Genomic DNA, 57,223 nt, shown 5'->3' with positions numbered 1-57,223 from the left:
GCGAACAAAATAGCAAAACAGACATTACCTGTACTGACCGACGTATTTGCCTCAAGGGGCGGGCAAATTGAAAATATCGTCGTACCCTTCTCCGATGGTTTGAGGGGAATACAGGTAGCTACCAACCTGAAAAAAGCGGTAGAATCCGGTGGTAAGGAAGTATTTAAATCATTTGAGAAAGGTGTTGTTCTTGCGTTGATTGATGAGGCTTGGAAGGAGCATCTCAGGGACATGGATGAGTTGAAGCAATCCGTGCAGAATGCGGTGTATGAACAAAAGGATCCGATTATCATTTATAAAATGGAGGCCTTCAACCTGTTTAAGCAGATGCTGGTGAGCATGAATAAAGACGTTGTGGGATTCCTATTTAAGGGCGAAATACCTAATCAACAGCCGCAGGATGTACGAGAGGCACGGCCATTGCCCCGCCAGGAAGCTAAGGTACGGACATCCAAGCCTGAATTGGTGGCATCTGGGGGCGGCGCGCCTGCAGAAGATACCCGTGAGTTACAGCGTACCCAGCCGGTACGTAACGAACAGAAAGTGGGAAGAAATGATCCTTGTCCTTGCGGCAGTGGCAAAAAATATAAAAATTGCCATGGCGCATAAGCCAAAATAAGGAGTATAGATAATGGTAAAAAGTCTTGTATTTACTGCGCTGTTGTTCTGTACGGGTTGTGTAGCAAGTTATGCGCAGCAACGTGGAGAGGTAGAAATTGTGGCAGACCCGTTGATCAGCTTGATGCAGCGCAGTCGAAAAGGCACCAATATCACGGCTGCAACGACCAATGCTCCACCTGTAGACAGAAAAAATGCTACACGTACGACAGCGATGGGCTTTCGCGTCCAGGTTTATTCCGGATCCAATCGGACGGAAGCCTATGCCGAACAGGCACGTTTTAAAAGCCTATACAAAGATATTGACACCTATGTCAGTTATGAAGAGCCCAATTATCGGGTGAAGGTAGGGGATTTTAGAAGTCGTGCAGAGGCACAGGAGCTCATGCAAGGATTGCGTAGGCAATTCAACAATGTGTTTATCTTTACCGAGGAAATTTATATTTACCAATAAAGGGCAACACGGAAGATGAAAAATACGATCGGCGTTCTTGCTACCCAAATTTATGAAAAGACTGTAGCCCGGCGGAGGCACTTACATCAACATCCCGAACTGTCATTCGAAGAATACCAGACCTCGGCTTTTGTAAAGGCTGAATTGGAACGGTTAGCGATCCCTTATCGTCCCATGGCCAACACCGGATTGGTTGCACAGATTGTCGGCGAACAACCTTCGGATAGGGTGGTAGCCCTGCGGGCAGACATGGATGCACTGCCGATCACGGAAGTTGAAGGACGTGAATACGGTTCGAAACACAGAGGTGTAATGCACGCGTGTGGGCATGATGCGCACACGGCATCATTATTGGGGACGGCCGATATCCTGCAGTCGTTGAAAGCGAATTTCGGGGGTACCGTCAAACTGATTTTCCAACCGGGTGAAGAGCGGTTGCCGGGAGGCGCGAGCCTGATGATTAAGGAGGGCGTATTGCAGAACCCCATCCCGCAAGCTGTGATCGGACAGCATGTGATGCCCTTGATTCCTGCTGGTAAGGTGGGTTTTCGTGCCGGTAAATACATGGCATCAACAGATGAGTTGTACATCACGGTAAAAGGTAAGGGCGGGCATGGTGCACAACCCCAGCAAAATATCGATCCCGTGGTGATCACGGCGCATATCATTACCGCGCTACAGCAAGTCGTGAGCCGCATTGCCGACCCAAAAATGCCAAGTGTGCTATCCATAGGCAAGGTAATTGCCAATGGGGCGACTAATGTCATACCCAACGAGGTTTATATGGAAGGGACTTTTCGTACGTTTGACGAAAAATGGCGTAAAGAGGCCCATGTACGGATGCAGAAAATTGCTGTCGGCATTGCTGAAAGCATGGGCGGCACATGCGATTTTGAAGTCCGTGTAGGGTATCCATTCCTGGTCAATGAAGAGAAATTAACCGCCAGGGTGAAAGGATATGCCGAAGAGTTCCTCGGCAAGGAAAACGTAATTGACCTTGACCTTTGGCTTGCAGGCGAGGATTTTGCGTATTATTCGCAGGCGGCTGATGCCTGTTTTTATCGCTTGGGTACCGGCAATGAGGCCAAAGGCATCACGTCGGCTGTCCACACGCCCACGTTTGACATCGACGAAAGTGCATTGGCCGTAAGCACGGGTTTGATGGCCTATATTGCATTGCGCCAATTGGGCAATTAAATCTACGTTCCAACCCATGTCTTCGCATCACATTGTCAAGGAAGACCAAGAACCTGCGCTAATCATTGCAGATATTGAGGGTGTCGCATGGCCCCAATTAAACCAATTGATGGAATGGAATCCCATTGTGGTCACTAATGGCGAGACGGTTAAACCCATAGCCGAGCTGGGTGTTCACGTGGATATACTTATCACCGATGGGCAGTTGGTTTTGCCCCAAAGCGACATCATCACCTTACCTTTGGCGGGTACATTTTTAGATACTGCGCTGGCTTACCTATTGAGAAGGGGATGCAAAGCAGTTAATATTGTATCCAATAACGTGGATTTAGAGGTGCTGCTTCGGTATGCCGACATGAATGTCGTTTTATTGGGTAATGGTAGACGCGTATTTGCGGCTAAGTCCGGTTTCCGTAAATGGAAGCCTCAAGGTGAATCGGTATATGCATACACTGCAGTAAGCTATACCATGGGTCTGATTCTTCAGCAGGAAAACCATTATATCACTGAAAAAGATGGTTTTTATTCCCTCTATTTTGCAGTACAGCGTGGGTTAGTGGGCGAATGTATATAAATCATGAATACGATTACCATCCAGGCTGCGACATTGTCCGATGTGGAAACTATCCATCGGTTGGCCCATGAAATTTGGTGGCCCACATACAATAAGCTATTGACTGCCGCCCAAATCAGCTTCATGTTGGAGCAGATTTATTCGGCAGATGCTTTGTTAAACCAAATGGAAGCGGGCCAATGTTTTTCCTTTGCTGTGAAAGACCGTAAACCGATTGGGTTTGTCGGCTTCCAACCCAAACCATTAGCTATCCGCACCATGCGTATTGAAAAACTGTATATCCTCCCCTCCATGCAGGGGCATGGAATAGGAAAGCTACTGATCGACCACGTTGCCCAACACGCATTGGCGGTCGGTATGGACTGCCTGGAGTTAAATGTATACCGGCATAACCCGGCAAAGGCCTTTTATGAAAAGCAAGGTTTTGCCATTGTAACGGCCGTGGAGATTCCTTATCATGGCTATATGCTGAACGATTACATTATGCAAAAACAACTATAACTAAGACCGGTAAATTCCCTAAATGCCTGCTTTTTTGTCGTAATTCCAAACAATGGCATCCCGAAGATTGTCTCTCAACAGGGAAGCATAGTACCCTATTGGGAATTGCGATAGTTCACAAGAGCAATGATTAACGAAAAAACAACAACCTTTTATTGTGATGCACTGACATTATTGAAAAATAACCAATGTGACTTTATGATCGGGGGCGGGCATGCGGTTGTCCATTATACCGGTATCCATCGGGCTACCAAAGATTTAGATATCTTCTGCCAGCCGCAGGAATATCCGAAGATCTTAAAGTGTTTTGCAGAGAATGGGTATCGTACGGAACTGACCGATTCGAGGTGGTTGGCCAAAGTATTTAAAGGGGATTATTTTATTGACATTATTTTCGATACGGTAAATAATATCTGCAAGGTGGATGACACGTGGTATGCGTATGCTGAAGAAGGAGACTTCTGCGGCATACCTGTCAAATTTGTCCCACCGGAAGAATTGGTTTGGTGCAAGATATATGTGCAGAATCGGGAGCGGAACGATAGCGCCGACGTAAACCACCTGCTGTTGAAGACTGGTCACGGGTTGGATTGGGCACGGCTATGGAAACGACTGGATACCCATTGGCACCTGTTGCTGGCGCAACTGTTGATTTTCCAGTTCGTCTACCCGTCCGATTACCGCAGCATTATACCGGATTGGTTGTTCCATGATTTAATTAGTCGGGCAAAAGAGCAATATGATTTGCCTCCTTCCTTGGAGAAAGTATGTCGGGGGCCGCTGATCGATCAGACGCAGTATGAAGTGGATATCAAAGATTGGAATTATAAAGCATATACCATCATGACGGTTTAATCGAAAGCTTATGGAAACAACGAAGAAATCAATACGGATAGCTGCGATAGGAGATCTGCATGTACGGGAAACAGACCGGGGAAAATGGAAGGACTATTTTGCAGCAATCAACAAAGAAGCAGATATTTTGGTCATTGCGGGGGATATTACGGATACAGGTGATGAGGATGAGGCCATGTTGTTCGCCGAAGAGCTGAAGGGCAGCAGTATCCAATTGGTCGGTGTGTTGGGCAACCATGATTATGAGAAGGGGCGTCATAAAATCATTAAGGAGGTGCTTCAGCAAGCTAATATGCAGGTATTAGATGGTGAATCCACCGTGATAGCAGGCATAGGCTTTGCCGGTATTAAAGGGTTTGGTGGCGGATTTGGGCCAAGGATGCTCTCCCGATTTGGTGAGGACATGATGAAATCATTTGTACAGGAGGCCGTTGATGAAGGATTGAAGCTGGAACGGGCATTGTCCAGGCTGGGGCAACACCAAGGAGAAATCCCGAAAATAGCTATCATGCACTATGCTCCTATCCCCGAGACCGTAGAGGGAGAGCCTTTGGAAATTTATCCGTTTCTGGGATCTTCAAGGCTGTTGGAGCCATTGCAACGAACCAAGGTGGAAGCCGTCTTCCACGGACATGCACATATGGGTAAGTATGAAGGGCAAACTCCGGACGGGACTAAGGTGTGGAATGTATCATTACCCATTCTAGCCCGTCAAGGGAAGGCCGTTCCTTTCCATCTTCTGGAAGTGGAAGCCATACCCGAAGAATTTGAAGGAACACCGATTAAATAATGCTATTTTTGAATGTATATGGATAAACGACACGTTTATAACAGTGGAATAATTGGAAATTGTGCTTATCTGGCACATATTCAAAAGGATACGAATGTTTCTTGGTTGTGTTGGCCGTCTTTTGATAGCTCATTCATTTTTGGTAGTCTTTTGGATGCCACTAAAGGAGGCCGGTTTTCTATCCAACCTGCAAATGAGTACAGCAGCAAACAATATTATATTGAAAATACAAATGTGCTGCGTACGGAGATCACTACGGCTGATGGAAGCTACCGGATTACGGATTTTGCCCCACGTTTCAGGCAATATGAACGCTATTTCAAACCACTGATGTTTATCCGGAAAATCGAGCCGTTAGACAATCGCCCCCGTATCCGCGTGGTGTGCGATCCAGTAAGTGCATATGGGCAGCGTTCGTTTACTAAATACCGTGGAAGCAACCATGTGGAATTTGGCAATGGTATAGAACAACTACGGCTGACGACCAACGTACCGATAAGCCATTTTTTTGGGGAGGAATCTTTCGTGTTGAGTGAAACCAAGTATTTGGTATTGACATATGGACAACCGCTCGAAGCACCCCTTGAACGTACTGTCGAGCACTTTCTTCGTGAGACCATCGGTTATTGGCGTACATGGATAAAGCATGCAACGATATCATCCTTTTATCAAGCAGCTGTAATTCGCTCCGCACTTGCCTTAAAAATCCACCAGTATGAAGATACGGGGGCCATCATTGCCGCAGGTACCACAAGTTTGCCCGAACATCCTGGGAGCGGGCGCAATTGGGATTACCGGTATTGCTGGCTACGCGATAGCTACTATGTCATCACAGCGCTAAACCATATCGGGCAATTTGAAGAAATGGAGCAGTATGCCAATTACATCACCAATATTACCCACGTGGATACCGGCAGGCTTCAGCCGCTCTATGGCATAAATGGCCAAATTGAATTGACGGAGCATATTTTAGATGATTTGGATGGTTATCAGGGGAACAAACCTGTGCGAATAGGAAACCAAGCCTACGAGCATATCCAAAATGATGTATATGGGCAGGCAATGATTGCCTTATTGCCTTTATATACCGACTACCGCTTTGTTTTCAACGAGCGTTCGGATGCAGGCCGTTGGGTAGATTATATCCTTCAGAAAATCGAGAAGACCATGGATGAAAAAGACGCGGGAATATGGGAATTTCGAAATTTCGCCAACCATCATTGTTATTCAAACCTCTTTCAATGGGCGGGTAGTTCAGCGGCTTGTAAGATTGGCCGGACGATTGGCGACCAACAAATGGTAGACAAAGCAGCGGCGTTGATGAACCGGGCTGCCCAATATATCGAAGCTTGTTATGACGCGGAGCGGCAGGTATACACCAACGCTGCGAGTAGTCCGCACCTGGATGCCAGTACGTTGCAGCTCATCATGATGCATTACTTGGATCCAGCTTCCGAAAGGGCGCGCAATCATCTTGCCGCCTTGGAGCGTGAGCTGAAGACGCCGCAAGGGCTTTTTTACCGATACCTCCACTCGGACGATTTTGGCAAGCCAAAATCGACGTTTCTGATTTGTGCCTTTTGGTATGTGGAAGCGTTGGCCTGTGTAGGCCGCGTGGACGAGGCCGTCGCTACCTTTGAACGATTGCTGACCTATGGCAATCACCTGATGCTATTCAGTGAGGATATCGACGAATCTAACGGGAGCCAATGGGGCAACTTTCCCCAAGCATATAGTCATGTAGGACTGATGAATGCCGCCTATCGCATTTCGATGAAACTGGATCGGCCTATATTTATTGGCTAACCGGCTTACCCATTGCCGCAAGTTTGGTCAGCAAGACACGCACATCACGTTGTTGTTTCAGATAAAATTTTGCTGCGGATACTTCTGTTCCAACCTTGATGGTACAGGCCTCCGGTGGCAGCACTTGAAAGGTATCCTCATCTGTGCGATCATCTCCGATAGACAGGATGAAGTCATATCGGTTTTCATGAAGGATATCCAAGGTCGCCCGGCCCTTGTTTACTTCTGCACTTCGTATTTCTACTACCTTGTCACCGTCCAATAGCTGTAAGCCATAGGCGGCAGAATAATCGCGTAGGTTTTCAATGAGTTCGTGCGCCCGCAATGCGCCCAAATCCCGTTGTACTTTGCGATAATGCCAAGCTAATGAGAAGCTCTTTTCTTCCACAAAAGCCCCCGGTGTGCGGTCGGCATATGATTCCATTAGCGCACTTACCTCATCCTTCCAAGCGCTGGAGAGTCCGCTCTTGAGTTTCCAATCCGATTCCGGCTCCTTCGTCCAGACGCCGTGTTCGGCTATCAGGCTATACGGCCGGCCGTGGAACCATTTTTCCAAGGTGCCATGTTTCCGCCCACTGATGATGACCAAATGGTTATGCATGTCGGCTTCCAACTCGTCAAGCAGTTGATAAAGCTCTTCATCCGGGAATGCTTTGTCAATATCGTCTTGGAATCCCACCAGCGTGCCATCATAATCGAGCAGTAATAATCTACTGCTGGCATTTTTATATTGGGTAATGATGTCTCGTTCGATGTTTGCACCAACCAACCTGGCTTTGGTCGTAGATTGTACGTTTTTAGTGTCTTGTAATTTATTCATGAATAAGGTCGCCCAATGTTGTACATTAAACTTAAATACGAGCGCACGCATGGATTTCATGCGTTTTTTCATTTCTGCTGTTGGCATATTCAAGGCAGTCAACAACGCATTACGGATATCGTGGATATCATTTGGGTTGACGATGAGTGCGTCGATGAGCTCTTTGGCCGCCCCTGCTATTTCACTCAGGATGAGCACGCCGGTTTCATCGTTTCTGCTGGCGATATACTCTTTACTAACCAAGTTCATCCCGTCACGCATGGGCGTCACTAAACAGACATCAGCCACATTATACAATGCCGAAATCTCTTCAACCGGGTATCCGTGATAGAAGTAGGCTACAGGATACCAATCATATAACCCATACTTGGCATTGATATGGCCCACCAACCGGTCTATCTGGTCCTTAAGTTCCTTGTACCGGGGTACGGTATCCCGGGAAGGCACAACGATCATATATAGTGTGACCCGCTTATGAAAGTCGGGATTCTCCTGCAGGAATAAATCGAAAGCCTCAAGCCGTTGTGTAATGCCTTTGCTGTAATCCAGCCTATCGATGGAAAGGATGATTTTCTGCTCAGCAAAAGCAGCTTTTAGTTCAGCAACCCGATTCAATACGGCTTCATCTGACGACAAGGCTGAAAACCGCTTGCTATCAATGCCCATTGGAAAAGGTTCTACAAACACGGTGCGATCATCCACTTCCAAGCGGTTTGAATTGTTGTTGGTCGCAGTAAGGCGGGTAGCCGAGCTGATAAAATGGCGTACATCATCAAAGGTATGGAAGCCCAGCAGATCAGCACCCAGCATGCCTTCCAATAATTCCCGACGCCATGGAATAAGCCGGAAGAGCTCTTGTGAAGGAAAGGGGATGTGCTGGAAAAAGCCGATGGACGCTTCCGGAAGAGCTTTTCTGAGCAACCCTGGGAGTAGCAATAGCTGGTAATCATGTACCCAAATCGTATCATCTGGAGCGGCATGCTCAAGTACCAGGTCCCTGAATTTTTCATTTACATTGACATACGTTTCCCAATTGCCCAAATCATAATTGGCATAAGAAGGGAGGTAATGAAAAATGGGCCACAATACTTCGTTGGAAAATCCCTCATAAAACCCTTTGATTTCTTCATCATTCAGAAAAAGCGGAATTAATCGTTTTTCTTTCAACTTGGATGTGAAATACGCTTGTTGGTCGGTATCTTCTACAGAAACACCCGGCCAGCCTATCCAACTATTTTCCCCTTGTGCATGAATGGAAGCAAGCCCAGTGGCCAGTCCGCCTTCACTGGGTTGTAAGGTATAGCTGTCTCCTTCTGTGATGATTTTAATGGGCAACCGATTAGATACAATGATTGTTTTACTCACTTTACCTCAATAAATATGTTTACACGCCTGCCTGTTTGCGGATAGACGGGTGATTCATAAAAAACATTGATGCCTAATCCGGTGCAGGAGGTATACGGCATAATTAGGAATGCCGATTTGATTCAATGCTCACAATATAAGAATAAACAAGCAAAAAGCAAAAAGTTTGGTCGCATTTGCAATAAACAATACGAAACTTCCCATGTTATCATTGAAAACAACACGCTATGAAAATCAGTTCGGCTGACACATCCACGATGAATTCTTTGAAGAGAGATGGGGTACTATCCAGCCCATGGCAATCATCCGCTACAGCATGGGCACAGCGGACAGGAAGGGAAAATACGGCAGCGGACAGGACGTGGGATGTGCTTATCGCCGGAGGGGGCATTACTGGATTGACTACGGCATTGCTTTTGCAAGAGGCCGGTTTGGCTTGTATAATCGCCGAAGCCCGTCATGTCGGATTTGGCACCACGGGTGGGACGACATCGCACATTAATACGATGCTTGACACACCGTACCATACCATCGAAAATAATTTTGGTACTTCGGGAGCTAAATTGGTGGCCAACGCTGCGCGTATGGCGCGGGATCTCATCGCCCGTAACGTATCAGCCTACCAAATCGGTTGTGACTTTGCATACAAAGACGGAGTGCTCTTCGCCCAGACGGAGAAAGAAGCCGGGGAACTTGAAAAAATCTATCAGGCATCCCTACGGGCTGGCGTAGAAGTCGAGCGTACCACAAGCATACCGCTTCCGTTGGATTTCGTCCAAGCCATTCAATATCGTAAACAAGCGCAGATGCATCCCATCGATTATTTGCATGCGCTTGCGGACGCCTTTGTAAAAAAAGGAGGTGTGATAATAGAAAATGCAAGGGTCGAAGACGCTGTCCGCGAGAATGACATTCATCAGGTACAGACAAGCGGCGGCCTTATCCGTGCCCAGCGATTGGTGTATGCCACACATATCCCTCCCGGGATGAATATGTTGCATTTACGGTGTGCACCCTACCGTAGTTATGTGTTGGGTGCACAACTTGTAGACGGCGACTATCCAAGTGAGCTGGCTTACGATATGCAGGATCCTTACCATTACTTCCGTAGCCACCTGCTTGATGGTAAGCCTTATCTAATTTTTGGCGGAGCAGACCATAAGACCGGACATGGAGATCCCCGCATGGCCTTCCAAGAATTGGAAATTTATATACGCAAACACTTTCAGGTCGCATCCATTGACTATCGGTGGTCGGCCCAATATTTTGAGCCATCAGACGGATTGCCTTATATCGGCAAACTGCCAGGAGACGAAGAAACCTATGTGGCCACGGGATTCAGTGGAAACGGTATTTTATTTGGAAGTTTTTCTGGGTTATTACTGACCGATCTCATCTTGGGTAAGGAAAGTCCCTATGAAAAACTATTTTCACCGTCGCGCATCAAGCCCATTGCCGGGTTTGCCAATTTTGTGAAGGAAAATGCAGATGTCGCCTATCGGTTTGTGGCGGATAGGATAGCGGTCGAGCGGCTGGACGCGTTGGTCGCGCTGGCTCCAGAGACAGGAGCCGTGGTGAAGTATGAAGATAAGCAAATAGCGGTGTATAAATCAGCCACAGGAGCTGTCAAGGCCCTGAGTCCTGTGTGTACACACGCAGGTTGCATCGTGGTTTGGAATGACGCGGAGAAAAGCTGGGATTGCCCTTGCCACGGAGGGCGCTATGACACCAATGGACAAGTGCTTACCGGCCCACCCCGAAAAGATCTGGAAGTTATTCCCCTTGCTTAACATCGAAATGTAGCGCAGTTTTCCATGATATCCAGCATGAGCTGATGGGTAAGCTTTGATTTGGTTTGAATAGCGGGTAATTTTTCACTTATTTGCTTGCGGATATCCTCTTGGTTGTCCCAAAACTGATCAATGTAGGCAATAAGTCTGCCAGCGTTTACCAAATGTAGTGGTGGCATGTCAATGCCCAGTTCGGACAATAATCCTTTTACTTTAGCGGCGTATGGCAGAGCGACAAAGGGCACGTTTTGCAGGGCAGCGAAAATCAGGAAATGTAAGCGCATGCCCACAGCAAAATCGCAGTGCTTCATAATGGACAGCAACTGGCCCGGTGAGTATTCGCCTTTCAGCACATGGGCATACTGCGGGCGGAGCATCAATGAAATGACTGCATGGGAATGTTGGAGGTCGCGATGATGGCGCTCCGTTGGAATGAAGAGGATGTCAGCGCCAAAGCGATCGACCATGTAATCTGCGGCGTTGGCGAGCAGGGAATGGTATTTTTCTTCATCTAAATCAGGGGCTGCGCCCCCCGGCTCCCTTACGGACATCGCGATCAGCCTACGCTCCGTGTTGAGTTGTTCCTTTACCAACGTAGCTTGGTCTATGGGCTCGGGCGTAAGGAGGAATGCCGGATCGGTAGTTACATGTATTGCTTTGGTCACGCCGATGCTTTCCAATAAATGTTTTGAATCGACATCACGAACGGTAATGAGGTTTACCTTGTTTAAGGTATCACTGATTTCGGGATATAGCGAGCGGTTTTCCAGCGGCCCTGCACCGATAGCGTATAACATCACTGGCACACCCTGTTCATTGGCAATCTTTACCTCGCGTAGGTACAGCAAAATGTCCTGATCATACAAAATGCCTCCCCCACCCAAGATAAATAGGTCCAAATCGGCAATATAAGGTTTTATTTCATTGAGCGAAAGATCCCTTACGCTGACTACATTATCGGCCTGATGCCTATTGTTTGTGTCATCCGCGTGGCGGGAGAAAACGGTGATTTCGGCATCCAATGAGCCCTTTATTTGATGGAGCATTACCTGTAGTATGGCTTCGTCGCCCAGGTTCATGCCACCATAAGATCCGGAGATTCCAATTTTGAGTTGTCGATTAAGCATAACAAGCAAAGTGAGGTGATAGCTGAATAGTCTACAATTGATATTGGCTGTTTGTTTCCCAAAGGAACCAAACGGTAAAAATATTTTAACCAACCCGGTCGAACGGATATTGTTGAGCAATATACCTGTTAAAATATTTTCCCTTGGATCGGGCCTGCCTCAATCCAATATAGATCATTTCAGGGACATCGTAATAAAGATAAACCGCCCCGGTCTGAAAGGTAATTTTCAAAATGCTATTGCCTTCATTGTAGTCCATATATTTAATAACGCTTGATGGCATATCTTACTTGTCTACTGTGAGTAACCTCCTGCATGAAGGTTTGTTTGGTGGGTGCTACCGAAACAAATGGCGGTGTCTCCTGTTATTTTTATACAGCATTAATGAAAAAACCAAATGGCGAGACTAAAAACCAAAGTGGCATTAATTACCGGATCCGATTCAGGAATAGGCCGGGCTATTGCGATTGCTTACGGCAAAGAAGGGGCAAACGTGGTGGTTACGTATCGTTCGGATGAGGAGGGGGGCAAGCGTACGACAGCCGATATCATCGCTGCCGGGGGAGAAGCGATATGCCTTCAGCTGGATGTAAGCGACGAAGCTAAAGTAGCGCAGGTATTTGATGAAGTTATCCAAAAATATGGGAAAATAGACCTCTTGGTCAATAATGCGGGTATCAACGGTAGTAATGTGCCTGTCGCGGAAATGGATACCTCAACGTTTGACAGATGTATAAAGACCAATCTTTATGGTTCTTTTTTTTGTACGAGAGCATATCTCCAAAGGCGGAAGGGCATCACGTCTGGCGGTAATATCATTTTTGTCAGCTCTATTCATGAAGAAGTCAATACCGCTGGAAATGCAGACTACAACGCCTCCAAGGCCGGGGTAAAGAATTTCAGCCGGAGTCTCGCCTTGGAACTTGCCGATAAAAATATCCGCGTCAATAACATTGCACCGGGCATGATATTAACGGAGATGAACCAAGAAGCCGTAGAAGACGATACGGTGAGAAAAGAAAAGGAGCAATACATTCCCATGAAGCGAGCGGGAAAACCGGAGGACGTCGCGCAAATCGCCGTATTCCTCGCTTCCGCCGATAGCGATTATGTCACCGGCGCAACCTACGTGGTAGACGGTGGATTAATGATTCATCTCGGACAAGGTGCCTGATAGCGACGTATCTACTGGGGTAGATAATGTAGGTTGACCACGTCAATCACATCATAGATATCAAACGGCTTACGGATATACGTCGTCGCTCCACACTGTTCGGCTATTTTATCGATATCCTGCAAGGCAGAAATAAGCACGATGGGTATACCAGCGGTTTCTTCATCTGCTCGCAGTTCTCTGCAAAGATCGCTTCCCCAACCCCAATTTAAGTTTTCATCTAAAAGTATTAATCCGATTTGGTGTTGTTTCAATTTTTTCTTGATCGCTTTTCCATTATCGGTTATTACCTCATAATCTTCAAACTGCATAAATTCCGAAACGATGTCTAACATGTCGCCATCATCTTCCACATACAGGATTTTTTTCGCCATAGTCAATTTCCACTGCCCATCCATGGGGCATACCTCGTGAGCAAATTTAACACATGAGCCCATTAGAATATAATAGTTCTTAATTTTTTTTGATATATCTTCTCACAGAGAACTATTTTACCGGCATGATGTTATCCTTGTTATGGGTTTTATCGAAATATTAGGACTCATTGCAGGTATCTGCACTTCGTCAGCTATTATTCCTCAAATCATCACCACGATTAAACGGAAAAAGGCTAAGGATGTGTCGGTATTTATGTTTGTTGTGCTCAGCACGGGCAATAGTTTATGGATATATTATGGGGTTGAAAAAAGCGATATGCCAATTATTGCTACCAATATACTGGCACTGTCGCTCAATGTGGTTATGATAGTCTTAAAATACAATTATCGGAAGGCCAAATCTTGAGTTGCGCGGTTGGGGATTACCCTGCTACTCGTCTGCCGGCTCTTGTTGCTTGCGCAATGTATCTGTCGCTTTGGCATCGGTCAATACATTACCTATCGCCACCTGCATTTTGTTTTTAAAACCCGATACGATCAGGTCTTTTCCGTCCATCATGGCTTTGTATCCATCTTTGGCTACATCAGCAGGATCGGCCAAATCACCTTCCTGAACTATTTTTGATGCTTCCATATCCGCTTTGTTGAAGAAGTCCGTATCCGTAGCACCGGGCAATAGCGACGTGATGGTAACGTGGGTATTTCGGGTTTCGTTGCGAATCGCTTCACTAAAGAAATGGACGAATGCCTTTGTGCCATGATAAACGGCCTGATAAGGTCCGGGTATCTTCCCCGCTATGGAAGAAACGTTGAGTATTTTTCCCGAATTACGGGCTACCATGTCCTTTAAAATGGATTTCGTAAGCACGATGCACGCGTTGATGTTTAGTTGAATGATAGCCAGTTCCCTGTCTAAATCGGTGTCAATAAATTCACCGTACACCCCTTGCCCTGCATTGTTGATGAGGATATCCACAGGGATGTTTTTTGCCTTTATTGCGTCAATCACTTCGCGGGGAGCTTCAGGATTGAACAGATCCTTTTGAATAGTTATTACCTCTATAGGGTGTAGCTGTGAGAGTTCACCGCTGACGCGATCCAATTCTCGCTGATCGCGTGCGATGATAACCAAGTTGTAACCATCTGCCGCCAATAGCTTAGCTAGTTCTAATCCAATGCCGCTCGTTCCCCCAGTCACCAGCGCAAATTTTTTTGTATTCATGATCCTTCCTCCATTGTATTATGCGCTGCAAACTTTACACCAACCGTGGTTAGTGTAACGTAGTGTACATCTACATGGCAAAGAATCCACTTTAGTAAACATCAAGGCTAAAAAATAGTACACTATGCTATTTACTTATACCTATTTGTTATACCTAACGTTAAGGACGAGTTCTTGCAATACAGGTAGTAGAGGGCGATATGCCCAATGATTTCTCATGATATGCGAACGTTCCATAGGATTGAAAAGATTGAACATACGCTTGAACTAGATGAGAAGCTGAGCCACCAGTTGAAAGGGTGGAACGTGCAGCGGGCTTGCAGTGTACTGATTCTGACGGTGATTGTACTTACTACATTAGGGCTTTTTGGCAATGGATGGCTAAGCAGGAAACAGCTGGCAAGCGGCGGAGCGACCCTTCAGTATGAAAAATTTCTGCGTTACGAAAAGGAGATGACCGTCACTTGGCGGGTAAGTGGAAAGGATGAAATCGAGTTGCTCATCCCAATGGATTACTTGGATGCTTTCAAAATCGAGAAAATAATTCCCGAAAGCCATGAAACACATCTTGCCGATAGAAACGTGGTTTATACGTTTAAGGTAGAAAACGGCGGTGAGGCGACCATCTATTTTTACTTAAACCCACAAAAAACGGGTACAGTGGTAGAGACGTGGCAGATCAATGGTCAAGATTTCAAGATAGCACATTTTATCTATCCATAGTATGGAACTTTTTCTTCGTGGAGTTGCCGTATACCTATTCCTCTTGGCGTTGTTCCGTGTGCTCGGCAAACGTAGCCTGGCAGAAACGACCACGTTTGATTTTGTGCTGCTGCTGATTGTCGGCGAAGCCACTCAACAAGCACTTCTGGGCAATGATTTTTCAGTGACAAATGCACTTGTATTAATTACAGTGCTTATGGGTATAGATATGGTATTTGTGAAGTTGAAGGGTCGGTACAAAAAGCTTGATAGGCTACTGGAAGGTACCCCGCTGATATTAGTGGATCATGGAAAACCCCTTAAAGGAAGGATGAAAGAGGCTAGGGTGGATACCGAAGATATCATGGAAGCTGCGCGGCTCACGCATGGGCTTGAACAGATGAACCAGATAAAATATGCAGTTTTGGAGCGGGATGGGCAGATTTCCATTATACCGCTGGCAGAAGGAAAAACTGGGGAATAACAACAGAAAGGGGACCGCAAAATTATTTTGCAGCCCCTTTCCCTTTTAAACCTTTGCCTTGCGTGTGTTCTTTTTTTTGGCTTTAGGTGTTCCGTCATCATTTACCAGTAGCGCCTCGGCAGATCCCGGCGTGCTGGCTTCGGTGCCCTCGCGTGTAGATTTAGATCCCGCGCCCGCATCAACACCGGTTATTCCCGCTTTCATGGTATTTACGGAGGGTTCGGATTCGGTCGTAATGTTGGCTGTATCAGGAACCGGAAACTGCTCTTCAGACACCGCTTCAATGCTGGCCTCGGCATTGATGTCCCTTTCGGCCAATGCCGTCAGCGTACCATCGGCTTTCTTTTCCTCGGCCAAGGTTTGTTCCAGCAGGTCGACAGCTTCTTGGAAGCCCAAAGTTTTCGCCAATGTGCTCAAGCTACCATACGTAGCGATTTCATAATGCTCTACTTTTTGCGCTGCCACGATCAACGCTGCATCGCGATGTGCCGAGCCCTCTTCCGTTTCGTCAATCACCTGCCAACCCTCGTCAAACAAGCCTTGCATTCCTACACAAAACATCGGCTGTGCTCCCATGCCCTCTAGGTAAAAAATTTTTTCCAGTCGGCTTATCTGGTTGCTTGTCTCTTCGCGGTGGTTGCGGAAGGCTGATTTTAGTTCGTCCGTGCTCGCGCGCTCCTCCATGCTTTCCAAAACATCGCGTAGATGCAGTTCACTCCAATAAATCTCCTGCAGCAATGTCTGATAGAATAACTCCAATCCTGATGGAGCTTCTTTTTCAACTTGTGTTTCCATATATTCAAATTTTTAATCTGTCTCCCTCCACTCCTGATCGGATAACAATAAGATGGGATACGGAGTTTTTAATAATTTTAATATTCATACAGGCCTTTCGGAATAAAAATGGCGAGGTGTTTTTTGCAGAAAACAAAAAAACAGTCGATATCCTATGGATACCGACTGCCTGCTGTGTGTGCAGATATACTCGCTTATTTGCCTTTAGCGTATGGTTTGAGTTTTTTCTTGAGCTGTTGCCTGGCTACGTGTATACGGGTTTTTACTGTGCCTATCGGGATTTGGAATTGTTCGGCAATTTCATGGTATTTATAACCCTCGTAATACATCGTAAAGGGATAATAATATTCTTCAGAAAGTTTTGACAACGCATATTCGATATCTTTCATGACGAACTTTCCCTCTGCCCCATTAAGCAAAGAGCTCTTATACAGGTCGGACGAAGAAATCGTTTCCGTTTTAAGGATGATAGCATTCGTTTTTACTTTTCTTCGATAATAATTGATAAATGTGTTTTTCAATATCGTATAGAGCCATGCCTGCAAATTTGTGCCTTCCTTGAACTTGTTATAATAAGAAAAAGCCTTTAACATCGTGTCTTGGACCAAATCACTTGCATTTTCAGGATCGCGGGTAAAATAACGTGCGTAGTTGTTTAATGAGCCTACTTCCTGTACTACCTTGGTGTTAAATTCAATCTTATTCATAATCTGCTTTCTGGTGTCGTGTGTTTTACAAATTATAACTTGGTGTCTCTGCTACTTTTTCATAAATCGAGGATTCATTGATGCCATTTATTACCTGTTTGGCAGAGAAGCAGACAAAAATCCCCCTAAAATTGTTTTGATTATTTTAAAAAAGTTTATTGTATCTACATTTATTTCGCGTATCCATGTATATGTTGGCCACGGATGACAAGCCAGCTATGCCCATAGGCCGATAAGCAGATTCAACAGTGATGTAGCTGTACGGACACTTCTCCGCTCGGGCAGGTTGAGGCCGTCTCCCATTCCTGTCTCCTCGCCATATCGTATTACAGGTACGCCGGGCAAAGAGAAAAGCAAGCTCATGGCTAGTTTCATCATGGTTCCGCAAAAAATTGAGGTAGCGTCTGTCCGCAATGAACTGAAGGTGCAGGAGTGCATTATGCTTCCGGCTCCACATCGGCTTCACCAATAAGTATGGCCTGTTCGTTGTGCTGCAATACAGCCGATCGCCATGTCTCCAGCAGCGCATAAGGGTCGCCAGTGAACTGGCTATCGCCTTTATTGCGAAGGGTGAGTATGACAGAGAAATGGGTTACTGGTTTGGTCAATATTTAATAGCTGGACCAATTTTTTACCGGTTATTTTCAATCAAAGCCAACAATTGATGGATTTTGCTGTCATCTTTAATGGAAGCTGCGCAACTGTCGAATTTGAGGCTTGGCTTCCACATACTGAATATTATCCGTTTAGCAATAAAAGGATGTTTTAAATCGATCGTTATGTTAGCAATGAACTACCGGGGACCGCGTCGCATACGCGTAGATCACAAACCCTATCCAGAAATCCTTCACCCTGGTGACGCCATCGTGCGTGTGATTCGTACGTGTATTTGTGGCTCAGATCTACATCTATACCATGGAATGGTTCCCGATACACGAGTGGGTACCACCTTTGGTCATGAGTTTATTGGCATTGTCGAAGAAATAGGGTCTTCTGTGCAAAATCTAAAAAAGGGAGACCAAGTGCTTGTGCCTTTCAATATTGCCTGTGGTAAGTGCGCTTTCTGTAAGCAGGAATTGTATGGCAACTGCCACGAGTCCAACCCGGAAGCCACGGCGGTTGGTGGGATATTTGGCTATTCACACACGGCTGGCGGCTATGACGGGGGACAGGCAGAATACGTGCGTGTGCCTTATGCTGATATAGGGCCTACCGTTATACCAGATGATATGGATCCCGACGATGCTGTGCTGTTGACTGATGTGGTGCCTACCGGGTATCAAGCGGCAGAAATGGGCGGGATTAAACCGGGAGATACCGTAGTGGTTTTCGGTGCGGGTCCCATCGGCATTATGGCTGCTAAGTGTGCATGGCTTTTTGGTGCAGGCCGTGTCATTATCATAGACCATTTGGAATATCGGCTGGAGTTTGCCCGCCATTATGCGCAGTGTGAAGCATACAACTTCCGGTCGTTGGAAGATCCCGTGTTGTTTCTGAAGCGGGAGACTGGATGGTTGGGCGCCGACGTGTGCATAGACGCTGTGGGAGCGGATGCGGCGGGAAGTGCACTGCACACCATTACAGGAAAAAAACTTATGCTTCAGGCAGGCTCAGCCATAGCGCTTCATTGGGCAATAAATTCAGTCAAAAAAGGTGGTATCTTATCCATAGTCGGCGTATACGGGCCTACCGGCAACTTGGTGCCCATTGGAAATGTAGTGAATAAAGGGCTTACCGTCCGTGCCAATCAAGCGTCGGTCAAGCGTTTGCTTCCTCGACTGATCAAGCATGTACAAGACGGCTACATCGATCCCAAAGGGCTAATCACCCACCGAATACCACTCGAAGAGATCGCCGATGCTTACCACATTTTCTCATCAAAACTTGATAACTGCATTAAGACTGTATTGATACCGCCTTCCGCGAGGAACTAAAAAGAAGCATATCATGGAAAACAACTTGTCAAACAATTATTCGCATATCAAAGGATGGGGTATAGACGCTGATCCGGAGAACGAACCTACTTATCCCATGAAACATTACACCGGCGATGATCACCGCAGGCTCGATTGGGAACGGCCTCCGCAACAGTTAGAAAATATTGAAGTGCTGCATTCCAGTGAAAGACCCACGGTATCGGCCGTGTTTGGTGCCCCACATCCACCTTCGGGACTGAGCGGGGCAATACGCCGACAGGCTTTTAAATACAGCGAGTCAAGTTTCGGTCATTGGCTGCCCTTGCTGCTGGCCGATCGGATCAATGTGGTGGAAGGTTTTGTGGATGATCTTAGACGGGGCCATATTCCCAACATTTTTATTGAAAGCGGATGGAAAGCGGCTTGGAAGCACAACCGCAAAGGTGTTATCACCCGAATGGTGGTGGGCACCGTGTTAGCTGTTGGGATTGTAGCGGCGATATTAGCAAAGAAACGGGATAAGTAGCACCTAGACTTCGTTGCAGAAAATGAGTGAAGACATGGCCGTTTTTAATAGGATTGGTATGAAACAAATGAAAGTTGCTGAAGACCGTATTATTCAGCTTAATTACGAGGACAAGGCTGTCTCGTTGCTTATCAAAGAACTTCAGCCCGTGGTTTTTCAAAAAAATGAGGGCTATTGCTGTGTTTTGGGGCCTGATACGCAAGCAGGCGTAGCAGGGTACGGCGACACCATTCAAGAGGCTTTGGCAAACTGGGAAGACGCGATGAAAAGACGGATGAGGAATCCGGATGATCGAGATGAGGTGGCGCTTTATGCCATAGACATGCTACAGGCATCTAACAAGAAAGTGTGGTAGCATGATTAGTTTTAGTTTCTTGAAACTTTTGCTTTCCCTAAACTATAACCGCACAGCTAAAACACTTCTACACCGTTACTTTTTAGTGCATTGTTTTGCAAATTTGCCGTTCGTTTTTTACCTTTGGATCATTAAAACCTCTTTATAGCATACCTGTAAGCCAAGTATTCGCTTGGATATCCGGCTTCACTGGAGGCCGGGAACCGTTTATATTCAATAACTTTAAGAGGTAAATCATGATACATCATAAAATAGCCGTCATTGGCGGCACAGGAAAATCAGGCGTATACGTTGTACGCCACCTATTGGAAAAAGGGTATGTGCTCAAGTTGCTCTTGCGTCAACCAAATCGGTTGACCATCCATCACGAGCAGGTGGAAGTCTTGGTAGGCGACGCCCGTGACTACCAAAGCGTTTATACATTGGTGGCCGGATGCGAGGCCGTTATCAGCACGTTGGGGCAACCTAAAGGTGAGCGATCCATTTTCAGCGACGCCACCACGAATGTCATCAAGGCAATGGAAGCCTGTGGCATCAGCCGTTACCTCGTTACAACGGGGCTCAGTGTCGACGTCCCCGGCGATCAGAAAAGCGACAGCGTAAAAGCCGCTACCGCATGGATGTACGCGCATTATCCCGAAACCACAACCGATAAGCAGCGGGAATACGAGCTGCTCGAAGAGAGTAAGTTGGATTGGACGATGGTGCGCCTTCCGCTGATCCAGCAAACCAACCAACAACACAGCACCGAAGCCAACCCGATTAATTGTGCTGGCGATTCCATTGGTGCTGCTGATCTGGCTTCGTTCTTAGTTTCTGCGCTGGAAGAGCACCGATTTATCCGGGCCAGCCCATTTTTATACGATCGTCAGGTACCATAGGCGGTTTTATTGTCAACACTACTTGGTGGAAGTCGGCCGGCACGCACGGATGCGGCCGGCTTTTTTCCTACAATTTGCACATCTAGCGCAAGTTGCTTAAGTTTGGTCAATGCACACCGAATTCCAACAATACCTTTTTGGGCAGACCGATCTACCGGACGAAACCATCAGGCAGGTATGCTACCTGGCCAAGCCAAAGGTGCTTCGTCGCAATGAATCCATCCTGGGTACAGGTGAAATTTGCCGCCATAAGGTCTTTGTCATGAAAGGCCTGCTCAAGACGTACCATACCACAACAGACGGCCACGAACATATTCTGCAATTCTCGCCCGAGCAGAGCTGGACGTTGGATGTCGAAAGCTATGATCGGCAGGTGCCTTCGCGGGTCAGTATCGCCGCGGTGGAACGCAGTGAAATTTTGTGTTGGCGCAAAACCGATTTCGACACGTTGCTGGCTGAACTTCCCGCGCTCAAGCAGTTTGCAGAACAGCTGATATCACGCAATACTTACTACAGTCGGCAGCGGATGCTGACCATGCTGAGTGGTACACCCGAAGAACGTTATGAAGATTTTGTGCAGCGTTTCCCGGGGTTTCTTTCCCGCCTGCCGTTGCGCATGATTGCTGCTTACCTCGGTATTTCGCTCAAGACCCTTACCCGCATCCGCCATGCACAGTACCGACGTTAAATGAAAGTATGGTCAAATGACCTTGTTTAGCCATCGGATACCCACCAATTTTGTTGCAAACAAAATTAAAAATCCAATGCGAATATTTATCACTGGAGCCTCGGGATTTGTCGGTTCCGCCATTGTACAACAACTTTTACAGCGTGGGCACGAAGTGCTCGGCCTTGTCCGTTCGGAGCAGGCTACCATACAACTGACCGCTACCCGTGCAGCCGTATTGCGGGGCGATGTGAATGATCCGGAAATTCTCTGGCAAGGGGCCAGTACATGCGATGCCGTTATCCATACTGCTTTTAATCATGATTTTTCCCAGTTCAAGGCCAATTGTGAGGCCGATCGTAAGGTCATCGAGACGCTAGGAGAGGCACTGGTAGGCACCGACAAGCCTCTGGTAATCACTTCCGGTACTGGCCTATTACGCGCTGATCGGGCGGTTACCGAAGACGACCGCGTATCGGACGGCTCGGATGTGGTGCCACGGGCAGCATCTGAAGAGGCTGCAGCCGTAGCGGCAGCTAAAGGCGTAGATGTGTATACCGTGCGCCTGCCAGCAAGCGTGCACGGAGTTGGCGACCATGGCTTTATCCCCATCCTCATCGGGCTGGCCCGGGAAAAAGGCGAATCGGCCTATGTGGCTGAAGGTGCCAACCGCTGGCCTGCAGTGCACCGCTTCGATGCGGCAGCTGTATATCGCTTGATTGTCGAAAAACGGCCTATCCTTAAGGTTTTCCATGCCGTGGCCGAGGATGGTATCCCCTTCCGAGAAATCGCGGAAGAAATTGGCAAAGGGCTGGGATTACCCATAGTCGGAAAAACGGGTGATGCCATCACCGCGCATTTCGGCTGGTTTGCTCATTTTGCCGCAATGGGTTGTACAGCGTCGAGTGAGAAAACACGCAAAACCTTGGGTTGGATGCCCTCGGGAAGTGGCCTGCTCGCAGACATCACCCATGCGGGGTACTTGGCATGACTGCACTGTTCTTCAGGCGTTGCCATCTTTAGCACCACATCACGCTGTTCAGGTACCAGCGTGATGTGGCGCAGCCAGGAGCAACACCCAAGGCAATCACACAACTATTTCCGGATAATTTTCTTTCGATGTTCAATCCCCCAATCGGTCAGGTTGTTGATGATGATCTGTAGTGTTTTGCCATGTTCTGTAAACTCATACTGAACAGTTATGGGTTGTGTGTCCAAGATCGTTCGTTTGAGTTAGCTATTGATTCATCAATCGGAAGCCGCAGTTCGTCCAAATTGACAGAATTTTGACCTTCATTACAAGAAAATTAAATTATTTTCAGCAATTTTTGCAAAGATTGCACATATAAGTTGGAAGATTGCTGTTGAAAAGCAAACATAGGCGTTCGTTTTTGGCCTTGCTTAGGGAATGCTGGCTGGATCTGGTGGGAAAACCAGGCGCGTTGCCGCGTGAAAACCGCAGCTTCAATGTCGTGTCGCTCTATATGATCGCCTTGCTGGCAATCCTGATCCCCTTGGATTTTTACCTGGGCCTGCAGGATATTGCAATCGCGTTAGTCGTGACCGAGGCCATGCTGATCACGATGTTCAGCTTGTCGCGCTACCGTGGCCTGCATCGTGCGGGACTGCACGTATATGCTATCTACAGCTACTTGCTGCTCATCGTTACCTACCGCTACAACGGCGGCAGCACGGGACCTGCGCTTTACTTTTTTCTGCTCACATACCAACTCCTTATTGCGTTTACCAGCAGCCGCCTACAGTGGGTCTGGACGGTATTGCACCTCCTGCTGCCTGTGAGCTTGCTGCTGATGGAATACATCCATCCAGCGGTAATCATTGATGTATATGATTCCAGGAGTGCACGTTTTGCAGACCTTATGACCTCTGTACCCATTATCGTCATCTGTACCTTGGCAGCCACGAGCTACCTCCGCAAAGGGTATGAGCGCGAACGGGCCGCCGCCGAGGCACACGCTAAGCAAATCCAGCAGCAGAACGAGCGAATCCGGCTACAGAATGAACTATTGACCAAAGCCAACCGCGAAAAAATCGAGTTGATATCCATCTTGGGCCATGACCTGCGGAATCCCCTGAGTGCCATCATCGGCTCACTGGAAATCCTGACCAAAGAAGATCTCCCTCCCGATGTGACAAAGAAACTCAAGGAGGATTTATTAGGTGCGGCCCATAATACCGCCGACTTGCTGAATAATTTGCTAGCCTGGGTATCCGGACAAATCAAGGGTATCCGTCCGCTGCTTACCTGGGTGGAGCCCGATATGGTGATCGATCGCATATTGGCCGTACAACGATTCATGGCTGAAAAGAAAGGGATAGCCATCTGCCTGAATATCGAAAAGGACATTAAGGTACTTTCGGATGCCGAAATGCTCGAAGTGATCATCCGTAACCTCATAAATAACGCCCTGAAATTTACCCCCCAAAACGGTACGATCACGGTGTCGGTAATGGCAGACCGCGCAAATAAGCAGTGCACGATTTCCGTGCGTGATGATGGCGTGGGCATGACCGATGAAGATGTGAAGGATATTTTCAATGGCCACATCCAATCAACCTATGGTACCGAAAGCGAAAAAGGGGTAGGCCTCGGCCTGTTTCTATGCCGCGAACTCACGCTCCGGCTGAATGGCAAAATCTGGGCGGAAAGCGAGTTGGGTAAAGGCTCCGCTTTTTCTCTGGCGCTGCCCCTATATGACAATGGCAAAGCCCACGGCCCCAGTACTCCCCACTGGTTCGAAAGGAACGAAGTTCCTGTCTCCAGTTAGCAAACAAAAGGGGGCATCTTCGGAAACTTTTAGCAAACCTTTTTAGCCTGCCGTTGTCTCTTTGGTGAAGAAACGGTAAGAAATGAGTGAAAAATTCGCTAAAAACGTAGGAACCGCAGAACGTGTAATATCTGCTGCAATAGGAGGATACCTGCTATATCAGGGATTAAGGGATGTGCGCCGCAGACCCATTGCGATGCTGGTATCAAGTGGATACCTGCTGTTCCGTGCGGCGACGGGCTACTGCCCACTAAGCCGCTGGATAGGTAAAAAGGAACCGCATAATCCCGCCATTAACATCCAGACATTCATCACGGTGAACAAACCCCGTGACGCGGTATACCGATACTGGCGATCGCTGCAAAACCTGCCCACCTTTATGTCACACTTGATTGAAGTAAAAGAGTTGGATGAAAAGCGTTCGCATTGGCTGGCAAAGATGCCCGGCACGGCGGGTACTATTGAGTGGGATGCCGAAATTGTGAAGGACGAACCTGGCTACCTCATTGGCTGGCAGTCCGTCAGTGGGTCGCCCATCGAGAATGCGGGAAAGGTGCAACTATATGACTCGCCTGATCGGTTGGCGACGGAAATGAGGGTAGTCTTCAGCTACCATCCGCCCGCTGGCGGATTGGGCACCGGAATAGCCAAGCTGCTCAACCCCTTTTTCAAGCAAATTATCGAAGAGGAAATATACCGCTTCAAGCGAGTAATCGAAGCAGGCGACCTCCTCGTTGAAGAGCCGGATCCATTAAGCCAATAAATGTTTATAAAGAAAAAAGCGCAAATCTTCCAACGATTGGATCGGTTCCATGCAGTGTGTGCCGTAGTTGACCGCGTAAACTTCGGCATCCTTATCGCCCGCTGCATCCCCATCGGCCGGCAAATACTCTTCCACGCCCAGCCAGGGTTTACTGCGCAGGATGAAAAAGCGGAGTAAACGGCCGTTGTTGGCGAAGCAAGGGCCTTCCGGCGGGTTGAATCCCATCAATTCGAGTTGATGCCTATCAAGCGTTTTCATTAGTTTGTCCCTCTTTTCTGCGCCAACATCTGAGAGGCTGGCTTTGTTTGGTATAGCCGCAAAAAAATGATAATTTTTTTTGAAAAAACTATTCCGAACAATCATGCGGTTAGCGGGTTAATCCCTTACTTATGGACAATGCGCCTGCTACGACTTACCGGGTTCAATTAAACAAGGATTTTACGCTCTTGGATTTGGAGCAGTTGATCCCCTATCTCCGGCGGCTGGGTATTGGTGCAATATATGCATCGCCGATTTTCCAAGCCGTGCCAAATAGTGCACATGGATACGATCAGACGGATCCCCTGCAAATCAACCCTGAAATCGGAACACTTGAACAGTTGAAGACCGTGGCCAAAAAGCTGGCCGAAGCAGGTATTGGCTGGATACAGGATATCGTGCCCAACCATATGGCCTTCCATCCGGAAAATACATGGCTTTGGGACGTGCTGGAAAAAGGGCCGGATTCGCAGTTTAGCCACTTTTTTGATACGCCGATAGCTTCTCCCCATTACTTCAAGGGGCGGCTAATGCTGCCTTTTCTGGATGCGCCATTGGACGAGGTGTTAGTGGCAGGCAGGCTGAAGGTGCAGGAAGCGGAGGGGAAGCTGGTTTTGGAATACAACGGGCAGCAATGGCCCATCAATGAAGCAGGGAGTACACTTATTGGCCGGCAACCCCTGACGGAAGCGCTCATCCGCGAGGTGCTGGCCTGCCAATACTATGAGCCCTGCCATTGGCAAGAGACCGAACGACGGATCAATTATCGGCGGTTTTTTACGGTGAATGGGCTTATTGCCGTCAACGTGCAGGACTACCGCGTATTTCAAGCCACACATCGTACGATTGCCAAACTGATAAAGGAAGGAATATTTACGGGATTGCGGATAGACCATGTGGATGGCTTGGCCGACCCGACGGGTTACCTGCTCCGGCTGCGCCAACTGGTGGGCGGAGATACCTATATGGTGGTCGAAAAAATTCTTCAGCAAGGGGAAGCGCTCCCCGGTCATTGGCCTATCCAAGGAGCCACAGGCTACGAATTCCTGGCCATGGTCAATGGTTTGCTGACAACTGGCAGCAACGAACGGCGGATGTCCCGGTTTTACGACAAGCTGGTTGGGCGGGCGGCCCCGCCGCTACTGCTTCGCGAAGCGAAGCGTGCACAGCTGTATCACGCAATGAAGGGTGAACTGAACAATCTTTTCCATTTTCTCCGTGATAGGATAGTGGATGCCGACGGGCTGCCGGAAAACCTCGATGACGTCGCGCTGAAGGCTGCGGTGGCTTCATTCGTGGTACATTGCCCGGTATACCGCTGGTATGGCCGTACCTTTCCGCTTGCCGAATCAGAAGCAACGGAAGTGCGGCATACGCTCCAACAGGCGGCACTGAGCGAGCCCGGATTGCGGGAGGCGCTGAGCTTCCTGGAAAATCTCCTGGTACCTACTTTTCTGACGGGATCCAAGCGGCAGGCGAAGGACTTGACCGTATTTTATCAGCGGTGCATGCAGCTCACCGGGGTGCTGATGGCCAAAGGGCTGGAAGATACGCTCATGTATACTTATCTCCGCTATATCGGTGCCAACGAGGTGGGGGGTACACCGGCAATGTTCAACGTGCCTGTGGCTGATTTTCATCGCTTCATGCGGCAGCGTGCGGCGCAGCATCCGCATGCGTTGAATGCCACGGCGACACACGATACGAAGCGCGGGGAGGATGTACGGGCCCGCTTGCAGACCATCACCGCATTTCCGCGCACGTGGATGAAGGCGGTAAAGGCTTGGATGAAGCTAAACGCGCCCTATAAAACCGGTGGGATGCCGGATGTGAATGATGAATATTTCATCTACCAGGCGCTATGGGGCACATTCCCCATGCCAGGCCAGCCGATGAAGGAGTACCGCGCCCGGCTGGAGGAGTATCTGGTAAAAGCCCTGCGGGAGGCCAAGCGGCATACGGATTGGACGAACCCCGACCAGACATATGAGGCGGCAACCCGCGGCTTTATCCACCGGATGCTACGAACTGATACGCCATTTTTCCACCAATTCAGCGCTTTGCATGCCGAATTGGTGGATGTGGCCATCGTCAATTCGCTCACACAGGTGGTACTGAAGTTTACCTGCCCCGGTGTGCCCGATGTATACCAGGGCTGCGAAGGGTGGGATCTGTCGTTTGTAGATCCGGACAACCGGCGACCGGTAGATTTCGGCATGCGCCGCAAGTGGCAGCAAAAGCTCGATCGGTTGAAACGCCGGGGGGCGGATGCCGTAGGTGAATGGTGGCGGGCGCGGTACAGTGGACTGCTGAAATACGGCATTACCGAGCGGTTGGCGAAACTGTGGCTGTCGCATAAGGCGCTTTTCCAAATCGGGGACTACGCACCCATCGCCATAGCGGGTAGACGACGAAACCACGTGCTTTCGTTTCTGCGACGGCAGGGCAATGCGTGGCTGCTGGTCGTCGTCCCGATCCACCTGCGGCAGGCGATGATGGACGGTAGCGGCGGCGCAAGACAAATCGACTGGGCCAACACACGGATACAGCTGCCGGAAGGGGCGCCGACGCAATGGCACAATGCGATCACGGACGAGGTAAGCGAGGCTAGCGGCACGCTGCCACTGGCCGATGCCCTTCAGCGGTTGCCTGTAGGCGTATGGATGGCCTCTGAAGCACCGCGTGAAAATAAACGTGCCGCAGGGGTGCTGCTGCCGTTGTTTTCGCTGCCGGGGCCCTATGGTGTGGGCGATCTGGGTACGGGAGCCTACCGATTTGCCGACTTCCTGCGGGGGGCGCGTCAGCGCTATTGGCTGATGCTACCCCACAACCCTACGGACAAGGGCGTGGCGCATTCGCCCTACAGCACCCATTCGGCGATGGCGGGCAATACGCTATGGCTCAGTCTGGACGAATTTCAGCGGCAGGGGTGGATTACCGAAAGCGAACTGGCGGCGAACCACCTCCCGGCAACTGCCCGCGTGGACTACGGCAAAGCCCGTGCGTTGAAACATTTTTTCTTTGGCAAGGCCTTCCGCAATTACTTGCAGCAATGGGATGGCAAGGAAGAACCGGCATTCGGCGATTTCTGCATACGCGAGGCCAGTTGGTTGGATGACTATGCCGACTATGTGACGCTGCGCGAGCTTCATCAGGGTAAGCCCTGGTATGCATGGCCGCTTGCTTATCGCCACCGGGACGAACGGGCCATGGCAGTATTCCGCAGCAAGCATGCTCATGCGCTTCAACAGGTAAAATGGCTGCAATACCAATTTCAGGTGCAGTGGCAGCGCCTCAAAGCATATTGTCACCAGGCAGGCATCAAGCTGATAGGCGATTTGCCCTTCTACATCAACCACGATGCTGCGGATGTATGGGCCCATCCCGAATTATTCAGTCTGGATGGCCGTGGCCGTACGGTGGGTATGGCTGGCGTACCGCCTGATTATTTCAATGCCGAAGGACAGGCATGGGGAATGCCGGTATACCGATGGGAAAACCATGCTGCGCAGGGGTATAGCTGGTGGATAGATCGCATACGCAAAAATCTGGAGCTGTATGATCTCCTGAGGCTCGACCATTTCCGGGCATTCCATGACTATTGGGAGATTCCCAAAGGGGCAGAGAGCGCTAAGCAGGGTAGCTGGCACGTAGGGCCCGGAGTTGCGCTGTTCAAGGCGGTTGAGGAGGCGATAGGTGGGCTCCCCTTTATTGCGGAAGATTTGGGCGACATCCACGAAGGCGTCTACCAACTGCGCGATGAGCTGGGCCTCCCGGGCATGAAGGTGCTGCAATTTGCCTTTGGCAATGACGTGGGCGCAAACCTCCATGCACCTCACCACCATGCCGCCAGTGATGTGGTGTTTACCGGTACGCATGACAATAATACGGCGGCAGGCTGGTATCGGGACGAATTGTCGGCACAGGGTAAAGTACAATTGAAAGCTTACATCGGCGCAGGGCGCCTGAATCCGCAGCAGGCCAGCTTGGCGCTTTGCCGGATGGCGTATGCGTCTCCGGCAGGGCTGGCCATCGTGCCGATGCAGGACCTGCTGAAATTGGGCAGCGAGGCGCGGATGAATGTGCCCGCAGCGCCGCAGGCCAACTGGCAGTGGCGGCTGGAGGCCGGGCAACTGACTCCCCGTTTGCAGCGGCAACTTCGCAAGTGGGTGCAGCTGTATGGTCGGTAGGGAATTTAAAAAAACAAAAGGAAATGTTCTTTGGTTGTTCCTTTGAAAGGAAAGGCCCATGCAAAAAGGAGGCCCTCCTAAATCGTAAATAAAAAACTATGGAACGTTTAATCTATCCTGGGAAACCTTATCCCTTGGGTGCCACGTGGGATGGAGAAGGGGTCAATTTCTCCCTTTACGCTGAAAATGCAACCAAAGTACAGTTGTGCTTGTTTGATGGCGATTTGGCTGATGCCCGTGAGGAAGTAATCATCCTTACGGAGCGTACGCATCAGGTATGGCATGGCTATGTACCCGGTCTGGGGCCGGGCCAACGGTATGGCTATCGGGTGTATGGCCCGTTTGTCCCTAATGAAGGGCATCGATATAATTCGCATAAACTCTTGATCGACCCCTATGCAAAAGCGATATCCGGCGTCATTGATGCCCATCAAGCACATTTGGCGTATGAGGTGGAACATCCGGATAGCGATTTGAGCTTCAGCAACATCGACAGTGCCCCCTATGTGCCCAAATCGGTGGTCATAGACCCTGCATTTGATTGGGAAGGTGACAAACAGCTCAATATTCCTTTTCACAAGACCGTCATTTACGAGGCCCATGTGAAGGGTTTTACCAAGCTCAACAAACAAATTCCCAAAGAACTACGGGGAACGTATGCGGGTATTGCACATCCGGCTACGGTGTCCTATCTGAAAGACTTGGGAATAACCACCATCGAACTTATGCCTGTCCATCAGTTTGTCAACGATCGGACTGGCGGATTGTCTAACTACTGGGGATATAATTCAATTGGTTTTTTTGCCCCGGAAGCACGGTATTCGGCTTCTGGAACCATGGGCGAGCAAGTGCTGGAATTTAAGCATATGGTGAAAGCGCTGCATGCTGCGGGTATTGAAGTGATATTGGATGTGGTGTACAACCATACGGCGGAGGGCAATCATATGGGCCCCACGCTGTGCTTCAAAGGCATCGATAATGCTAATTATTACCGGCTTACGGATGATCCACGCTATTACATGGATTACACCGGGACGGGCAATACCCTTAATGCAAATTTCCCGAATGTGCTGCGGCTCATCATGGATAGCCTGCGGTATTGGATCACGGATATGCACGTCGATGGATTCCGTTTTGATCTGGCGGCCACCTTGGCGCGCGAACTGCACGAGGTCAACCGCCTGAGTGCTTTTTTTGACATCATCCACCAAGATCCTGTAATCTCGCAGGTGAAGCTCATCGCCGAGCCCTGGGACTTGGGCGAAGGGGGTTACCAGGTGGGTAAGTTTCCTCCCGGCTGGGCTGAATGGAATGGCAAATACCGGGATTGCGTACGGGACTACTGGCGCGGTGCAGAGAGTACGCTGTCTGAATTTGCGGAGCGCTTCACGGGAAGCTCCGACCTTTATCAGGATGATTACCGTCGGCCTACGGCCAGCATCAACTTCATGACCGCCCATGATGGTTTTACGCTTCATGATCTGGTATCGTATAACGAGAAGCATAATGATGCGAATGCCGAAGGCAACCGTGATGGCGAAAGCCATAACCGCTCATGGAATTGCGGCGCCGAGGGGCCTACCGACGATGAGACTATCAATGCGCTGCGTGCGCAGCAGAAGCGCAATTTCCTGACGACACTGCTGCTCTCGCAGGGCGTGCCCATGCTGCTGGCTGGTGATGAGGTGGGCCGGACACAGCAGGGGAATAATAACGCCTATTGCCAGGACAACGAGATTTCATGGCTCCATTGGGATAAGCTGGATCAGGCACTGCTACGGTTTACCCGCAAACTCATCGCACTCCGGCGCGGACATCCGGTCTTCTGCCGACGGAAATGGTTTACCGGACGCCCTATAAAAGGTATCGGCGTGGAAGATATCGCGTGGTTTCTGCCCGATGGCCGGGAAATGCCGGATGAAAGCTGGGAACATGATTTTGCCCGCTCACTGGCCGTCTTCCTGAGCGGGCAAGGTATTCATTCCCTGGGAGACAAGGGCGAACGGATTGTAGACGATAGCTTTTACTTGATTTTTAATGCCCATCATGAGATGCTGAAGTTTGTCTTTCCCAAAAACAGGAAATACGGACAAGTGTGGGAAAAAGTGATTGATACCAGCTACGATGGCGATGAAACTTCCCAAGAGACCTATGCTGCCGGGAAAGCTATCCAAATAACGGGGCGATCAATCCACGTGTACCGCCAGGTAGAGTAAGACCAATGGATCACTGCTGGGCTTCTGCACGTTGCAATTCGATGCAAGCCTGACTGCATAGCAGACAGGCTGCGGAGCATTGCTGGCAATGGTCTTCTTCGTGCTTCTCGCATTCTTCCGCACATAGCTGGCAGATGAAATCACATAGTGTCAGCAATAATGGCACGAGTGCTGACTGTCGCTTCACAGAGCGTATCAGCAGCATGCATATTTCAGCACAGTCCTGGCTAAGGCGGATGCAAGTGGCCAATTCACTGACGTGCTCGGAGGTCAGGCAGGCAGTAGCGCATTTCTCACTGGTGAGTGCACAGTGCCATAGTTTTTCCATGAGGGCGTGATAGCGTTCGTCCATGACTCAAAAAGTTAAGTAGTGGGACGGTCATCGGTCCGCGCTAAGCGTGCGACGATGCCTTCGTCTCCACTGAGGTAAATATTTTCGCCGATGTGTGTGTTTTCCAGTTCGGGTGACGTCGCAACAATCACTTGCCCGCTTAAGATAGGTTCCCCGGTTTGCCGGTATCGGCAGGGCCGCGGCGTCAAATTCATCACCACCAAAAAACTGTCTCCATCGGGCGAATCGCGGCGGTAAGCAATCAGTTGGTCATTGGAATACACCGGCATATAAGTTCCTTTGTTCAATGCAGGTTCCGTATTTCGCAATTGAATAAGTTTGTAGTACAATGACAACATAGAGAACGGGTCGTCGCGTTGCCGTTCCACATGGACGCGGGGATAACGTTTGTCTATCCGAAGCCAGGGCGTGGCAGGTGAAAACCCGGCATTATCCCCGCCGGACCATTGCATGGGCGTGCGGCAGGGATCGCGGCTCAAATCCTTATCGGGCATATTCAGCCCCTGGGGGTCTTGTATTTCTTCTGCCGGTATGGCCACATCGCGCATGCCGATCTCATCCCCGTAATACAATGTGGGGGTACCTCGCAACGTGAGCAACAACATCGCGGCGATGCGCGCCTGGGGTTCACCTACGCGGCTTGCAATGCGGGGGTTGTCATGGTTGCCCAATACCCAGTTGGGCCAGCCCTCGGCAGGGAGTGCGCCTTCATATTGGTCGATTGTGGCGGCGATTTCCCGGGGTTGCCAGGGCAGCCGCACCAGTAGGAAGTTGAAAGGCATATGTGCACCGTCGTTCTGTGCACCATAGTACATCATGAGCTGCTGTATGGGTAGGTATACCTCACCGATGAGCACACGTGCGTCATACGCTTCAGTCACCTGCCGCATGCGTGCTACAATGGTATGCACTTCGGGTTGGTCGGTAGAATAGACGGGCAGCAGCTGGTCGTAAGTCGGTTGATTGTCGGTATAGTCAGGGTTCACTGGATTGTCGCGCAACTGGGTATCTTTGATGAGGTGCCACATCACATCTACCCGAAAGCCGTCGACACCCTTATCGAGCCAGAAGCGCATCACGCCGTACATGGCTTCCTGCACGGCTTCATTGCGCCAGTTGAGATCTGGCTGTTCCTTCAGGAAACCGTGGTAATAGTACTGCCGCGTATGGGCATCCCACTCCCAGGCGCTGCCACCGAATACGCTTTTCCAATTGTTGGGCGCACTGCCGTCCGGCTTGCCGTCATGCCAGATGTACCAGTCGCGCTTAGGAGCTGTTTTTGTGCTTTTCGACTCCACAAACCACGGATGGAGGTCTGACGTGTGATTGGGTACGAAATCCAGGATAACCTTCAGTCCCCGCTGGTGCGCTTCCTGCAACAGGTGGTCAAAATCGGCCATCGTGCCGAAGATTGGATCGATATCGGTATAGTTGGCAATGTCATAGCCAAAATCGGCCATGGGCGAGGGATAAAATGGCGAAATCCAGAGGGCTTGTATACCCAACCATTGGAGGTAATCCAATTGGAGGGCAATCCCCTGTAAATCGCCAATGCCGTCGCCGTTGGCGTCCCGGAATGAGCGTGGATAGATTTGGTAGATGACACCGGTCTTCCACCAGGGTGATGCTGTGATCGAAGAGGCCATGATGACGTATTGCTAAAACCTTACCTTGGGTGTATCGGCGACCGAATCGGGATCCAGCCTGTCGACGGTGGTATCCAGCGGATGGATGGAGTCGCTGATGCTGTCCCTGCGCACAGGATCATTTCCACGTGGCGGGGTATGGGTGCATGAGAGTAAGACCACACAGGTAATTATTATGATTAGCATTTTCATCGTTTTATCGTTTTTCATGTTGTGGAAGCAAATATCAGTACACAGACCGGAGGTAGGACGAGTACATCCGGATTGACGGTAGAACCAGCTTGTGGATCTGCCATCGTGGAGTCTAACAAACAGATCCAGGTAGTGTTTTGCGGAAGTGTATAGGGAAATGGCCGGTCTGCGAGGTTGAACAACGCCAGTATCTGTGATTGTCCGGTCTCATCCTGCCTAAGGAGGCTCCAGGCGCTTTCACTCAACACGTCTACCTCCGTGCCGGTTTTATTGAAGTTGTGCAATGCCGTATGGGTACGGCGCAGGTGGATAAGCCGTTGATACCACATTAGCAACTGCTGGTATTTTCCTTGCCCACGCTTCGGCCAATCGAGTATACTTGCTTTGAAGGTCTTCTCGTCCTGCGGATCGGGTGGCTCTCCATCGCCAAAGAAATGCGCGAATTCCTGCCTGCGCCCTTCCCTTATTTGTTCCACAAGTTGCGGGTCGTCGTGGCTGGTGAAGTAAAGAAAGGGCCTTTCCTCACCATATTCTTCGCCCATAAAGAGCATTGGGATATAGGGCGATAGGAGCAGGGCCGCTGCGGCGATACGCAATTGGGCGCCCGAGAGTAATACCGATAGGCGCTCCCCGTTTTTATGGTTGCCCACTTGGTCGTGATTTTGGATAAAGGCGACGAATTTGAATCCGGGGATACCGGCTGATGAGGCACCGTATTTCCGCTGTCGTGCACTGACGTACTCGCCGCTGTGCACAAACCCCTCCGTGTAGGCCTTGGCCAGCTGGGCCAACGTACCGAAATCTTCGTACTGTTCCTTACCGACAGGATAAAGCAAAACAAACAGCGCGTGGTGGAAATCATCTAGCCATTGCGCATCGAAACCATATCCGTTGGTCTTCGTGCTTTGGATGACCCGTGGTGCGTTCAGGTCGCTTTCGGCGATCAGGTGTAGGGGTTTCCGGGCTTGCTGTGCATAGCTGGCCACTACTTCGTTGATGTATTGCAGCGCATGAGTCGCACCGGTGTCAATTATCGCGTGTATGGCATCCAACCGCAGGCCATCGATATGGTAATGGTGGAACCAATGGATGGCGTTGGCGGTGAAGTAATCGCGTACGCCGTCTGACCATGGACCATCGAAATTCAAAGCCGATCCCCAGGGTGTCCGATAAGCATCAGTAAAATAGGGGGCGAATGCGTTGAAATAATTGCCCTCGGGCCCCAAATGGTTGTACACGACGTCGAGGATGACGGCGATGCCCCGCCGATGGCAGGCATCGACCAACCGCTTCAGCCCATCCGGACCACCGTAAGAGGCGTGCACAGCGTAGGGGAATGTCCCGTCGTATCCCCAATTGCGGTGGCCGGGAAACTGGGCTACGGGCATGAGCTCGATGGCGTTGATACCCATCGCGGCAAGGTCTTCCAAGTAGGGGATGATGGCGTCAAACGTACCGGCCTCGGTAAACGTACCCACGTGGAGTTCGTATAAAATCAGTTCGCTGAGCGCGGGATTTTCCCAAGCCTGATCTGACCATGTGAATGTGCCATGGTCGACCACTGCCGAAGGGCCGTGCACACCCTCCGGCTGGAAATGCGAGGCCGGATCGGGAAAATCGCCTTCCCCATCGGGATTGAAATAATAATGTGTAGCTGCCGGACAATCGGCCACCTCCGTCTCAAAATAACCATCGGTACTCCGCGTCAAGGGAATCCGTCTTTCCTCCGGCGAAACGATATGCAGCGCCACCGTTTGCTTCAAGGGAGCCCATATACGGAAAAGACATTTCCCATCGGCGTGAAGATGGGCGCCTGCAATTGCATGATGCGTTGATTTGTACATCAATGAAGCCAACAGCCGTATTTTTATTTTGTTTGGAAAACAAAAGGTCAAACCGGAATGTTAGCCCCGTAAATAGAATAACTACCATGAGTAAAAACCAAAAAGTTGCCCATCCGTTCCAGTTAGCGGAGCCAGCGATTAAGAAAAGGAAAAAAAGCGAGCGGGAGACGGACAGGTTGCAGCACAGCCGTGATCAGGAAAGTATCACGAAAGACTTGATCCCCAAGTGGTACACAGGTATCACCAAGCCTTCCTGTGATGGGATGATATGGTGACACTAACGTTCGAGCTTGGGAACCCTGGTTGGTGTAGCTTCACCCATGACAATGCCGTTTGCACCCAAGGCGAGGGCTTTAATGGACGAAGCGATATTTTCAACATTTAGGGTTCCCACCTCATCCTTCACGGTATGGTAATATTGATCCTTGTCAATCTGGACCGTAGAAAACGTATGAGCCGGTACGCCTAATGCCGCCAACGAAGCATTGTCACTGCGATAAAATAGATTTTGGGTAGGATATGGATCTGGGTGAAAGGTAAAATCCGTTCCCTTTACTTGCTGCTGCATCAGCTCGGCCAGGTTGGACTGGTTGTATCCGGTCACATATAGCGAGCTGGGCCCGAAGGGCGCATCTTTGCCAATCATCTCGACGTTGATCATCGCCACTACCTCATCGGCGTTGAGTTGCTGGGAAAAGTATTTGGATCCTACCAACCCAAGTTCTTCGGCGGTAAAAGCGGCAAAAAGCAATGTGCGCGCGTTGTCATTCCGCTTTTTATAATAGTTGGCCAGGCTGATGACCGCTGATACGCCGGAAGCATCGTCATCTGCCCCATTGGCAATGGAATCCTGCCCCACGGGCTGAAGGATGCCGATGTGATCATAATGTGCTGAGAATATCACGTATTCATTGGGCTTGGACTTGCCTGGAAGCATGCCCACCAGGTTGAACAAAGGCAATTCTTCTACCGTGTTGGTAAAACTGACGCGGAATGACTGGGGGATTGCACTGGCCAATACATACACCACCGAAGGCGTGGGCGGCGTGGCGTTGGCCTGCTGGTTGATCCGGCCTTGCATCATAAACCCCCTGTAACGCTCAAACAGCTGACTGAAACTCGGATCGACCACCACAATAGCATCCTTGCCCCCCGTGGATACGTCACGGAAACGTTGGGCAAAATCGTCGCTGGCCTTTATCTGGACAAACGATATGCCCGGCTCGGTATTCCAATTGACACCGGGCCTATTGCTCGATACGATGATATGATTTGATGGAATCTCCGTACCGTCAAAGGTGACTTCCCATGTGGCCGGACTAATGCGCGTCACCTGGAACGTCTGCCGATAGTCGTTCCCTACGTAAGGCTGCAGACCGATCTTGTTGAATTCCGTAGCAATGAAATCTGCGGCGCGCTCAATACCCGGCGTAAACGAAGCCCGCCCTTCCATATCGTCTGCTGCCAAGGTGTTTAATATCCTGGATACTTCCTTGGTGTCTACCACCTGATCGGAGGGCTGGTGTACGGCACAGCCGGCTAATAGGTATACAACTAAGACATAACGGCTGGCTATCCTGAACATAATCGACGATTTTGAATAGTCAAATGTATGCAATTTCCTGATTATCTTGCTAGCTTTGCGGGATAACCGCTATATTTGTATACTAATAGTAAATCAGACATGAAAGAAATTACGGTAGAGGAGCTCAAAGCGAAAATAGACAATAATGAAGATTTCCAGTTGATCGATGTGCGGGAAGAGTTTGAATATGAGACATCAAATCTCGACGGCGAAAACATCCCACTGGCGGAAGTGGTGCTTGAGCAAGATAAAATTGCCCGTGATAAACCAGTGGTAGTGCATTGCCGCAGTGGCAAACGGAGTGCGCAAGCTATTATGCTACTTGAGCGGGAGGGATTTGACAACCTATCCAACCTGAAAGGCGGGATTCTGGCGTGGCGTGATGCGTTTGATCCGGACATGCAGGTGTATTAATCAGCACGCGGGAAATCAATGCCATGAAAACGCATTTTTTGTACAATATACTATTGAATATCGGACTTATCTTAATGATATTCAGTGTCGTAGCTGCCTATAACAGTGCGATGTATCCAGTACTGGCGATTGCTGTCGTGATCGTCTGCGTGCTGGGTTACTTGAAATACCGGTTGCTGAAGCAGGTACGGCAAATGACTAAAGACAAGCCAACCGGACAAGCTCGGGCCCGTTCATAACGGGAATGGCCGATACGATATCCTGCTGCAAGCAGAAAGAGATGTCTGCGGTGATATGAAGCCGTTGCATCCGTTTGCTGTGGGATGCCTTGTTTAGGTAAGTTTCCAGATCGCCTTGAGCTTCCAGGTAAAGGCTTTCAGCGGCATGTGCCGCATCATCCAATTCAATGCCTTCAGCACGGAGACGGGCTACCAATGCGCCCGCAAAGACAGTATCTTCCAAGCTGAACTGGTTTTTCCAACCCGCACATACCAATAAGATGTGATGGTTTTGCGTCCGCAGCCAATCCGACAATGCGCTGATATTCAAGAAAGAGCCAGCGACTACCGCCGTCGCTCCGGCGCACCATTGAATAGCGCGTGTACCATTGGTGGTAGTGAGCACGATGGTTTTTCCGTCCACCTTATCCGCAGTATAAGCAAAAGGCGAATTGCCGAAGTCAAATCCAGCCACTACTTCGCCGTTGCGCTCAGCGGCCAACAGGTATCCATTGTCCCGATAAGCCAGGCACTCTTCAACCTCGGCAACCGGAATGATCGCCCGAGCGCCATTGGCCAGTCCGTAGCATATCGAAGAGGTAGCCCTGAAAATGTCGATGACCACGGCGACGGTATCATCGAGTTCGTAATACGGCAGCAATGCTGGGCTCAGGCAAACACGAATACTCTTGGGGGCCATGCGCAGGGATTATTTGACAAAGGGTGGCTTTGTAACGACGGCTTTGACCCGATTGTTGCGTATCTCGATGTAAATCTCGCTGCCTTCCTTGGCATGGTCAATGGTGACGTAGCCCAATCCGATGGACTTCTTGAGCGTAGGTGATTGGGTGCCCGATGTGACGTGCCCAATGGGGTGTCCCTCGGCATCCACGATGCTATAGCCATGGCGGGCGATGCCACGGTCAATCAGTTCAAACCCGACCAGCTTGTTTTTCAGGCCCGCTTCCTTTTGCGCCTTTAAGCCTTCGGCGTTGACAAAGGGCTTGGTAAACTTGGTTACCCAGCCCAATCCGGCTTCCAACGGTGAAGTGGTATCGTCAATATCATTGCCATACAGGCAGAAGCCCATTTCCAGGCGCAGCGTATCACGCGCACCTAATCCGATGGGTTTGATGCCATAAGGCGCACCGGCTTCAAAGATAGCATCCCACACTGTCTTGGCATGTTCGTTGGCTACATACACTTCGAAGCCGCCTGCCCCTGTATAGCCAGTGGCAGAGACCAGCACATTGTCGATGCCAGCAAAGACGCCTTTTTTGAAAGTATAATATTCCATGGTGGCCAGATCGATATCCGTAAGGCCAGCCAGTGCTTCGGCAGCTTTGGGACCCTGTATGGCAAATAGGGACGTTTCGTCCGAGATGTTTTTCATCGTCACCCCATTGGTGTTGTACTTAGTGATCCAATCCCAGTCTTTCTGGATATTGGATGCATTGACAACCAGGAAATACGTCTTCTCATCGATGCGGTACACGAGGAAGTCGTCTACCACCCCGCCCGTCTCATTGGGGATATAAGCGTATTGTACTTTGCCATCGTAGAGTTTGGATGCGTCATTGGAGCTGATTTGCTGCACCAAATCCAGTGCATGGTCGCCTTTAAGGATAAATTCGCCCATGTGGCTTACATCAAACACGCCCACCCCGTTGCGGACAGTCTCATGTTCGTCATTGATGCCCGAATACTGAACAGGCATGTTGAAACCGGCAAAAGGAACCATCTTGGCTCCCAGGGCCACGTGTACGTCGGTGAGGGCGGTGTTTTTTATCATGGATGCAAGTGTTTTATTTCGGGGCAAAGCTAATGAAACCTGCATGAATTGCCAATCAAAAAAGAATAGAACTATAATTCATGCAGGCGGGTGGCATTACTCCGGCTTGCGGCTGAGCAGCAACACTTCGCTTACGTTGACTTCAGTGACATAGCGCGTGGTGCCCTCCTTATCTACGTACTGGCGGTTGATGAGTTTCCCCTCAATGGCAATCTCCGAGCCCTTGGTCAGGCTCTTCTCGGCAAAGACAGCCTGCCTGCCCCAAAAGACGAGGTTGTGCCATTGGGTATCGGAGACCCACTCGCCCTGGCTGTTGCGGTACCGCTCATTGGTCGCAATGGAAACGCGGGCAAAGTTTCTGTTGTTGCCAAAGGTCTTTACTTCAGGGTTGCTACCTAAGAATCCCGTGAGGCGCACACTGTTTTTTAACGTGTTCATGGTGTGTTGATTTAATTAAATGAAACAAGCGATTAACGAACGATGGGTTTCCTTAGCCATCGACATTGCAAAGGTGGGATTACAGGAAGCGATTAGCCGGATGATAAACGGGTATAATCGATTATATCCGTTTAAAAACGGCTGACGCGCAGCATCGCGAATTATGCCTATATTTGTTTCGTTAGCTTAAAAAAAACGCTTGGCAAAGAAATGACCATAAAGCTCTATCAAATCGACGCGTTTACCGATCGTGTATTTTCCGGAAACCCCGCCGCGGTATGTCCACTGGACGCGTGGCTGGACGATACGCTCATGCAGCAAATCGCCATGGAGAACAACCTGGCCGAGACGGCTTTCTATGTAAAGCGGGACGACGAATACGATATCCGGTGGTTTACGCCTACGGTGGAGGTCGATCTATGCGGCCATGCGACCCTGGCTTCGGCCTTTGTGCTGTTCAACCACGAAGGTTACGAAGCGGACACCATCCGCTTCCACTCGCCCCGCAGCGGACCGCTCATCGTGAAGCGTGAGGGCGAATACCTCACCTTGAATTTCCCGACGGATGTAATAGCGCCCGTCCCGCTTACCGTTGAGCTGGCGGCATCTTTTGATGGGACACCCCTGGCGGCCTATAAAGGGAAAACAGACTACCTGCTGATCTTCGAAAGCGAAGCCCATATCCAATCGGCCAAGCCAGATCTGGCGCGGATAGCACAGTTGGCCGCGCGGGGCGTGATCATTACAGCTCCGGGCAATGAAGTAGATTTCGTATCCCGCTTCTTTGGCCCGCAATCCGGAGTTGATGAAGATCCCGTGACAGGTTCTGCGCATACCACACTCATCCCTTATTGGGCCGGCAAATTGGGTAAAAACGAACTGACTGCCCGGCAGCTTTCGGTGCGTGGTGGATACCTCCAATGCAGCTACTTGGGCGATAGGGTGGCGATCAGCGGGCAGGCGAAGCGATACCTCACGGGCGAAATCCATGTGGCGTAGTCCTGTTTTTTAGTATCTTTGTGAAATTTGGAAGGATAAAACAATGTCAATCACGAGTGAATCCGAGTGGATTGGAATGCAGCAAGTCAGCGAGGTGGTCGCCACGACGCTGAGGGAGATGCGCGAATATGCCCAGCCCGGCATGACCACCAAGCAACTGGACGATTTTGGGAGGCAGCTCCTGGAGGCACATGGGGCAACGCCGGCACCGACGCTGACCTACGGGTTTCCGGGATGCACCTGCATCAGCCTGAACGGCGAGATTGCACATGGTATACCTGACCCCCGCCGCGTCATGCAGGAGGGCGATTTGGTGAATATCGACGTGTCGGCCATGCTTGAGGGCTATTGGGCCGATAATGGCGGTTCGTTTGTCCTTGGGCAGGATATCCATGGGCACCAACGATTGGTCGATGCTTCCAGGCGCATTCTGCAAAAGGCCGTTGCCCATATCCGGGGCGGTGTGCGCATTGCCGACGTCGGCCGGTTGATTGAAACGGAAGCAAAAAAATCCGGCTATACCGTTATTAAAAATCTTACGGGCCACGGCGTGGGCAGAAACCTGCATGAAGAACCCCATGAAATCGCCAACTACTACGATCGGTTTAACCGTGAGCGGTTCAGGAAAAATACGGTGGTGGCCATCGAAACGTTTATCTCGAGCCGATCCACGTTTGCCCGTACCACAGGCGATGGCTGGACGTTGGTGGGTGATAAAGGCGGTTTCGTGGCACAGCATGAGCATACCATCGTCGTCACAGACGGTAGTCCTATTGTCCTGACCACCATGAATGAAATCGGAAACTGACAGGAGGAAAGGCTTAGATACGGGATGCTATTCAACGAGATTATTGGACAGGCGGCAATTAAACGAAGCCTCATCAACACCGTAAAAGAAAACCGGGTGAGCCATGCGCAACTTTTCCTCGGTCCCGAAGGTAGTGGAAGCTTGGCCCTGGCGGTGGCATATGCGCAATACATCAATTGCGAAAATAAGCAACCCGACGATAGTTGTGGCGAATGTGCATCATGCCGCAAATACAACAAACTCATCCACCCCGACTTGCATTTTTCGTATCCCTTCTTTGCCAAGCATAAGGAAGATACGGCGGCGACATATGCCGAGGAATGGCGGAAAGCCTTTTTAGATAATCCGTACCTCGGTCTCGATCATTGGCGCAGCCAGCTCGATGCGGAAAATAAACAAGCAAACATCAACATCGCCGAGGCGCATCACATCATTAAGAAGCTAAGTTTAAAGGCTTATGAGGCCGAATATAAAGTGCTGATTATGTGGCTGCCGGAATACCTCGATACGCAGGGCAATGCCTTGCTGAAACTCATCGAAGAACCCCCGGCAAAGACGCTTTTCCTGCTGGTGGCCGAGCAACAGGACAAAATATTGAATACCATCATCTCGCGCACACAACTGGTAAAGATAAGCCGCCTTACCGATGCGGATATTCGTGCGTACTTGGTGGATGGTAAACAACTGAACACGCATCAAGCCGACGAAATCGCATTCATCAGTAATGGCAACGTACAGCAAGCCCTCAACCTATTGGGGGAAGATACTACCGGTCATTTTGATTTGATGATTCGCTGGCTCCGCTATTGCGTAACAGACGCTGGCCAGTCGCTGATCAAAACCTGTGAAGAGGAATTATCAAAATTGGGACGTGAAAACCAAAAAAGTTTCTTACTTTACGCCATTAATATGATGCGGCAGGTGGTGTTGCTGAAGGAAGGGATGCACCAATTGGTGCACCTGCCCGGATCAGAATTGGATTTTGCGCAAAAATTCAGCAAGCATTACCAACTGACGCAAATCGAGCAGGCCATCGGCCTGTTTGAGGAGGCGTACTATCATATTGAACGCAATGCGAATCCGAAAATATTATTTTTAGATTTATCTTTGCAGCTGGTTTTAATTTATAAATATCAAACGTTCCGCCAATTGGCGGACTCAACATATAGCGATAACTATGGGATGTAGCAGCTGCTCATCCGGCGGAGGGTGTGGAAGCACACCGGCAGGTTGCCAGAATAATGGCGCTTGCATGACGAGCGGATGTAATAAATTGGATGTATACGATTGGCTGGCCCACATGGACATGCCAACAAACTATAAACCCTTCGACGTTGTGGAGGTGCGGTTTAAAGGATCGCGGAAAGATTTTTATATCAACCACGAAAACCTGTACCTCGAAATGGGCGAAATGGTGGCCGTGGAGCCCAGCACCGGCGGATATGACATCGGCCATATATCGATGACCGGCGAATTGGTGCGGCTGCAATTGAAGAAAAATAACGTAGACCCTGCCAGTGTGACCAAAAAGGTGTACCGTAAGGTGACCGACATCGATATCAAAAAATGGCAGGCTGCCAAAGATCTGGAATGGGAGACCATGCACCGCGCACGTAAACTGGCACTGGACTTGGGATTGTCCATGAAAATCAGCGACGTGGATTACCAGGGCGATAAATCCAAGGCTACGTTTTATTATACGGCCGACGGCCGGGTAGATTTCCGCGAACTCATTAAGCGCATGGCAGAAGCTTTCCGTATCCGCATTGAGATGCGGCAAATCGGCATGCGCCAGGAGGCCAGCAGGCTTGGCGGCATTGGCTCTTGCGGTAGGGAGCTATGCTGCTCTACATGGCTCACCGACTTCAAGACCGTATCCACCTCAGCTGCGCGCTACCAGAACCTTTCGCTCAACACGCTGAAACTTGCCGGGCAATGCGGAAAGCTGAAATGCTGCCTCAACTACGAGCTGGATAGCTACATGGATGCCTTAAAGGATATCCCCAATAATATTGAACGGATAGAAACCCAGCGGGGGGTGGCTTTCCTCCAAAAGACGGACATTTTCAAGAAACTGATGTGGTTTAGCTACCCCGGTGAGGAAAATTGGATCCCCCTCACGACCGATAGGGTGAGAGAAATCCACCACTTGAATAAAGAGGGAGTAAAACCGGAAGACATCGGCGCCGTCGTCATGGAGGCCGTGGCCGAGAAGGTGGTAAACTATGACTATGAAAATGTAGTGGGCCAGGATAGCCTGACACGCCTGGATGACCGGAACAAGAAAAAGCGCAAGCAGACCAAAGGCAAACGTAAACCTGAGGGGAAAAAACCGAAGCCAGGGCCCGAGCAACAACGGCAGGAACAGCAAAAGCCAGACAAGCCAGAAGGCCGGAGCAAGCCGGAAACCCGTAAAGAACCAGTGAAAAAGCAAGTAACTGCAGAAAATAAAACGCCGGAAAATAAAACGCAAGAAGGGAAGCCTGCCAAGCCGAAAAAACGCTTCCGGGGCAATAGAAAAGGAAAACCAGGGGGGCAGCAACAAAATGGCCCAGCCAGCTAACGGAAGATGCGTAGTCAGCTGACCATATGGATCGGATTTTTTGGCGTGGCAATGCTCACTACGTCTTGTACGGACACGGCAGTGCTGGATCAAAACGTCCCCATTGCCAATCATACCTGGCATTATGACGACCAGCCTAAGTTGACTGCACATATCATGGACGCCGGTAGGCCCTATAATGTTTACCTCAATCTCCGGCATACGCCGGACTATAAGTATTCCAATATTTTTATACTGCTGCACCAGCACCATCCGGACGGAAGTGATACTACCGAACGATTCGAATTGCGCCTTGCTGAACCCGACGGCCGTTGGCTGGGCAGTGGCGGCGGAAGCCTGTACACACACCAGCAGCTCATCAAGGAGTCCGTCCGGTTTCCGGATACGGGCAGCTATGTGTTTATCATTGAGCAAAATATGCGCGAAAATCCCCTTCGTGAAGTTGCTGATGTGGGTATTCGGATTGCACCGCTGGAATAATAATGTATTGCAATAGGACATGAACAAATTACAGCGAATCATCACCCACCCGTATTTTAGCTACCTTTATGTTTTTGTCGTGGTCTTCTGCATCATTGCCTTGCTGGTGTTGCCCCAAGGACACCCGCTGATCACCTGTGCCGTATCCATCGGACTTATCCTATTTGTCGTGCACCGCTACCGGAAATACCTATTAAAAAACCGGGACTAAGCGGTCGCCGAAAAAAAATACCTCCCCCCAGAAAACAATATCTTCCAGTAGTTGTTCTTGTGTCAGCTATATAGCGCGCTATGCGTTTAAGTGGCCTTTTCCAATTATAACTTATAACGAACCACACATGATGGCTTGCCAATTAATTATCAAACACACAATAAATTATGAACACATTTCCATTAACAATTCGACAATTAGGCGTCGGCATGGCCCTGCTGTGTCTGACGTTGTCATGCCCTACCCTCGGGCATGCCCAAACAGGGGGTATCCAAGGAAAAGTCGTTGATGAAAACAGCAACCCCTTGGCGGGCGCATCGGTTATGATCAAGGAGCTGGACAGGCAGGCGGCCACCAACGCCGAAGGGCTCTACTCCTTTACGAATGTCCCGCAGGGGACATACACCTTATCCGCGTCATTTATCGGATACCAGACTGCCGAGCGCAGCGTGACGCTCTCAAGTGCGGAGCAACTGGTGGATTTCAGCTTGGTATCCAGTGGCGAAAGCCTGGACGAAGTGGTGGTCATCGGCTATGGTACAGCGCGTAAGCGGGATCTTACCGGATCGGTGGCGTCCGTGCAGGCCAAGGATTTTAATAAAGGTGTAATCGTTGCCCCGGACCAATTGATACAGGGGCGTACAGCAGGGGTCATGGTCATCAACAATACAGGGCAACCTGGCGGATCCACTACCGTTCGGATCCGGGGAAATTCATCCATCCGTGCTGGAAATAATCCGTTGTTTGTGGTGGATGGCATCCCCTTGTCTGGCACTTCTGCACGCTCCGGACGTCCGGATGGTGTTGGAGGTTATGGGTCGGATGGCGGCAACCCGCTCAGCTACCTCAACCCCAATGACATCGCCAGCATGGACATCTTGAAAGACGCATCGGCCACAGCGATCTACGGCTCCCGGGGCGCCAACGGTGTGGTACTCATCACCACCAAACGCGGGCAGGCTGGTACACCAACGCTAAACGTGATGGCGTCGACTGGATTTTCCAATCTGTTGAAAAAACCTGAAGTGTTGAGCGCGGATGAGTTCAGGCAGGCATTACAGTTTTACACACCGGACGACGTTTCCTCGGATTTCGGGGGTAGCGAATATGCGTTTGATGCCATCACCCGATCGGCGATTACACAAAACTACTCGGTGGATATCTCCGGCGGCAATGAAGACGGCCGGTACCGCATTTCGGCCGGTTATTTGGACCAGAATGGTATCATTGAGACGTCGCGGTTCAAAAAGTACACCGCCAATGTGAGCAGTAATTTCAGGTTTCTGGAGAGCAAACGCTTGGGACTTGATATTAATATCCTGGCGGCGCAGACTGACGAAAACGCCCCGCCTATCGATGTGGGCGTAGGTTTTACGGGTAATGTAATTTCCCAGGCGTTGCAATGGAACCCTACACTCCCGTTGCGAGGAAGCGATGGTGAGCTGGCTTTTCAATCGTCCGACCTGATCAATCCACTGACCTCGTTGGCCGCTTATAAGGACAATCCGAAAGTCAACACGATTTTAGCCAGCTTTGCTCCATCCTTCAAGATTACCGATGAATTGGAATACAAACTGATGTACAGCCTCACCCACCAAGCGGGACGGCGAACGGGGCGTTTTATCGCAGGGATGATCAATCCGAACGACGTCAACAACGGTGGCGCATTCATCCGCAACGATGCCGAAACCAATCACCAATTGACACATACGCTGTCGTTTAATAAAGATATAGCGGCTGACTTAAACCTGAATGCTGTTGTGGGATATGAGTACCTGAGCTATGATACCCGATGGAATTCAGTAAGCGCAAGTGGTTTTTCTGATTTGGGAGATATTGATTATTTTGACTATTTGCGGTATTCCATTGCCAACAATAGGGACGTTAGATCCTTTAGAAGCCCCACTAATGAACTCCAATCGTACTTTGCCCGGGTAGCCTTCAACTATCAGGATCGATACCTGATTACCGGGACCATTCGTAGGGATGGATCCACCAAATTTGGTGAAAACAACAAATACGCCAACTTCCCATCGCTTGCCGTTGCATGGAATATCTCCAACGAGTCGTTTCTGGAAGGCAGCCAGCACCTCAACAACCTCAAGCTGCGGCTGGGGTGGGGGCAGACTGGTAACCAGGAGTTCCCCTCGGGTGCTTCAAAAGACCGCTATATATTCGATCCGCAGAGTATCGTGCAAGCCAATTTCGGCAATCCTGACCTCCGGTGGGAAAGCTCGTCTACCATCAATGCGGGTATCGATTTCGGGCTATTCCAAAATAGGCTCTCCGGCTCGATTGATTATTTCCGAAAAACAACTACGGATGCCCTGTTTGAACAGACTCTTGCCCAGCCTGCGCCCAGCGGCCGGATATGGGTGAATCTGGATGGCGAAATCATCAATGAAGGGGTGGAGCTGGCACTGGCAGGCGATATCGTACGGCGCGAGGACTGGAACTGGAACCTCGGGGTGAACGCTACTTACCTCAAGAATGAGGTAAGTGGTCTCCTGGGCTATTATGAAACTGCCCAACTCCGCGGGCAAGGGTTTTCGGGTGTACTGGGGCAGCGGATGGTGAGCGGGCAACCCCTCAACGTATGGTATTTGGCCCAGTTCGAGGGTATTGATCCGACAACGGGAACCAGCATGTACCGAGGGCTCGATGGGGAAGTGGGCACGGATGTTGACCCCGCACTAAACAAATTTTACCTCGGTAGCCCCAACCCCAAATACCTGTTGGGCATCACCACCGCTGTCAGCTACAAACGGTTGTCGGCCACCATCAACATGCACGGTGCGTTTGGCCACTACCTGTTCAACAATACCATGGCCACGGTACTGGGCGTAAATAACCTATCGAACCGGAATATCGGTCATATATTCTTTGACCCGCAGGCGGGCGAGTCTACGTCCAATTCAGCATCGCCATCCAATCGGTATCTTGAAAAGGGGGATTTCCTTAAAATGTCAAACCTTACACTGAGTTATAATGTGGGCAACATCGGAAGCACCATTAGAAACCTGAATGTGTCCCTTACCGGCCAGAATTTATTTGTCCTTACGGGTTACAACGGCTTTGACCCGGAAGTGAATACAGACGGAACATCTAATGGGGTGCCTTCCTTGGGGATTGAATATATCCCCTATCCACCTGCCAGGACGTTTCTTTTAGGTGTTAATTTCTCATTGTAGCAAAAACTTGGAATCATGAACACAATTAAAATATATCGTACCATTTTCTTGGTTATTGCGGGATTGGCAATTTCTTGTACCAACTTGGACGAGCAGCTCCGGAGCGAGCTGGAGCAAGGCGTGTCAACCGTGAATACGGCAGATTTGTTGATTGGTGCCTACACGGCGCTGAATGAACCCTATCAGCAGGAACAACGCTGGGTATTGGAAGAGATCTCAACGGATGCTGCCATCGCTCCTACCCGTGGGGGCGACTGGGATGACAACGGGATACACCGCGCTATCCACCTCCATACGTGGAATGCCGATAATTCGTATATGAACAACACGTTTGTTCGCCTGTTGACAGCCGTTTTCCAAGCGTCCAATGTACTGCGCAACAATCCATCGGCACAGCAAGCAGCAGAGGCACGGTTTATCCGGGCACTTGCCATGTATGATGTGTTGAATTTTTGGGGTGTGGTGCCCTATCGGGAAGATTTGGAAGATTTCCGTGCAGATCCCATCACCCTCCAAACGCAGGAGGCTATCGATTTTATTGCCAGTGAATTAAATGCAATTATAAGCGATTTGCCGAGCACCGGCGCGGCCTATGTCGCTAACCAAAATGCAGCAAGGACCTTGTTGATGAAGCTGCACCTGAACAAGGGCGCGTTCCTTAACCGGCAGAGCCCTACCTTTGAGGCAGCCGATATGAACCTTGTGATTGAGCTGGCCAACCAGGTTGAAGCCAGCAATCGATACACCATCTCGGCCCCGGGCCGGTACTTCGATAATTTTGCGCCAAACAACGATGCCGTATCCTCCGAAAACATCTTTACGCTATACAACGAGAATGGGGTGCGGGGCGGCAACGTAGACCGCACGTGGAATACCGTTTCCCATTACAACGTGGTGCCGGGCGGGTGGAACGGCTGGTGTACCCTTTCGGATTACTATGATCTGTATGAGGAAGGCGACGAACGCCTGGGCATTTATTACGAATATCCGGCGGATACGATGCGTAATCCCGATCAGCGGAAAAACGTAGGCTTCTTCATTGGGCAACAATACAACATGACTACCGGCCAGCCATTGAACGCACGAAACCCATCCAGCCAGCCGCTGTCTTACACGCGCGAGATTACCATCCGCACGTCAGGCAATACGTTGGAGACCGCAGGCATCCGTGTCATGAAATACGCGTTCGACTATAGTGTGCCTTCTGGACAACGCAATAACGACTGGGTAGTCTTTCGGTATGCGGACGTCTTACTGATGAAAGCCGAAGCGATATTGCGTGGTGGCACAGGTACTCCTGCTGAGGCGCTTGCTTTGGTCAATACCATACGGACCAATCGCGGTGTAGCCCCTTTCGCGACGCTCACGTTAGATGATTTAATCGATGAGCGTGGTCGTGAGCTTTACTGGGAGGGTTGGAGAAGACAAGATTTGATACGCTTTGGCAAGTTCCTGGAGCCGGGGCAGGTGAGGACGACCCTTTCGGAACCTCATCATTTAGTATACCCACTTCCCAGCCAGCAGATAGCGGTCAATCCCAACCTGGAGCAGAATCCGGGATATTGACAAAGGAGTAAGGAACAAAGAATAAGTATAGGCTGCCCCACTGGTATGGAGCTGCTCCACACCAGTGGGGCAGCTTTTCTTATGTTTTTTATCGGGTTGTTAATTTTTTATCACTGATTAACAAGTGTTTATGATTTTATATACTACTATGTATTGCATAGTACAAACTAAAACATATATCTTTGTATTATGATAGTAGATAACACGCAGACCCAAATGAGGAAAGGGATACTTGAATACTGTATCCTCTCGATTATCTCGCGGGGCGAGATATATGCCTCAGACATCATCGGCGAGCTTAAAAAAGCCCGCCTGCTGGTGGTGGAGGGCACCTTATATCCGTTGCTTACACGGCTTAAAAATAATGGTTTATTGAGTTACGCATGGAAAGAATCAACGTCCGGCCCGCCCCGTAAGTATTACCAGATTACTCCGGCAGGGCTGGAGGTACTCGGCAAATTGGATACGACTTGGGAAGAGCTGGTCTTCGCCGTACAGACGTCTATGGAAGGCCGGAAGACGTCAGACACTGGGCAGTAGATGTTAGACAAGAGACTAGAGACAACAGACATTAGATATCAGATAATAAAAACCACAAGAAAATGAACAGAACTATCATCATCAATATAAACGGCATCGTATTTCACATCGAGGAGGATGCTTACGAAGTGCTCCGCTCGTATATGATAGATGTGAAGAAACACTTTGGACATACGATAGACAGCCATGAAATCGTGGGCGACATCGAAAACCGGATTGCCGAAATGTTCAATGAGCGGATTGTCCAGGGTAAAAAGGAAGTCATCACCATGGAGGATGTGAATGACGTCATCGCTCAGATGGGGCGTGTGAGCGATTTTGAGACTGGCGAGCCACAAGAGGCATATGACGAAGCATCGTACGATATCCCGCCAACGAGTGGACAGCGGAAATTAATGCGTGATCCGGACGACAAAGTGTTTGGCGGGGTGTGTAGCGGCTTGGGGCATTACTTCGGTATCGAGTCCCGTTGGATACGGCTTATCTTGGTGCTGCTGTTCGTCTTCGGAGGTACCGGTCTCCTGCTCTATATTATCCTGTGGATAGTGATGCCCATTGCCCGCACACGTGCAGACCGGATGGCGATGCGGGGAGAAGCGCCTAATTTGCAGAATTTCAAACGCAGCTTCCAAGAGGAAATGGAGGGCCTCCGGACAAATTTTACCGGGGCCGAGGAAGGGCTTAGAAGAGGCTTGGACTCGGCCGGCAATTTTTTTGTAAAGGCATTTGTCGTATTGGCTAAGGTAATCGGCGTGTTATTCATCGTCGGCCTATGCGGTGGTTTAGTGGTACTGGTCATCAGTATTGTGGCTTCCTTCGGGTTTTTCGGGGCGGACGCCGATATGGCCATGTTTCCGCTGAATGTCATTGAGCCGGACTCTCGGAATCCCGTATTGATTAGCGCCTTGGTAGTGGCAGTGATTCCATTCGTCGCACTGGTAGCATTGATCATCCGCATCTTGTTTAACAGACCTGCAATGGGCCAGTATACCGGATTTATCTTGTTGGCGGCCTGGTTGGTAGCGGCGGGATTTACTACCGTATATGCTACGCGCACCATCAATGACTTCCGGGAGGAGAGCACGGTAGTGGAAGAACAGCCGCTGGAAAAGCAGCCGGTTTATTACTTATCCAGAAACGACCTCACCGTCATCCGGCTCCAAAACGATTCGTTGGATAGAGCCTCGCGCATCCGGCACCGCGCAACCATCCGCAACCGCAACATCTTGGAATGGCAAAGCCGCATGCGTATGCGTATTGTGAAGGTGGATTCGCTCCAAAGCCCATCGGTCACGTATGAATATATGGCGCGGGGTGCAACCTACGAGCTGGCTGCCGAACGCGCCGGTAAAATCGACTACCACTTCCAGCAACAGGGAGATAGCTTGATATTCGACAGCCATTTTAATATCGCTGCTCAGGAATTGATGCGCGACCAGCAGCTTTACCTCAAATTGAATATACCCGTGGGTACCAAACTCATTATCGATAGGGAACTGCGCCGCCAAATCTCGGACTTGCCGCTCAACCAGTGTGAAGCGAATTACGGATACACGGATGGAAATATACCCGATAAAACGGAATGGATAATGACCGAGTCTGGTTTGAAATGCGGCATCGCACCACCGGCACCGGCTGTGGAAGAAAGTCCGGGGGCTGTAGATACCGTACGTGCAGATAGCGTAATTGTAGATACGGCGGCGACAAATCCATGATCGGATACACATTCGTCACAGCAAAGGTGCAATTCGTCAACATTGTTTGGTGACAACGGACAGAATGAGCTTTTTTGTGTCAGAAAATCAAATATAACAATGATTTTAAAAAATTAATTAACACGTTATGCAACTTTTTGTCCCCTTGTTGCGTCATATGAACAAAAAAAGACAGATGATATGATCAGCGCATAGGAAATTACAAAAAAGAACCAAACAACACTAACAAACAAACTCACATAAACGATCAGATTTTCAGTTGATTAAAAAGCTGCGGGCTTTTTAATAAGGGGGGATTTTGTCGGCAATAAAACAAGAATGAAGAATTTTCGACATATTTTTATAACACTTATCATTACCACATTATGGGCCGTGGCGGCACACGCGCAGCAGGTCTCTATTACCGGCAAGGTCGTCGATGAGCAACATGCGCCGCTGGACTTGGCCACGATTAATCTATTAAACGCAAAAGATTCGGCATTGGTAAAAACAGTCTTCCCGGATAGCCAGGGAAGCTTTACGTTTGCCGGCGTGCAACACGGAAAATATTTCATTACGGCTGTCTTGGTGGGATATGACGATGCGACGAGCGAAATTGTGGAGATAACATCGGCAACGGCTACAAAAAATCTTGCCCCATTGGTACTGAAAAATGCCAATACGGTATTGGCCGAGGTGGCGGTGACGGCTCCGCAGCGTCCATTGGTGGAACGGAGGCCCGACATGATGGTGGTCAACGTGGAAAACTCCACCTTGGCGGCAGGCAACACGGCTATGGATATCCTGGAGCGTTCCCCGGGTGTGACGGTAGACAAGGATGATAACATCAGTTTGATGGGGAAGCAGGGCGTCACCGTGATGATCGACGGCAAGCAGACCTACCTGTCTGCCGAGCAGCTGGCCAACTTCCTGCGCAACACCGATGGCAATACCATCAAATCCATTGAGTTGATCACCAATCCGTCTTCCAAATATGATGCCTCCGGTACGGCGGGGATGATCAACATCGTGCTCAAAAAAAACCGGATGGCCGGTACAAACGGCACATTCACCGCTGGCACGGGCTACGGATTCGGCCACAAGGCAAATACTTCGCTGAACATTAACCACAAGGTAGACCGCCTCAATCTGTTCGGTACGTATAGTTACATGAACAACCGGGGTGGCAATGAGATCGATATTTTCCGCTCGATTGTACAACAAGAGAGCAATACCGATTTCCAGCAATATACAGACTTTAACCGTAGGAACAGGAACCACTCGTACCGTGCCGGGGCAGACTACAATACGTCCGACCGCAACGTGGTGGGGCTTTTATTGAGCGGCTATGCAAGCGGCAACGACAATAACAACGCCAGCAATACGCTGATAGGCCGTACTATCCTGTCGCCAGACTCTACGCTATTTACATCCTCCGTGTTTGATGGAAGCTATACCAGTTTTGCCGTCAATGCAAACAACCAGTTTACCATCGACAGCAACGGAAGGAAATTGGTGGCCGACGTGGATATATCGCGTTTTTCAAACCGGAATAATGCGGATTACAACAATACGTTTTACCTTCCATCGGGCGATATAAAGGGGCAGCCCCTGCTATCGCGCAGCAATATGCCCACCCTAATCGATATCCGTGTGGCCAAGGTAGACTACACCCATCCTTTCGGGAAGGATAATAAAAATAAAATAGAAACCGGTCTAAAGTACAGCAACGTATCGTCAGACAACGATATGCGGTTTGAAAACCAGGTGGAAGGTGCTTGGCAAAATGACGCGGGGCGCACCAACCATTTCCTGTATGAAGAACAGGTCGCCGCGGCCTATGTAAACTACAGCACCAAAGTAGGTAAATTGGGCATCCAAGCGGGATTGCGAAGCGAATATACCATATCCGATGGCAATTCGATAACGATGGCCAACCGGATCAAACGGGATTACCTCAATTTTTTCCCGAGCGTATTCCTCAACTACAACATCTCAGACAATCACCAGACGGGCTTGTCGTACAGCAAACGGATTAATCGGCCGAATTACGGGAACCTTAATCCGTTTGAATATTTCCTTGACCAGTATACCTCCGAGCAAGGCAATCCCTACTTGAGGCCTGAATATACGCATGCATTCGATTTTTCCTATACGCTCATGCAGCAATACCATTTGAGTGCGGGATATAGCCGCACCAATGACGTGATTGCCGAGTCGATGGGGCAAGATAATGCGACCAAACGGACGTGGGTGACACGGGCAAACCTGGCCAAGCAGGAAATATGGTATGGCAATCTGAACGTACCCGTGAAAGTGGCCAAATTTTGGAATACCAATACCAATTTGAATGCCTTCTATATGGGCTTCGACGGGCCGTTGGGTGGCCAGCACCTCAGCCAAGGGCAATTCGCTTGGCAATTGAGAAGCAACCATACCTTCACCATCCTGCCTACCCTCACGGCGGAGGCTTCCGTCAATTACCAGTCGTCACTGGTTTACAGCATCTACCGCATTGGATCGCAATGGTCCATCGATGCGGGGCTGAACAAATCCCTCTATAACAAAAAAGCAAATTTGAAGCTCTCGGTGAGCGATGTCTTTGATACGCGTTTGCAGGATGTACGTACGCAGTACGCCAATTTGAATACGATTATCAGTCAGAAGAACGAAACAAGGGTTGCGCGGCTTACCTTCACCTACAACTTTGGTAACATGAAAAACGGCGCCCGCCGTAATGATACACAGAGTGAGGAAAAAAGCCGTATAAATATGCCTTAGTGTGTTTGGGCATATAAATTTGTGGTTCGACCGCCGCTGATGTGAATCGGCGGCGGTTTTTTGTTTTGGCATGCTTTTGACGGCGGAAGAAACCTCCGCAGGCTGAGGACATGGGTTTTCTATCCTCTGTAGTCGCTTCATGTTTTTGACCAAATCCGAAACAGCTTTGACAAGAGTTCTCTCCGTCCAACATGTCCAGCATGATGTATTTTTTCTCTTGCCACACGGCACCGGGCCCAATTCCACAGCACCGGCCAATAAGCAGCCATTTTAGTATGATATTCATTATCATTCAATTAGTCATCACATAGTTTTCGGCAGTTTATCATTAAGCAGTGGAACCACCATAGAGCTAATCTTTTTCAGATATTATAGTGAAACGTAAATAGCAGCTTCGCATAGGTGATCAGTATGCTATGGTATGGATTTCTTGCGCTGAGCTCTTCAATTACCGTATTCAGCGTCTGGCTGTCCAACCAGGGAAACTTTTGCGGCATGCAGGTTTCGTATACGTTATCGCAAAATTCATTTTCGCCGTTATTTATAAAGATAAGGTCACCATACACATACCGGTCACCAATTTTGGTCAATGACATGCGATATACGGCAAAAAACCCAAAGATGCTTATCAGGAAAACATACCGCTCATCACTCTGCCCTTTCGTTACTAAAAAACGTAAACATCGTTCTCCAAGATAGAACTGCGACCAGTCAATTAATTCCCAGTCTAGAAAATGTAGACTGAAACACTCCTTAAATGTGGCTGAGAAATTGGGATAACTTGTTTGGAAATCTGCTATTTGCTGAAGGATTAGACTCCGCTTTGCGGAATCCATTTCATATATATAATCGCGGTCGAAGTAATCATTGACTATCTTTTTTAGCTCAGTCATCGCACACTATTGGCAGTTTGTTGAGGAAATAGGGTTTGTTGGAGTGACTCCTGTTGCATTAAAACTGGGGGTTATTCTCGCCCCTGGAATTATCGCTTCTAAATGAATTTTAGCTAACTTGGCAAATGTCATGCCGAACATACCGCTCGCGTACAGAACACAACTCCAGGCCGCGAAATCCGTTAATCGCAGAGTCATGCTTCAAAGCGGGTTATATACAACAAGGCCGTATTGGACTATGCGATAAACGAAGTTTCCAAAGAAATTGGATTGAAGAAAGATTTTTCTTTTGTTAAGAATCTAATCGAAGGCACTAATTTTAGTGATGAAAAAATTGCTGATTTGGCTTCCGTCTCTTTAGAGTTTGTAAATAAGGTGAAATCTGAAATACAGGCTAAATAATTTAATGCTAACGTCTCTATCAATTCCTCAATTCAGTCTATAAGCGATGAATTTTTTTAATATCAGCTTCGGAATACCTAATATGCAGCCGCTGTTGACAATCTTATAGGATGGTAGGTTGATATCTTTATTTTAACTCTTCGGCCAGCATCACTTTTTCTTCCAGCACGTTTTGCCATAGCTCGTCCCTGGTTTTGGTATGGCGGTCTCGCCCCTTTTCGATGAAGCCCCAATTCTCCTCAAACAGGAAATAGAAATCGTAAGAGCCGCCAACGATTCCCTTATCCGGGATATAAACAAACCTATCAATGCCCCGGTGGAGATTATAACCATCTTGGGTGCTCCAATCGGTAAACGTCCAAAACTGGTAGGCCGATTCCCCATTGTTCTCAAATTTTTTGGACAGGTATTCCCGCTGGAGCAGCCATCGATTTGGCATCAACGTGGTCTCGATGCGGAGATCAAGCGGAAAAGGCCAATGGCTGGGTAGGTTCAATCCTTTCCAATAAACATCAGCCATCCCTTGAATACTCAAGGTGTCTTGTCCAATATTGATGGTTCCATAAGGTATATTAAATAAAGGTGGATAGGTGTCAGTGAAGAAAAACTCGGCCAGGCAATGATTGCTCTTGAAATACTTACCGTCTTCTGTTTTCACCAAACTATACTGCATCGTTTTCTTATCCGCACTGCTT

General features: G+C 49.4%; 60 protein-coding genes and 1 pseudogene (1 of these 61 cut by a window edge). 40 read left to right on the top strand and 21 right to left on the bottom strand.

Annotation, left to right across the window (positions count from 1 at the left end; translation table 11 throughout):
- From secA to BMW65_RS20050, 8 genes are all read left to right on the top strand, one after another.
- Window positions 1-609, top strand: partial view of a preprotein translocase subunit SecA gene (gene secA, locus BMW65_RS20085; protein ID WP_090608277.1) — the 3' portion only. Its footprint begins 2,688 nt before the window's first position; the window shows 609 of its 3,297 coding nt (coding positions 2,689-3,297); the start codon falls outside the window, past its left edge; its stop codon occupies window positions 607-609.
- Between the two features lie 22 nt (window positions 610-631).
- On the top strand, window positions 632-1,072 hold the full coding sequence (locus BMW65_RS20080; RefSeq protein WP_090608275.1) for an SPOR domain-containing protein: 441 nt from the start codon (window positions 632-634) through the stop codon (window positions 1,070-1,072).
- 15 nt (window positions 1,073-1,087) lie between these two features.
- Entirely contained in the window at window positions 1,088-2,269 is a 1,182-nt protein-coding gene (locus BMW65_RS20075) for a M20 metallopeptidase family protein (protein WP_090608273.1), read from the top strand.
- 16 nt (window positions 2,270-2,285) lie between these two features.
- Window positions 2,286-2,843 carry a hypothetical protein gene (locus tag BMW65_RS20070; protein WP_090608271.1) on the top strand — a complete coding sequence of 186 codons (558 nt, stop codon included), beginning with the start codon at window positions 2,286-2,288 and terminating at the stop codon, window positions 2,841-2,843.
- A gap of 3 nt (window positions 2,844-2,846) precedes the next feature.
- The gene (locus tag BMW65_RS20065; protein ID WP_090608269.1) at window positions 2,847-3,344 is read left to right on the top strand and encodes a GNAT family N-acetyltransferase; all 498 of its coding nucleotides are present in this window, start codon (window positions 2,847-2,849) and stop codon (window positions 3,342-3,344) included.
- 126 nt (window positions 3,345-3,470) lie between these two features.
- The gene (locus BMW65_RS20060) at window positions 3,471-4,199 is read left to right on the top strand and encodes a nucleotidyltransferase (protein ID WP_090608267.1); all 729 of its coding nucleotides are present in this window, start codon (window positions 3,471-3,473) and stop codon (window positions 4,197-4,199) included.
- A 10-nt stretch (window positions 4,200-4,209) separates the two neighbouring features.
- On the top strand, window positions 4,210-4,989 hold the full coding sequence (locus BMW65_RS20055; protein WP_090608266.1) for a metallophosphoesterase family protein: 780 nt from the start codon (window positions 4,210-4,212) through the stop codon (window positions 4,987-4,989).
- An 18-nt stretch (window positions 4,990-5,007) separates the two neighbouring features.
- Window positions 5,008-6,795: a glycoside hydrolase family 15 protein gene (locus BMW65_RS20050; RefSeq protein ID WP_090608503.1), complete on the top strand. Its 1,788-nt coding sequence runs from the start codon at window positions 5,008-5,010 to the stop codon at window positions 6,793-6,795.
- On the opposite strand, the gene BMW65_RS20045 is transcribed toward BMW65_RS20050, so the two are convergent.
- Window positions 6,785-8,980 (bottom strand): bifunctional alpha,alpha-trehalose-phosphate synthase (UDP-forming)/trehalose-phosphatase, encoded by a 2,196-nt coding sequence (locus BMW65_RS20045; protein ID WP_090608264.1) that lies wholly within the window; start codon window positions 8,978-8,980, stop codon window positions 6,785-6,787. The two genes, BMW65_RS20050 and BMW65_RS20045, sit on opposite strands and share 11 nt — an antisense overlap.
- A 227-nt stretch (window positions 8,981-9,207) precedes the next feature.
- Between BMW65_RS20045 and BMW65_RS20040 the strand changes: the two genes are divergently transcribed.
- On the top strand, window positions 9,208-10,770 hold the full coding sequence (locus BMW65_RS20040) for an FAD-dependent oxidoreductase (RefSeq protein WP_090608263.1): 1,563 nt from the start codon (window positions 9,208-9,210) through the stop codon (window positions 10,768-10,770).
- Here the strand turns inward: BMW65_RS20040 and BMW65_RS20035 are convergent.
- On the bottom strand, window positions 10,767-11,897 hold the full coding sequence (locus BMW65_RS20035; RefSeq protein ID WP_090608261.1) for a polysaccharide pyruvyl transferase family protein: 1,131 nt from the start codon (window positions 11,895-11,897) through the stop codon (window positions 10,767-10,769). The genes BMW65_RS20040 and BMW65_RS20035 overlap by 4 nt on opposite strands.
- Before the next feature lie 85 nt (window positions 11,898-11,982).
- Window positions 11,983-12,180, bottom strand: coding sequence for a KTSC domain-containing protein (locus BMW65_RS20030; protein WP_090608259.1), 198 nt, complete (start codon window positions 12,178-12,180; stop codon window positions 11,983-11,985).
- 114 nt (window positions 12,181-12,294) lie between these two features.
- Between BMW65_RS20030 and BMW65_RS20025 the strand changes: the two genes are divergently transcribed.
- On the top strand, window positions 12,295-13,071 hold the full coding sequence (locus BMW65_RS20025) for an SDR family NAD(P)-dependent oxidoreductase (RefSeq protein ID WP_090608258.1): 777 nt from the start codon (window positions 12,295-12,297) through the stop codon (window positions 13,069-13,071).
- Window positions 13,072-13,082: 11 nt separating this feature from the next.
- Here the strand turns inward: BMW65_RS20025 and BMW65_RS20020 are convergent, their stop codons facing one another.
- A complete protein-coding gene (locus BMW65_RS20020) occupies window positions 13,083-13,445 on the bottom strand; it encodes a response regulator (protein ID WP_177181233.1) in 363 nt (120 codons plus the stop codon).
- Window positions 13,446-13,587: 142 nt separating this feature from the next.
- Between BMW65_RS20020 and BMW65_RS20015 the strand changes: the two genes are divergently transcribed.
- Entirely contained in the window at window positions 13,588-13,854 is a 267-nt protein-coding gene (locus tag BMW65_RS20015; protein ID WP_090608254.1) for a SemiSWEET family sugar transporter, read from the top strand.
- A gap of 24 nt (window positions 13,855-13,878) precedes the next feature.
- Here the strand turns inward: BMW65_RS20015 and BMW65_RS20010 are convergent, their stop codons facing one another.
- The gene (locus BMW65_RS20010) at window positions 13,879-14,670 is read right to left on the bottom strand and encodes an SDR family NAD(P)-dependent oxidoreductase (RefSeq protein ID WP_090608252.1); all 792 of its coding nucleotides are present in this window, start codon (window positions 14,668-14,670) and stop codon (window positions 13,879-13,881) included.
- A 222-nt stretch (window positions 14,671-14,892) separates the two neighbouring features.
- Here BMW65_RS20010 and BMW65_RS20005 point away from each other — a divergent pair, with 222 nt between their 5' ends.
- Window positions 14,893-15,393, top strand: a complete 501-nt coding sequence (locus BMW65_RS20005; RefSeq protein ID WP_090608250.1) for a hypothetical protein — start codon at window positions 14,893-14,895, stop codon at window positions 15,391-15,393.
- A gap of 1 nt (window position 15,394) precedes the next feature.
- A complete protein-coding gene (locus BMW65_RS20000) occupies window positions 15,395-15,856 on the top strand; it encodes a DUF421 domain-containing protein (protein WP_090608248.1) in 462 nt (153 codons plus the stop codon).
- Window positions 15,857-15,901: 45 nt separating this feature from the next.
- Here BMW65_RS20000 and BMW65_RS19995 read toward each other — a convergent pair whose 3' ends face one another.
- The 4 genes from BMW65_RS19995 to BMW65_RS24300 all read right to left on the bottom strand — a co-directional run bounded on the left by BMW65_RS19995 (window position 15,902) and on the right by BMW65_RS24300 (window position 17,966).
- Complete coding sequence (locus BMW65_RS19995) at window positions 15,902-16,651, bottom strand: YciE/YciF ferroxidase family protein (protein WP_090608246.1); 750 nt, start codon at window positions 16,649-16,651, stop codon at window positions 15,902-15,904.
- A 194-nt stretch (window positions 16,652-16,845) separates the two neighbouring features.
- Window positions 16,846-17,358 carry an RNA polymerase sigma factor gene (locus BMW65_RS19990; RefSeq protein WP_090608244.1) on the bottom strand — a complete coding sequence of 171 codons (513 nt, stop codon included), beginning with the start codon at window positions 17,356-17,358 and terminating at the stop codon, window positions 16,846-16,848.
- 216 nt (window positions 17,359-17,574) lie between these two features.
- Entirely contained in the window at window positions 17,575-17,736 is a 162-nt protein-coding gene (locus tag BMW65_RS24305) for a hypothetical protein (protein ID WP_177181229.1), read from the bottom strand.
- A gap of 59 nt (window positions 17,737-17,795) precedes the next feature.
- Complete coding sequence (locus BMW65_RS24300; protein WP_177181232.1) at window positions 17,796-17,966, bottom strand: hypothetical protein; 171 nt, start codon at window positions 17,964-17,966, stop codon at window positions 17,796-17,798.
- Between the two features lie 171 nt (window positions 17,967-18,137).
- Between BMW65_RS24300 and BMW65_RS19985 the strand changes: the two genes are divergently transcribed.
- From BMW65_RS19985 to BMW65_RS19960, 6 genes are all read left to right on the top strand, one after another.
- The gene (locus BMW65_RS19985; protein WP_090608501.1) at window positions 18,138-19,292 is read left to right on the top strand and encodes a zinc-dependent alcohol dehydrogenase; all 1,155 of its coding nucleotides are present in this window, start codon (window positions 18,138-18,140) and stop codon (window positions 19,290-19,292) included.
- A gap of 13 nt (window positions 19,293-19,305) precedes the next feature.
- A complete protein-coding gene (locus BMW65_RS19980; protein ID WP_090608242.1) occupies window positions 19,306-19,800 on the top strand; it encodes a hypothetical protein in 495 nt (164 codons plus the stop codon).
- A gap of 58 nt (window positions 19,801-19,858) precedes the next feature.
- A complete protein-coding gene (locus BMW65_RS19975) occupies window positions 19,859-20,155 on the top strand; it encodes a hypothetical protein (protein ID WP_143053949.1) in 297 nt (98 codons plus the stop codon).
- A 236-nt stretch (window positions 20,156-20,391) separates the two neighbouring features.
- Window positions 20,392-21,036, top strand: coding sequence for an NAD(P)-dependent oxidoreductase (locus BMW65_RS19970; protein WP_090608238.1), 645 nt, complete (start codon window positions 20,392-20,394; stop codon window positions 21,034-21,036).
- A 109-nt stretch (window positions 21,037-21,145) separates the two neighbouring features.
- Window positions 21,146-21,724 carry a Crp/Fnr family transcriptional regulator gene (locus BMW65_RS19965; protein WP_090608236.1) on the top strand — a complete coding sequence of 193 codons (579 nt, stop codon included), beginning with the start codon at window positions 21,146-21,148 and terminating at the stop codon, window positions 21,722-21,724.
- 76 nt (window positions 21,725-21,800) lie between these two features.
- Window positions 21,801-22,694 (top strand): SDR family oxidoreductase, encoded by an 894-nt coding sequence (locus BMW65_RS19960; RefSeq protein WP_090608235.1) that lies wholly within the window; start codon window positions 21,801-21,803, stop codon window positions 22,692-22,694.
- 104 nt (window positions 22,695-22,798) lie between these two features.
- Here BMW65_RS19960 and BMW65_RS19955 read toward each other — a convergent pair whose 3' ends face one another.
- The gene (locus BMW65_RS19955; RefSeq protein WP_245747704.1) at window positions 22,799-22,921 is read right to left on the bottom strand and encodes a winged helix-turn-helix transcriptional regulator; all 123 of its coding nucleotides are present in this window, start codon (window positions 22,919-22,921) and stop codon (window positions 22,799-22,801) included.
- Window positions 22,922-23,067: 146 nt separating this feature from the next.
- Between BMW65_RS19955 and BMW65_RS19950 the strand changes: the two genes are divergently transcribed.
- Both BMW65_RS19950 and BMW65_RS19945 read left to right on the top strand, forming a co-directional pair.
- Window positions 23,068-24,492: a sensor histidine kinase gene (locus tag BMW65_RS19950; protein WP_143053948.1), complete on the top strand. Its 1,425-nt coding sequence runs from the start codon at window positions 23,068-23,070 to the stop codon at window positions 24,490-24,492.
- Window positions 24,493-24,574: 82 nt separating this feature from the next.
- Complete coding sequence (locus tag BMW65_RS19945; RefSeq protein WP_090608229.1) at window positions 24,575-25,255, top strand: SRPBCC family protein; 681 nt, start codon at window positions 24,575-24,577, stop codon at window positions 25,253-25,255.
- On the opposite strand, the gene BMW65_RS19940 is transcribed toward BMW65_RS19945, so the two are convergent.
- A complete protein-coding gene (locus BMW65_RS19940) occupies window positions 25,244-25,513 on the bottom strand; it encodes a hypothetical protein (protein WP_143053947.1) in 270 nt (89 codons plus the stop codon). The genes BMW65_RS19945 and BMW65_RS19940 overlap by 12 nt on opposite strands.
- Window positions 25,514-25,644: 131 nt before the next feature.
- Here BMW65_RS19940 and treY point away from each other — a divergent pair, with 131 nt between their 5' ends.
- Together treY and glgX are read left to right on the top strand one after the other, a co-directional pair.
- Entirely contained in the window at window positions 25,645-29,703 is a 4,059-nt protein-coding gene (gene treY / locus BMW65_RS19935) for a malto-oligosyltrehalose synthase (protein WP_090608226.1), read from the top strand.
- A gap of 98 nt (window positions 29,704-29,801) precedes the next feature.
- Window positions 29,802-31,919, top strand: coding sequence for a glycogen debranching protein GlgX (gene glgX, locus BMW65_RS19930; protein ID WP_090608224.1), 2,118 nt, complete (start codon window positions 29,802-29,804; stop codon window positions 31,917-31,919).
- Between the two features lie 10 nt (window positions 31,920-31,929).
- On the opposite strand, the gene BMW65_RS24480 is transcribed toward glgX, so the two are convergent.
- Window positions 31,930-32,106 carry a four-helix bundle copper-binding protein gene (locus BMW65_RS24480; RefSeq protein WP_218145477.1) on the bottom strand — a complete coding sequence of 59 codons (177 nt, stop codon included), beginning with the start codon at window positions 32,104-32,106 and terminating at the stop codon, window positions 31,930-31,932.
- Window positions 32,107-32,122: 16 nt separating this feature from the next.
- Here BMW65_RS24480 and BMW65_RS24725 point away from each other — a divergent pair, with 16 nt between their 5' ends.
- On the top strand, window positions 32,123-32,257 hold the full coding sequence (locus tag BMW65_RS24725) for a hypothetical protein (RefSeq protein WP_262497347.1): 135 nt from the start codon (window positions 32,123-32,125) through the stop codon (window positions 32,255-32,257).
- A 25-nt stretch (window positions 32,258-32,282) separates the two neighbouring features.
- Here BMW65_RS24725 and BMW65_RS19920 read toward each other — a convergent pair whose 3' ends face one another.
- The 3 genes from BMW65_RS19920 to treZ are packed head-to-tail and all read right to left on the bottom strand — an operon-like array spanning window position 32,283 to window position 35,953.
- A complete protein-coding gene (locus BMW65_RS19920) occupies window positions 32,283-33,917 on the bottom strand; it encodes an alpha-amylase family glycosyl hydrolase (protein ID WP_090608220.1) in 1,635 nt (544 codons plus the stop codon).
- A 12-nt stretch (window positions 33,918-33,929) separates the two neighbouring features.
- Window positions 33,930-34,103 carry a hypothetical protein gene (locus tag BMW65_RS24295; RefSeq protein WP_177181231.1) on the bottom strand — a complete coding sequence of 58 codons (174 nt, stop codon included), beginning with the start codon at window positions 34,101-34,103 and terminating at the stop codon, window positions 33,930-33,932.
- A gap of 20 nt (window positions 34,104-34,123) precedes the next feature.
- Window positions 34,124-35,953 carry a malto-oligosyltrehalose trehalohydrolase gene (treZ, locus tag BMW65_RS19910; protein WP_090608216.1) on the bottom strand — a complete coding sequence of 610 codons (1,830 nt, stop codon included), beginning with the start codon at window positions 35,951-35,953 and terminating at the stop codon, window positions 34,124-34,126.
- Window positions 35,954-36,039: 86 nt separating this feature from the next.
- Here treZ and BMW65_RS19905 point away from each other — a divergent pair, with 86 nt between their 5' ends.
- Complete coding sequence (locus BMW65_RS19905) at window positions 36,040-36,228, top strand: hypothetical protein (RefSeq protein WP_143053946.1); 189 nt, start codon at window positions 36,040-36,042, stop codon at window positions 36,226-36,228.
- A gap of 2 nt (window positions 36,229-36,230) precedes the next feature.
- Here BMW65_RS19905 and BMW65_RS19900 read toward each other — a convergent pair whose 3' ends face one another.
- Entirely contained in the window at window positions 36,231-37,538 is a 1,308-nt protein-coding gene (locus BMW65_RS19900) for a M28 family peptidase (RefSeq protein ID WP_090608210.1), read from the bottom strand.
- 99 nt (window positions 37,539-37,637) lie between these two features.
- Here BMW65_RS19900 and BMW65_RS19895 point away from each other — a divergent pair, with 99 nt between their 5' ends.
- A complete protein-coding gene (locus BMW65_RS19895) occupies window positions 37,638-37,952 on the top strand; it encodes a rhodanese-like domain-containing protein (protein WP_090608208.1) in 315 nt (104 codons plus the stop codon).
- 23 nt (window positions 37,953-37,975) lie between these two features.
- The gene (locus BMW65_RS23960; protein WP_143053945.1) at window positions 37,976-38,191 is read left to right on the top strand and encodes a DUF6358 family protein; all 216 of its coding nucleotides are present in this window, start codon (window positions 37,976-37,978) and stop codon (window positions 38,189-38,191) included.
- Here the strand turns inward: BMW65_RS23960 and BMW65_RS19890 are convergent.
- The 3 genes from BMW65_RS19890 to BMW65_RS19880 all read right to left on the bottom strand — a co-directional run bounded on the left by BMW65_RS19890 (window position 38,151) and on the right by BMW65_RS19880 (window position 40,400).
- The gene (locus tag BMW65_RS19890) at window positions 38,151-38,870 is read right to left on the bottom strand and encodes a 2-phosphosulfolactate phosphatase (protein ID WP_090608207.1); all 720 of its coding nucleotides are present in this window, start codon (window positions 38,868-38,870) and stop codon (window positions 38,151-38,153) included. The two genes, BMW65_RS23960 and BMW65_RS19890, sit on opposite strands and share 41 nt — an antisense overlap.
- Before the next feature lie 9 nt (window positions 38,871-38,879).
- Window positions 38,880-39,959 carry a glycine cleavage system aminomethyltransferase GcvT gene (gene gcvT / locus BMW65_RS19885; RefSeq protein WP_177181242.1) on the bottom strand — a complete coding sequence of 360 codons (1,080 nt, stop codon included), beginning with the start codon at window positions 39,957-39,959 and terminating at the stop codon, window positions 38,880-38,882.
- A 99-nt stretch (window positions 39,960-40,058) separates the two neighbouring features.
- Window positions 40,059-40,400 (bottom strand): single-stranded DNA-binding protein, encoded by a 342-nt coding sequence (locus tag BMW65_RS19880; protein ID WP_090608203.1) that lies wholly within the window; start codon window positions 40,398-40,400, stop codon window positions 40,059-40,061.
- Between the two features lie 19 nt (window positions 40,401-40,419).
- Here BMW65_RS19880 and BMW65_RS24720 point away from each other — a divergent pair, with 19 nt between their 5' ends.
- The 12 genes from BMW65_RS24720 to BMW65_RS19825 all read left to right on the top strand — a co-directional run bounded on the left by BMW65_RS24720 (window position 40,420) and on the right by BMW65_RS19825 (window position 55,233).
- On the top strand, window positions 40,420-40,545 hold the full coding sequence (locus BMW65_RS24720) for a hypothetical protein (RefSeq protein ID WP_262497346.1): 126 nt from the start codon (window positions 40,420-40,422) through the stop codon (window positions 40,543-40,545).
- 65 nt (window positions 40,546-40,610) lie between these two features.
- The gene (locus BMW65_RS19875) at window positions 40,611-41,399 is read left to right on the top strand and encodes a PhzF family phenazine biosynthesis protein (RefSeq protein WP_090608201.1); all 789 of its coding nucleotides are present in this window, start codon (window positions 40,611-40,613) and stop codon (window positions 41,397-41,399) included.
- Window positions 41,400-41,442: 43 nt separating this feature from the next.
- Entirely contained in the window at window positions 41,443-42,207 is a 765-nt protein-coding gene (map, locus tag BMW65_RS19870; protein ID WP_090608199.1) for a type I methionyl aminopeptidase, read from the top strand.
- 24 nt (window positions 42,208-42,231) lie between these two features.
- The gene (locus BMW65_RS19865; protein WP_090608195.1) at window positions 42,232-43,395 is read left to right on the top strand and encodes a DNA polymerase III subunit; all 1,164 of its coding nucleotides are present in this window, start codon (window positions 42,232-42,234) and stop codon (window positions 43,393-43,395) included.
- A gap of 64 nt (window positions 43,396-43,459) precedes the next feature.
- Complete coding sequence (gene ricT, locus BMW65_RS19860) at window positions 43,460-44,770, top strand: PSP1 domain-containing protein (RefSeq protein WP_245747703.1); 1,311 nt, start codon at window positions 43,460-43,462, stop codon at window positions 44,768-44,770.
- A 6-nt stretch (window positions 44,771-44,776) separates the two neighbouring features.
- On the top strand, window positions 44,777-45,250 hold the full coding sequence (locus BMW65_RS19855) for a gliding motility lipoprotein GldH (RefSeq protein ID WP_090608191.1): 474 nt from the start codon (window positions 44,777-44,779) through the stop codon (window positions 45,248-45,250).
- 19 nt (window positions 45,251-45,269) lie between these two features.
- Window positions 45,270-45,461: a hypothetical protein gene (locus BMW65_RS19850; RefSeq protein WP_090608190.1), complete on the top strand. Its 192-nt coding sequence runs from the start codon at window positions 45,270-45,272 to the stop codon at window positions 45,459-45,461.
- A gap of 167 nt (window positions 45,462-45,628) precedes the next feature.
- Window positions 45,629-48,652: a SusC/RagA family TonB-linked outer membrane protein gene (locus BMW65_RS19845; RefSeq protein WP_245747702.1), complete on the top strand. Its 3,024-nt coding sequence runs from the start codon at window positions 45,629-45,631 to the stop codon at window positions 48,650-48,652.
- Between the two features lie 15 nt (window positions 48,653-48,667).
- A complete protein-coding gene (locus BMW65_RS19840; RefSeq protein WP_090608186.1) occupies window positions 48,668-50,218 on the top strand; it encodes a RagB/SusD family nutrient uptake outer membrane protein in 1,551 nt (516 codons plus the stop codon).
- Window positions 50,219-50,407: 189 nt separating this feature from the next.
- Window positions 50,408-50,758 carry a PadR family transcriptional regulator gene (locus BMW65_RS19835; RefSeq protein ID WP_090608184.1) on the top strand — a complete coding sequence of 117 codons (351 nt, stop codon included), beginning with the start codon at window positions 50,408-50,410 and terminating at the stop codon, window positions 50,756-50,758.
- 62 nt (window positions 50,759-50,820) lie between these two features.
- Window positions 50,821-52,473, top strand: coding sequence for a PspC domain-containing protein (locus BMW65_RS19830; RefSeq protein ID WP_090608182.1), 1,653 nt, complete (start codon window positions 50,821-50,823; stop codon window positions 52,471-52,473).
- 318 nt (window positions 52,474-52,791) lie between these two features.
- Window positions 52,792-55,233: a TonB-dependent receptor gene (locus BMW65_RS19825; protein WP_090608180.1), complete on the top strand. Its 2,442-nt coding sequence runs from the start codon at window positions 52,792-52,794 to the stop codon at window positions 55,231-55,233.
- A gap of 362 nt (window positions 55,234-55,595) precedes the next feature.
- Here the strand turns inward: BMW65_RS19825 and BMW65_RS23955 are convergent, their stop codons facing one another.
- The gene (locus BMW65_RS23955; protein ID WP_143053944.1) at window positions 55,596-56,126 is read right to left on the bottom strand and encodes a hypothetical protein; all 531 of its coding nucleotides are present in this window, start codon (window positions 56,124-56,126) and stop codon (window positions 55,596-55,598) included.
- A 231-nt stretch (window positions 56,127-56,357) separates the two neighbouring features.
- Here BMW65_RS23955 and BMW65_RS24290 point away from each other — a divergent pair, with 231 nt between their 5' ends.
- Window positions 56,358-56,528, top strand: a complete 171-nt coding sequence (locus BMW65_RS24290; RefSeq protein WP_177181230.1) for a hypothetical protein — start codon at window positions 56,358-56,360, stop codon at window positions 56,526-56,528.
- A 127-nt stretch (window positions 56,529-56,655) separates the two neighbouring features.
- Here BMW65_RS24290 and BMW65_RS19815 read toward each other — a convergent pair.
- Window positions 56,656-57,223 (bottom strand): annotated as a pseudogene (locus tag BMW65_RS19815) (hypothetical protein); the annotation flags it as partial.

The organism is Parapedobacter koreensis (assembly GCF_900109365.1).
Lineage (GTDB): Bacteria > Bacteroidota > Bacteroidia > Sphingobacteriales > Sphingobacteriaceae > Parapedobacter > Parapedobacter koreensis.
The sequence above is the reverse complement of the archived record's forward strand: the minus strand, read 5'-3'. Positions and strand labels throughout refer to the sequence as shown.

Coding starts and splice junctions, on each gene's coding strand:
- BMW65_RS20080 (WP_090608275.1), top strand. CDS start 632: ATGGTAAAAAGTCTTGTATTTACTGCGCTGTTGTTCTGTACGGGTTGT.
- BMW65_RS20075 (WP_090608273.1), top strand. CDS start 1,088: ATGAAAAATACGATCGGCGTTCTTGCTACCCAAATTTATGAAAAGACT.
- BMW65_RS20070 (WP_090608271.1), top strand. CDS start 2,286: ATGTCTTCGCATCACATTGTCAAGGAAGACCAAGAACCTGCGCTAATC.
- BMW65_RS20065 (WP_090608269.1), top strand. CDS start 2,847: ATGAATACGATTACCATCCAGGCTGCGACATTGTCCGATGTGGAAACT.
- BMW65_RS20060 (WP_090608267.1), top strand. CDS start 3,471: ATGATTAACGAAAAAACAACAACCTTTTATTGTGATGCACTGACATTA.
- BMW65_RS20055 (WP_090608266.1), top strand. CDS start 4,210: ATGGAAACAACGAAGAAATCAATACGGATAGCTGCGATAGGAGATCTG.
- BMW65_RS20050 (WP_090608503.1), top strand. CDS start 5,008: ATGGATAAACGACACGTTTATAACAGTGGAATAATTGGAAATTGTGCT.
- BMW65_RS20040 (WP_090608263.1), top strand. CDS start 9,208: ATGAAAATCAGTTCGGCTGACACATCCACGATGAATTCTTTGAAGAGA.
- BMW65_RS20035 (WP_090608261.1), bottom strand. CDS start 11,897: ATGCTTAATCGACAACTCAAAATTGGAATCTCCGGATCTTATGGTGGC.
- BMW65_RS20030 (WP_090608259.1), bottom strand. CDS start 12,180: ATGCCATCAAGCGTTATTAAATATATGGACTACAATGAAGGCAATAGC.
- BMW65_RS20025 (WP_090608258.1), top strand. CDS start 12,295: ATGGCGAGACTAAAAACCAAAGTGGCATTAATTACCGGATCCGATTCA.
- BMW65_RS20020 (WP_177181233.1), bottom strand. CDS start 13,445: ATGGCGAAAAAAATCCTGTATGTGGAAGATGATGGCGACATGTTAGAC.
- BMW65_RS20015 (WP_090608254.1), top strand. CDS start 13,588: ATGGGTTTTATCGAAATATTAGGACTCATTGCAGGTATCTGCACTTCG.
- BMW65_RS20010 (WP_090608252.1), bottom strand. CDS start 14,670: ATGAATACAAAAAAATTTGCGCTGGTGACTGGGGGAACGAGCGGCATT.
- BMW65_RS20005 (WP_090608250.1), top strand. CDS start 14,893: ATGCGAACGTTCCATAGGATTGAAAAGATTGAACATACGCTTGAACTA.
- BMW65_RS20000 (WP_090608248.1), top strand. CDS start 15,395: ATGGAACTTTTTCTTCGTGGAGTTGCCGTATACCTATTCCTCTTGGCG.
- BMW65_RS19995 (WP_090608246.1), bottom strand. CDS start 16,651: ATGGAAACACAAGTTGAAAAAGAAGCTCCATCAGGATTGGAGTTATTC.
- BMW65_RS19990 (WP_090608244.1), bottom strand. CDS start 17,358: ATGAATAAGATTGAATTTAACACCAAGGTAGTACAGGAAGTAGGCTCA.
- BMW65_RS24305 (WP_177181229.1), bottom strand. CDS start 17,736: ATGATGAAACTAGCCATGAGCTTGCTTTTCTCTTTGCCCGGCGTACCT.
- BMW65_RS19985 (WP_090608501.1), top strand. CDS start 18,138: ATGTTAGCAATGAACTACCGGGGACCGCGTCGCATACGCGTAGATCAC.
- BMW65_RS19980 (WP_090608242.1), top strand. CDS start 19,306: ATGGAAAACAACTTGTCAAACAATTATTCGCATATCAAAGGATGGGGT.
- BMW65_RS19975 (WP_143053949.1), top strand. CDS start 19,859: ATGAAACAAATGAAAGTTGCTGAAGACCGTATTATTCAGCTTAATTAC.
- BMW65_RS19970 (WP_090608238.1), top strand. CDS start 20,392: ATGATACATCATAAAATAGCCGTCATTGGCGGCACAGGAAAATCAGGC.
- BMW65_RS19965 (WP_090608236.1), top strand. CDS start 21,146: ATGCACACCGAATTCCAACAATACCTTTTTGGGCAGACCGATCTACCG.
- BMW65_RS19960 (WP_090608235.1), top strand. CDS start 21,801: ATGCGAATATTTATCACTGGAGCCTCGGGATTTGTCGGTTCCGCCATT.
- BMW65_RS19945 (WP_090608229.1), top strand. CDS start 24,575: ATGAGTGAAAAATTCGCTAAAAACGTAGGAACCGCAGAACGTGTAATA.
- BMW65_RS19940 (WP_143053947.1), bottom strand. CDS start 25,513: ATGAAAACGCTTGATAGGCATCAACTCGAATTGATGGGATTCAACCCG.
- treY (WP_090608226.1), top strand. CDS start 25,645: ATGGACAATGCGCCTGCTACGACTTACCGGGTTCAATTAAACAAGGAT.
- glgX (WP_090608224.1), top strand. CDS start 29,802: ATGGAACGTTTAATCTATCCTGGGAAACCTTATCCCTTGGGTGCCACG.
- BMW65_RS24725 (WP_262497347.1), top strand. CDS start 32,123: ATGCATATTTCAGCACAGTCCTGGCTAAGGCGGATGCAAGTGGCCAAT.
- BMW65_RS19920 (WP_090608220.1), bottom strand. CDS start 33,917: ATGGCCTCTTCGATCACAGCATCACCCTGGTGGAAGACCGGTGTCATC.
- BMW65_RS24295 (WP_177181231.1), bottom strand. CDS start 34,103: ATGCTAATCATAATAATTACCTGTGTGGTCTTACTCTCATGCACCCAT.
- treZ (WP_090608216.1), bottom strand. CDS start 35,953: ATGTACAAATCAACGCATCATGCAATTGCAGGCGCCCATCTTCACGCC.
- BMW65_RS19905 (WP_143053946.1), top strand. CDS start 36,040: ATGAGTAAAAACCAAAAAGTTGCCCATCCGTTCCAGTTAGCGGAGCCA.
- BMW65_RS19900 (WP_090608210.1), bottom strand. CDS start 37,538: ATGTTCAGGATAGCCAGCCGTTATGTCTTAGTTGTATACCTATTAGCC.
- BMW65_RS19895 (WP_090608208.1), top strand. CDS start 37,638: ATGAAAGAAATTACGGTAGAGGAGCTCAAAGCGAAAATAGACAATAAT.
- BMW65_RS23960 (WP_143053945.1), top strand. CDS start 37,976: ATGAAAACGCATTTTTTGTACAATATACTATTGAATATCGGACTTATC.
- BMW65_RS19890 (WP_090608207.1), bottom strand. CDS start 38,870: ATGGCCCCCAAGAGTATTCGTGTTTGCCTGAGCCCAGCATTGCTGCCG.
- BMW65_RS19880 (WP_090608203.1), bottom strand. CDS start 40,400: ATGAACACGTTAAAAAACAGTGTGCGCCTCACGGGATTCTTAGGTAGC.
- BMW65_RS24720 (WP_262497346.1), top strand. CDS start 40,420: ATGAAACAAGCGATTAACGAACGATGGGTTTCCTTAGCCATCGACATT.
- BMW65_RS19875 (WP_090608201.1), top strand. CDS start 40,611: ATGACCATAAAGCTCTATCAAATCGACGCGTTTACCGATCGTGTATTT.
- map (WP_090608199.1), top strand. CDS start 41,443: ATGTCAATCACGAGTGAATCCGAGTGGATTGGAATGCAGCAAGTCAGC.
- BMW65_RS19865 (WP_090608195.1), top strand. CDS start 42,232: ATGCTATTCAACGAGATTATTGGACAGGCGGCAATTAAACGAAGCCTC.
- ricT (WP_245747703.1), top strand. CDS start 43,460: ATGACGAGCGGATGTAATAAATTGGATGTATACGATTGGCTGGCCCAC.
- BMW65_RS19855 (WP_090608191.1), top strand. CDS start 44,777: ATGCGTAGTCAGCTGACCATATGGATCGGATTTTTTGGCGTGGCAATG.
- BMW65_RS19850 (WP_090608190.1), top strand. CDS start 45,270: ATGAACAAATTACAGCGAATCATCACCCACCCGTATTTTAGCTACCTT.
- BMW65_RS19845 (WP_245747702.1), top strand. CDS start 45,629: ATGAACACATTTCCATTAACAATTCGACAATTAGGCGTCGGCATGGCC.
- BMW65_RS19840 (WP_090608186.1), top strand. CDS start 48,668: ATGAACACAATTAAAATATATCGTACCATTTTCTTGGTTATTGCGGGA.
- BMW65_RS19835 (WP_090608184.1), top strand. CDS start 50,408: ATGATAGTAGATAACACGCAGACCCAAATGAGGAAAGGGATACTTGAA.
- BMW65_RS19830 (WP_090608182.1), top strand. CDS start 50,821: ATGAACAGAACTATCATCATCAATATAAACGGCATCGTATTTCACATC.
- BMW65_RS19825 (WP_090608180.1), top strand. CDS start 52,792: ATGAAGAATTTTCGACATATTTTTATAACACTTATCATTACCACATTA.
- BMW65_RS23955 (WP_143053944.1), bottom strand. CDS start 56,126: ATGACTGAGCTAAAAAAGATAGTCAATGATTACTTCGACCGCGATTAT.